The 57,671-nt window shown below is 61.9% G+C and carries 49 protein-coding genes and 1 pseudogene (2 of these 50 only partly in view); 34 read left to right on the top strand and 16 right to left on the bottom strand.

All coding sequences use genetic code 11. From position 1 onward, the window contains the following. A protein-coding gene (locus FAZ69_RS34350) for a methyl-accepting chemotaxis protein (RefSeq protein ID WP_304571708.1) crosses the window boundary here: on the top strand, positions 1-784 show its end. The gene continues 917 nt to the left of window position 1, outside the view; only the last 784 of its 1,701 coding nucleotides appear in the window; its start codon lies beyond the left edge, outside the window; its stop codon occupies positions 782-784. On the opposite strand, the gene FAZ69_RS13535 is transcribed toward FAZ69_RS34350, so the two are convergent. Then, positions 781-1,026, bottom strand: coding sequence for a hypothetical protein (locus tag FAZ69_RS13535; protein WP_136895235.1), 246 nt, complete (start codon positions 1,024-1,026; stop codon positions 781-783). The genes FAZ69_RS34350 and FAZ69_RS13535 overlap by 4 nt on opposite strands. 110 nt (positions 1,027-1,136) lie before the next feature. Between FAZ69_RS13535 and FAZ69_RS13530 the strand changes: the two genes are divergently transcribed. From FAZ69_RS13530 to FAZ69_RS13480, 11 genes are all read left to right on the top strand, one after another. Next, positions 1,137-1,475, top strand: coding sequence for a hypothetical protein (locus tag FAZ69_RS13530; RefSeq protein ID WP_136895233.1), 339 nt, complete (start codon positions 1,137-1,139; stop codon positions 1,473-1,475). A 299-nt stretch (positions 1,476-1,774) separates the two neighbouring features. Beyond that, the gene (locus tag FAZ69_RS13525; protein ID WP_136895231.1) at positions 1,775-4,171 is read left to right on the top strand and encodes a Tar ligand binding domain-containing protein; all 2,397 of its coding nucleotides are present in this window, start codon (positions 1,775-1,777) and stop codon (positions 4,169-4,171) included. Positions 4,172-4,189: 18 nt separating this feature from the next. After that, positions 4,190-4,933, top strand: coding sequence for a methyl-accepting chemotaxis protein (locus FAZ69_RS34345; protein ID WP_136895229.1), 744 nt, complete (start codon positions 4,190-4,192; stop codon positions 4,931-4,933). Beyond that, positions 4,930-5,463, top strand: a complete 534-nt coding sequence (locus FAZ69_RS13515; protein WP_136895227.1) for a hypothetical protein — start codon at positions 4,930-4,932, stop codon at positions 5,461-5,463. Before FAZ69_RS34345 ends, FAZ69_RS13515 begins: the two co-directional genes overlap by 4 nt. A gap of 27 nt (positions 5,464-5,490) precedes the next feature. Continuing rightward, positions 5,491-6,447 (top strand): chemotaxis protein CheX, encoded by a 957-nt coding sequence (locus tag FAZ69_RS13510; protein WP_136895225.1) that lies wholly within the window; start codon positions 5,491-5,493, stop codon positions 6,445-6,447. A 35-nt stretch (positions 6,448-6,482) separates the two neighbouring features. After that, complete coding sequence (locus tag FAZ69_RS13505; protein WP_136895223.1) at positions 6,483-6,848, top strand: response regulator; 366 nt, start codon at positions 6,483-6,485, stop codon at positions 6,846-6,848. Positions 6,849-7,049: 201 nt separating this feature from the next. After that, positions 7,050-7,352 (top strand): hypothetical protein, encoded by a 303-nt coding sequence (locus FAZ69_RS13500; RefSeq protein WP_136895222.1) that lies wholly within the window; start codon positions 7,050-7,052, stop codon positions 7,350-7,352. A 203-nt stretch (positions 7,353-7,555) separates the two neighbouring features. Then, positions 7,556-9,487 (top strand): methyl-accepting chemotaxis protein, encoded by a 1,932-nt coding sequence (locus FAZ69_RS34340; protein WP_136895220.1) that lies wholly within the window; start codon positions 7,556-7,558, stop codon positions 9,485-9,487. A gap of 395 nt (positions 9,488-9,882) precedes the next feature. Then, positions 9,883-11,859 carry a LamG-like jellyroll fold domain-containing protein gene (locus FAZ69_RS13490; protein ID WP_240702218.1) on the top strand — a complete coding sequence of 659 codons (1,977 nt, stop codon included), beginning with the start codon at positions 9,883-9,885 and terminating at the stop codon, positions 11,857-11,859. Between the two features lie 245 nt (positions 11,860-12,104). Beyond that, positions 12,105-14,825, top strand: coding sequence for a sensor domain-containing protein (locus FAZ69_RS13485; protein ID WP_206171197.1), 2,721 nt, complete (start codon positions 12,105-12,107; stop codon positions 14,823-14,825). A 14-nt stretch (positions 14,826-14,839) separates the two neighbouring features. Continuing rightward, a complete protein-coding gene (locus FAZ69_RS13480) occupies positions 14,840-16,402 on the top strand; it encodes a methyl-accepting chemotaxis protein (protein ID WP_136895216.1) in 1,563 nt (520 codons plus the stop codon). Positions 16,403-16,652: 250 nt separating this feature from the next. On the opposite strand, the gene FAZ69_RS13470 is transcribed toward FAZ69_RS13480, so the two are convergent. Together FAZ69_RS13470 and FAZ69_RS13465 are read right to left on the bottom strand one after the other, a co-directional pair. After that, positions 16,653-18,251: a methyl-accepting chemotaxis protein gene (locus FAZ69_RS13470; protein ID WP_136895214.1), complete on the bottom strand. Its 1,599-nt coding sequence runs from the start codon at positions 18,249-18,251 to the stop codon at positions 16,653-16,655. Positions 18,252-18,494: 243 nt separating this feature from the next. Further along, positions 18,495-19,460 carry a LysR family transcriptional regulator gene (locus tag FAZ69_RS13465; protein ID WP_136895212.1) on the bottom strand — a complete coding sequence of 322 codons (966 nt, stop codon included), beginning with the start codon at positions 19,458-19,460 and terminating at the stop codon, positions 18,495-18,497. A 195-nt stretch (positions 19,461-19,655) separates the two neighbouring features. Between FAZ69_RS13465 and FAZ69_RS13460 the strand changes: the two genes are divergently transcribed. After that, the gene (locus FAZ69_RS13460) at positions 19,656-20,720 is read left to right on the top strand and encodes a porin (RefSeq protein WP_136895210.1); all 1,065 of its coding nucleotides are present in this window, start codon (positions 19,656-19,658) and stop codon (positions 20,718-20,720) included. Positions 20,721-20,832: 112 nt separating this feature from the next. Here the strand turns inward: FAZ69_RS13460 and FAZ69_RS13455 are convergent, their stop codons facing one another. The 5 genes and pseudogenes from FAZ69_RS13455 to FAZ69_RS13435 form a co-directional block, all read right to left on the bottom strand. Next, positions 20,833-22,269 carry an MFS transporter gene (locus tag FAZ69_RS13455; RefSeq protein ID WP_136895208.1) on the bottom strand — a complete coding sequence of 479 codons (1,437 nt, stop codon included), beginning with the start codon at positions 22,267-22,269 and terminating at the stop codon, positions 20,833-20,835. A 169-nt stretch (positions 22,270-22,438) separates the two neighbouring features. Continuing rightward, the gene (locus FAZ69_RS13450; RefSeq protein WP_136895206.1) at positions 22,439-23,362 is read right to left on the bottom strand and encodes a dihydrodipicolinate synthase family protein; all 924 of its coding nucleotides are present in this window, start codon (positions 23,360-23,362) and stop codon (positions 22,439-22,441) included. Between the two features lie 230 nt (positions 23,363-23,592). Further along, the gene (locus FAZ69_RS13445; RefSeq protein ID WP_136895204.1) at positions 23,593-23,715 is read right to left on the bottom strand and encodes a hypothetical protein; all 123 of its coding nucleotides are present in this window, start codon (positions 23,713-23,715) and stop codon (positions 23,593-23,595) included. Positions 23,716-24,243: 528 nt separating this feature from the next. Continuing rightward, positions 24,244-25,575, bottom strand: coding sequence for a hypothetical protein (locus FAZ69_RS13440; protein WP_136895202.1), 1,332 nt, complete (start codon positions 25,573-25,575; stop codon positions 24,244-24,246). Positions 25,576-25,942: 367 nt separating this feature from the next. Next, positions 25,943-26,367 (bottom strand): annotated as a pseudogene (locus FAZ69_RS13435) (DDE-type integrase/transposase/recombinase); the annotation flags it as partial. A 266-nt stretch (positions 26,368-26,633) separates the two neighbouring features. Between FAZ69_RS13435 and FAZ69_RS13430 the strand changes: the two are divergent. Next, complete coding sequence (locus tag FAZ69_RS13430) at positions 26,634-28,331, top strand: site-specific integrase (protein ID WP_136895200.1); 1,698 nt, start codon at positions 26,634-26,636, stop codon at positions 28,329-28,331. Between the two features lie 18 nt (positions 28,332-28,349). On the opposite strand, the gene FAZ69_RS13425 is transcribed toward FAZ69_RS13430, so the two are convergent. The 4 genes from FAZ69_RS13425 to FAZ69_RS13410 form a co-directional block, all read right to left on the bottom strand. Then, positions 28,350-28,685: a metallophosphoesterase family protein gene (locus FAZ69_RS13425; RefSeq protein ID WP_136895199.1), complete on the bottom strand. Its 336-nt coding sequence runs from the start codon at positions 28,683-28,685 to the stop codon at positions 28,350-28,352. Positions 28,686-28,855: 170 nt separating this feature from the next. Next, the gene (locus FAZ69_RS13420; protein ID WP_136895197.1) at positions 28,856-30,025 is read right to left on the bottom strand and encodes a M35 family metalloendopeptidase; all 1,170 of its coding nucleotides are present in this window, start codon (positions 30,023-30,025) and stop codon (positions 28,856-28,858) included. After that, positions 29,980-30,270 (bottom strand): hypothetical protein, encoded by a 291-nt coding sequence (locus FAZ69_RS13415; RefSeq protein ID WP_136895195.1) that lies wholly within the window; start codon positions 30,268-30,270, stop codon positions 29,980-29,982. The genes FAZ69_RS13420 and FAZ69_RS13415 overlap by 46 nt, the downstream gene beginning before the upstream one ends. Positions 30,271-30,502: 232 nt before the next feature. Continuing rightward, positions 30,503-31,048 (bottom strand): cyclase family protein, encoded by a 546-nt coding sequence (locus FAZ69_RS13410; RefSeq protein ID WP_136895193.1) that lies wholly within the window; start codon positions 31,046-31,048, stop codon positions 30,503-30,505. Positions 31,049-31,376: 328 nt separating this feature from the next. On the opposite strand from FAZ69_RS13410, the gene FAZ69_RS13405 reads away from it, so the two are divergent. The 10 genes from FAZ69_RS13405 to FAZ69_RS13360 all read left to right on the top strand — a co-directional run bounded on the left by FAZ69_RS13405 (position 31,377) and on the right by FAZ69_RS13360 (position 42,915). After that, complete coding sequence (locus tag FAZ69_RS13405; RefSeq protein WP_136895191.1) at positions 31,377-32,240, top strand: N-formylglutamate amidohydrolase; 864 nt, start codon at positions 31,377-31,379, stop codon at positions 32,238-32,240. A 71-nt stretch (positions 32,241-32,311) separates the two neighbouring features. Then, on the top strand, positions 32,312-33,310 hold the full coding sequence (locus FAZ69_RS13400) for a LysR family transcriptional regulator (protein WP_136895190.1): 999 nt from the start codon (positions 32,312-32,314) through the stop codon (positions 33,308-33,310). 226 nt (positions 33,311-33,536) lie between these two features. Then, entirely contained in the window at positions 33,537-35,150 is a 1,614-nt protein-coding gene (gene pruA, locus FAZ69_RS13395) for an L-glutamate gamma-semialdehyde dehydrogenase (protein ID WP_136895188.1), read from the top strand. Positions 35,151-35,270: 120 nt separating this feature from the next. Continuing rightward, complete coding sequence (dapA, locus tag FAZ69_RS13390) at positions 35,271-36,170, top strand: 4-hydroxy-tetrahydrodipicolinate synthase (protein ID WP_136895186.1); 900 nt, start codon at positions 35,271-35,273, stop codon at positions 36,168-36,170. Between the two features lie 29 nt (positions 36,171-36,199). Next, positions 36,200-37,270: an ABC transporter substrate-binding protein gene (locus FAZ69_RS13385; protein WP_136895184.1), complete on the top strand. Its 1,071-nt coding sequence runs from the start codon at positions 36,200-36,202 to the stop codon at positions 37,268-37,270. A gap of 132 nt (positions 37,271-37,402) precedes the next feature. Then, complete coding sequence (locus FAZ69_RS13380) at positions 37,403-38,188, top strand: ABC transporter permease (protein WP_240702217.1); 786 nt, start codon at positions 37,403-37,405, stop codon at positions 38,186-38,188. After that, complete coding sequence (locus tag FAZ69_RS13375) at positions 38,185-39,036, top strand: ABC transporter permease (protein WP_136895182.1); 852 nt, start codon at positions 38,185-38,187, stop codon at positions 39,034-39,036. Before FAZ69_RS13380 ends, FAZ69_RS13375 begins: the two co-directional genes overlap by 4 nt. Beyond that, the gene (locus tag FAZ69_RS13370; protein ID WP_369407745.1) at positions 38,922-40,223 is read left to right on the top strand and encodes an ABC transporter ATP-binding protein; all 1,302 of its coding nucleotides are present in this window, start codon (positions 38,922-38,924) and stop codon (positions 40,221-40,223) included. The genes FAZ69_RS13375 and FAZ69_RS13370 overlap by 115 nt, the downstream gene beginning before the upstream one ends. A 6-nt stretch (positions 40,224-40,229) precedes the next feature. Then, on the top strand, positions 40,230-41,669 hold the full coding sequence (locus tag FAZ69_RS13365) for an FAD-binding oxidoreductase (RefSeq protein ID WP_136895178.1): 1,440 nt from the start codon (positions 40,230-40,232) through the stop codon (positions 41,667-41,669). Between the two features lie 10 nt (positions 41,670-41,679). After that, entirely contained in the window at positions 41,680-42,915 is a 1,236-nt protein-coding gene (locus FAZ69_RS13360; RefSeq protein ID WP_136895176.1) for an alpha-hydroxy acid oxidase, read from the top strand. Here the strand turns inward: FAZ69_RS13360 and FAZ69_RS13355 are convergent. From FAZ69_RS13355 to FAZ69_RS13340, 4 genes are all read right to left on the bottom strand, one after another. After that, positions 42,908-43,624: a pentapeptide repeat-containing protein gene (locus tag FAZ69_RS13355; protein WP_136895175.1), complete on the bottom strand. Its 717-nt coding sequence runs from the start codon at positions 43,622-43,624 to the stop codon at positions 42,908-42,910. The two genes, FAZ69_RS13360 and FAZ69_RS13355, sit on opposite strands and share 8 nt — an antisense overlap. 232 nt (positions 43,625-43,856) lie before the next feature. After that, positions 43,857-44,786 carry an electron transfer flavoprotein subunit alpha/FixB family protein gene (locus FAZ69_RS13350; RefSeq protein WP_136895173.1) on the bottom strand — a complete coding sequence of 310 codons (930 nt, stop codon included), beginning with the start codon at positions 44,784-44,786 and terminating at the stop codon, positions 43,857-43,859. Further along, on the bottom strand, positions 44,787-45,536 hold the full coding sequence (locus tag FAZ69_RS13345; protein ID WP_136895171.1) for an electron transfer flavoprotein subunit beta/FixA family protein: 750 nt from the start codon (positions 45,534-45,536) through the stop codon (positions 44,787-44,789). A 50-nt stretch (positions 45,537-45,586) separates the two neighbouring features. Continuing rightward, positions 45,587-46,774 (bottom strand): NAD(P)/FAD-dependent oxidoreductase, encoded by a 1,188-nt coding sequence (locus FAZ69_RS13340; RefSeq protein ID WP_136895169.1) that lies wholly within the window; start codon positions 46,772-46,774, stop codon positions 45,587-45,589. Positions 46,775-47,213: 439 nt separating this feature from the next. On the opposite strand from FAZ69_RS13340, the gene FAZ69_RS13335 reads away from it, so the two are divergent. From FAZ69_RS13335 to FAZ69_RS13295, 10 genes are all read left to right on the top strand, one after another. Beyond that, positions 47,214-48,275, top strand: a complete 1,062-nt coding sequence (locus FAZ69_RS13335) for a Kelch repeat-containing protein (RefSeq protein WP_136895167.1) — start codon at positions 47,214-47,216, stop codon at positions 48,273-48,275. 77 nt (positions 48,276-48,352) lie between these two features. Beyond that, complete coding sequence (locus FAZ69_RS13330; protein ID WP_136895165.1) at positions 48,353-49,987, top strand: phage tail sheath family protein; 1,635 nt, start codon at positions 48,353-48,355, stop codon at positions 49,985-49,987. Positions 49,988-50,012: 25 nt separating this feature from the next. After that, positions 50,013-50,468 (top strand): phage tail protein, encoded by a 456-nt coding sequence (locus FAZ69_RS13325; protein WP_136895163.1) that lies wholly within the window; start codon positions 50,013-50,015, stop codon positions 50,466-50,468. A gap of 11 nt (positions 50,469-50,479) precedes the next feature. Further along, positions 50,480-50,926, top strand: a complete 447-nt coding sequence (locus FAZ69_RS13320) for a phage tail protein (protein ID WP_136895161.1) — start codon at positions 50,480-50,482, stop codon at positions 50,924-50,926. A gap of 3 nt (positions 50,927-50,929) precedes the next feature. Further along, on the top strand, positions 50,930-51,091 hold the full coding sequence (locus FAZ69_RS33250; RefSeq protein WP_169708631.1) for a DUF5908 family protein: 162 nt from the start codon (positions 50,930-50,932) through the stop codon (positions 51,089-51,091). A gap of 30 nt (positions 51,092-51,121) precedes the next feature. Further along, on the top strand, positions 51,122-51,775 hold the full coding sequence (locus FAZ69_RS13315) for a CIS tube protein (RefSeq protein ID WP_136895159.1): 654 nt from the start codon (positions 51,122-51,124) through the stop codon (positions 51,773-51,775). Further along, positions 51,772-53,562 (top strand): type VI secretion system tip protein VgrG, encoded by a 1,791-nt coding sequence (gene vgrG / locus FAZ69_RS13310; protein WP_136895157.1) that lies wholly within the window; start codon positions 51,772-51,774, stop codon positions 53,560-53,562. The genes FAZ69_RS13315 and vgrG overlap by 4 nt, the downstream gene beginning before the upstream one ends. A 12-nt stretch (positions 53,563-53,574) precedes the next feature. After that, positions 53,575-53,877 carry a PAAR domain-containing protein gene (locus FAZ69_RS13305; protein WP_136895155.1) on the top strand — a complete coding sequence of 101 codons (303 nt, stop codon included), beginning with the start codon at positions 53,575-53,577 and terminating at the stop codon, positions 53,875-53,877. A 7-nt stretch (positions 53,878-53,884) separates the two neighbouring features. Further along, complete coding sequence (locus FAZ69_RS13300) at positions 53,885-54,331, top strand: GPW/gp25 family protein (RefSeq protein WP_136895153.1); 447 nt, start codon at positions 53,885-53,887, stop codon at positions 54,329-54,331. Between the two features lie 12 nt (positions 54,332-54,343). Continuing rightward, positions 54,344-57,671, top strand: partial view of a baseplate J/gp47 family protein gene (locus tag FAZ69_RS13295; protein WP_136895151.1) — the 5' portion only. Its footprint extends 512 nt past the window's final position; 3,328 of the gene's 3,840 nt are visible here — the first part of the coding sequence; it begins with the start codon at positions 54,344-54,346; its stop codon lies off the right edge, out of view.

The following is a 57,671-nucleotide window of genomic DNA, read 5'->3' as shown; positions in this document are numbered from 1 at the left end:
GTCGCAGCTCACCGAGACGGTTCGCCATAACGCGGAGCAGGCGCGCGAAGCCAGCACGCTCGCGTCGAACGCGGAGAGCGTCGCTGATGCAGGCGACGTCGCGATGAAGAGCATGGTCGGCACGATTGGCGAGATCAATACGAGCTCGCAGAAGATCTCGGATATCACTGCACTGATCGAAGGCATCGCGTTCCAGACCAATATCCTCGCGTTAAACGCTGCGGTCGAGGCGGCGCGCGCCGGCGAGCAGGGACGCGGTTTCGCCGTGGTTGCAGCGGAGGTGCGCGGCCTCGCGCAGCGTTCGTCGGTTGCGGCAAAGGAGATCAAGGCGTTGATCGAGTCATCGGCGATGCTCGTCGCGCAGGGCTCGAAACAGGCGGCTGAGACCGGAAAAACGATGGAGCAAATCAGAGCCGCGATCCGTCAGGTTTCGCACATCGTCGGCGAGATCGCCTCGGCATCGGATGAGCAGAGCACCGGCATCGAACAGGTCAATCAGGCCGTCAACCAGATGGATGCGGTTACGCAGCAGAATGCCGCGCTCGTCGAAGAGGCCTCCGCCGCAACGCAATCGTTGGAGCAACAGGCGGCCAGGTTGAAGGAAGTTGTCGCGCGGTTCAGGCTCGCCGCCGCAGATTCAACGGCCTCGCCGAGCAATGGTTCCAACAAGCAGGCCGGATTCTCCCCGATAGGAAGTCTTTCAGCAGCATGCCAAATCGCAGACAGCCGGAGGATCACCGGTATTGCAGCGAGTGTCGCTCTCTCAACAGCGACATCGATCTAACGTAGGAAATTTAACTGATCTGCTGGTGTTGCCTCGGATTTCATTAACTCATCCTGCATGTGGCGAAGGGTATGGACCAGCTCACCATTGAGAAGCTCGTAGAAAGCAATGACGTAGTGATCGTCCACAAAGAGAACGAACAGATTCGAACCATTCCATACCGAGGAAAGCAGAGACGCTCGGAAATACTCCGCTATCTGACGTTTTTGAGGCCAGGCGCGAGAGCCGTGGTCTTCAGTCATGAGACACCCGTTGGGCCCGTTGGTATCGATGTACGGACTGGCGAGGAGCTGATATGGCGTTAGGGAGATGGCCCGATGAAACGGGATACCAAGACACTGGGGACTTTTTGATGAAAGAGCTTTTTGACGGTATCGAACAATTTCTCCGCACGTTGGAAAGCGAGTTGGAGGAGAAACGCGACTCGATTGCGCGAATCGGTGCTCGCCTAGTTGCGCTTATGAAATTCGTTGACGCTACGCTGCCTCAGCTAACCGCTGTGCAACGCCAGCATATCGAACGGTTCTTTCTGAAAGGTATCGAGGAAACCATGGCGCACATCGACGATATTGCATTGCCTGAAGTCTACCAGTCGGCCTTGCTCGAGCAGGTCGATGTCTTGCTTGATAGCCTTGCGCAGAGGCATGTTGTGCCGCGATGGGGTATTTCCAAAGATGGAGGAAAACGCTAAGCGAGCGTCAGGATGGTTCGCAGGCAACTAGGGTATTGGCTCGCGGCGCCTCAAGGGAATATCTCGCGTTTGTGTTGGGCACGGAACGCTATGCAATCGAGATCCTTTGCGTATAGGAGATATATGAGATGAAACGCGTGAGTTGAAAGACGCTGTCTGATAAAACCGCTTGTGTATGACTGGGTATGCCACGCAGACGCTCCGTCAGAGAGCCGGCCGTGCCAGCATCACACCGCAACCACCACTACGGAGGAAAACGTGCGCCGCCTTGCGTCAAGCGAGGCCGCACGCGTGACGCTATGTTCAAACGTTTAACGATACAGGGCGGGCTCACGCTCACGATTGCAGGCTACACGTTTGCGCTTATCGCCACGATGTTCGTCGGCATGCTGGGTCTCAAGCAGAGCAACGATGCGCTTAAGCAAATGTATGCGACCGATACGGCCGCGATCACACGTCTTAAGACGAGCTCCGAGCGGATGTTGCAAGTGCAACTGGCGCTTGGCAACTATGAGACGCTGTTTACGATGGGACGCGCGAGCGACGACCTGCTGCCGAAGGCGCGCGCCGTGCTCAAGGATAGCGACGACAACTGGTCTGCGTATCTGGCAAAGCCGCGCGACGACGAAGAGTCGCGCGCCGCTGATGCGGTACGAGCCGCCCGCGCGGCGCTCGTCACGCAGGCGCTCGAGCCGGAGTTCCAGGCGCTCTCGCAAAACGACTACTACAGGTTCCACACGATCCGGGGAGAAGCCGACTCGCTCAACGCCCGATATGAGCAGGCTATGAACGCGCTCGAATCGTTGCAGGTCGATCATCAGCAAGCGCGCTTCGATCATTCACAGTCGCGGTTTCATCGGCTTATGGTCGCCGCAGCCATGATCGCGGCGGCAGCGTTCGGCATTGGCGTATTTGTCCGCGCCGCGACGGCGGCGGCGGTCGGGCGACCGCTCAGCCGCATGCAGTCGATGATGAGTGAGATCGCGTCGAGTCAGGACTTCACGCGCCGTGTTCCGGTGGGGCGGATGAACGAAATCGGGCGCTCGATCGTTGCGTTCAACGAGATGATCGAGAAGATCCAGCAGAGCTCAGCGCTGCTCAAGCAAAAGACCGCCGACATCCAGGCGATGCTGCAGAACATGCAGCAGGGGATCCTGACCGTTGTTGGCGGCGCGGTCGTGCACGCGGAGTACTCGGCCTACCTCGAGGCCATCTTCGAGACGCAGGACGTCGCCGGGCGTCCGGTCATGGAGCTCGTGTTCGACCACACCGATCTGAATGCCGACGCACGCTCGCAAGTCGACGCCGCGATTCACGCCTGCATCGGCGAGGACGCGATCAACTTCGAGTTCAACCAGCACCTGCTCGTGAACGAGGTCGCGAAGACGATGGCCGACGGCCGCGTGAAGACACTCGACCTGAGTTGGTCGGCGATCACCGACGAGAACGGCACGGTCATGCGCCTCATGCTCTGCGTGCGCGACGTGACCGAGCTGCGGCAGCTTGCCGCCGAGGCCGGCGAGCAGAAGCGCCGGCTCGAGATAATCGGCGAGATTCTCGCGGTCAGCCAGGAGAAGTTCCATCACTTCGTCGAGAGTGCGACTGGGTTCGTCAACGAGAACGAGCGAATTATCCGGCAGCACACGCAGGCCGACAGCGCGGCGCTCGCCGAGCTGTTTCGCAACATGCACACGATCAAGGGCAACGCGCGAACCTACAGCCTGCAACACCTGACGAGCATCGTGCACGAGACGGAGCAGCGCTACGACGCGTTGCGCCGCACGGAGGTTGGTGAAGAGTGGAACCAGGAGGCGCTGATCGCTGACCTCGAGCGCGTGAAGGAGGCGATCGAGCGCTATGCGACGATCAATGAAGTGAGCCTGGGCCGCAAGGGGCCGGGGCAGCGCAGCAGCGTCGAGCGCTACCTGATGGTCGACCTTGCACATATCCAGGAAAGTCTGCATCTCCTGGACGCAGCGGATCCGAGCGACGTGCACGGCCTGCTGACGATGCGCGACTCGGTGCGCCGGGCTTTGCGCATCTTCGGCACCGAAACGGTCGAGGAGGCGCTATCGGGTGTGCTCGAATCGCTGCCGTCGCTCGCGCGGGAGCTCGGCAAGGAGCCGCCCGTCGTGCGCATCGACGACAACGGCTACCGCATGCGCACACAGGTCGGCGGCATGCTGAAAAACGTCTTCATGCACCTGATGCGTAACTCGGTCGATCACGGCATCGAGACCGCGAGTGCGCGCGTCGCACAGGGCAAGGCGGCGGCCGGCGCGATCGATATCGAGGTCGGGGTCGACAACCAGTCGCTGGAGATCACGCTGAGCGACGACGGTCGCGGCCTTGCGCTCGCGCGGATCCGCGGCATTGCGTTCGAGCGCGGCTGGATCGGCGCGGCCGCGCAGTTGAGCGACGAGGAGATTGCCGAGTTCATCTTCCATCCGGGCTTCTCGACGGCCGAAAAGGTCACCGAAGTATCGGGGCGCGGCGTCGGCATGGACGCGGTGCGGGACTTCCTGAAGCGCGAGAACGGCGGCATCGAGCTGCGCTTCACGGACGACCGGCGCGGCGCCGACTACCGCCGCTTCCAGACTATCGTCTCCCTGCCGGAGCAGTGCGCGGTGGACAGCACGGGCGTGCCGGGCGAGAAAGACGCGAAGCCGTTGCAGCTCGACGCGCTGTCCGATTGAGCTACTTGGGGAAAGGCAGTGATCGAACGGTATGGGATCGTGATTGCGGCGTTGGCGGCCGGCCTCCTGGCCGCGCTTGCGGCTGCGTGGTTCGAGCGGCGCCGAGGCGCACGGGCGCTCGCGCGGCAGCGCGCCGAAGTCGAGGCGCACCGTGAGGCCGCGCTCGTGCAAGCAGACACGAAGCATCTGGAGCAGATGAGCGGGGCCGATCAGGATAAGCGCGAGCTCGAGTCACTCGTCGCGAACCTGCGCGACGATCTGAGCCGGCAGTCGGTGGACGCAGACGAAGCGCGCGCGGCGCTTGCCGCGGTGCTCGAGCGCAAGGAGGAATGGGGGAGACAGGCAGCGTCCATTGCGGCAGAAGCGGCCCGGTTGAAGGGCCTGGCAGTCACGTTCGAGCGTTGGCACGATCAGATGATCTCGCTGATGGCGCAGAACCAGGACATGCACAGCAAGAATCACGCGCTGTCGTCGATCGTTGCGCACGTGCTGATCGTGTCGCTGAACGCGTCGATCGAAGCCGCGCGTGCGGGAGCCGCCGGACGGGGCTTCTCGATCGTCGCGAGCGAGGTTCGTACGCTTGCGTCGCGCTCGCAGGAACTATCGAAGAGCTACCGGGACAGCCTGCATCGCAACGACCTCATCACGACCGCGACGTTCCAGGACATCCAGGCGGGCGGCAAAATGATTACGGCGTCGCTCGGCGGCGTCGAGACGCTCGCCAATCAACTCCAATTCAAGCTCGAGCAGGCGGCGACATGATCAGCGAGCAAGCGAAGGACAGCATCGAGCGGATCTTCTGCCAGGCCGCGCGCACGCGCCTGACGGTCGGCGCTGGCGACTCGTGCGACGTCGCGCACGGGACGCCGCACGGCGGCGCGGCGGATGGCGAGGTCGTCGTGCTGACGATTTCATCGATCGCTTTCAGGCTGCTCCTGATCCTGCACTTCGACCACAACGACGACGCGATGCGTTCCTACTACCTCGGCGCCAGGCAGGCGACGCTCACGGAAAGCCTGCTCGAAATCGGCAACCTGTGCTGTGGTGCGATGAACCAGCAGCTCGTCGAGTACTTTCCAGACCTTGGGATGTCGACGCCGTACGTACTGAGTGGACAGTGCGTGCCGTACCTCGATCAGCTGAAACCCGATTTTCTGGTGTCTTACCACGTAACCGTCAACCGCGCCGTGCACCTCGGCGCGACGCTGTGCGTCTGCGCCGACTCGCCGCTCGACTTCGTCGCGAACGTCTCGGAGGTTGCCGAGAGCGTTGGTGAGCTCGAACTCTTTTGACACCTCGCAGTCCGCAAGGAAACCAACATGAACACGGACAAGCCGGTCAGCAAGGTCCTCGTGCTCGACGATTGTCCGACGCATGCCGAAGCGATCAAGCGCTTCTGCGACGAGAACAATCTGATCGGCCTCAAGGTGAGGAAGCCCAGCTTGCCGGCGGTGCTGAGCTCGAACATCGATCTGGGCGCGATCCTGCTAGCCGAGGACTACGGCGGTTCGCTCGCCGGAAGCACCGCAATCGCGACGCGCATCGACGCGTTGCGTCCGGAGTTGCCGATCATCCTGCGCCGCGCGGTGCAGCCGACGCTCGACGGTCTGCCACCCGCGCTGCGCGGTGTCGTGTGTGCAGCGTATTCGACGAGCGACATGGCGCCGTTGCGCCGGGCGATCGATGAATACCTGTTCTCGCTCGACTACCCGAATGCGCTCGTACGCGGGATCACCGAGATCACCGAGTCGAAGATCGGCAGCCTGTTCCGGGACTCGACGGTCAGCTGGGACACGCCGTGCGTCGTGCGGGATCGGATCATCTTCGGCGAGGTGTTCAGCCTGATCGCACTCGAGAGCAACTGGTGCCGCGGCTACATGATGATCCAGACCGACGAGCAGTCGCTCATCGACATGCGCGGCCGGGAGCAGATGCACGACGGCGCCACGGACTTCCGCGACCTGAACAGCCTGCTCGGCGAACTGACGAACCTGATCTGGGGCGCGTTCAAGGACCGCTATCTCGGCGACGCGCTGGCCGCGCGCAGCCAGGTGCAGGTGCCGCTTTTGGTCAATCACAAGCAGCGCTACATCTCGTTCGGCTCGACCAACCCGCAGCTGTGCTTCAAGTACCACGTGACCGACGAGGCGTCGGGGCGCTCGGTCATGTTCGACCAGCGCTTCATCTTCAGCCTAAGCTGGTCGCCGGAAGATTTCAGCGAAAACGCCGGCGGCTTCGACGCGCTCGTCGAGGCCGGCGAGCTGGATTTGTTTTGACGGATTGCCAATCAAAGAGCTAAGAGGAAAACATCATGGCGAAGATTCTAGTGGTGGACGATTCGAGCACCGTGCGCGACGAGGTGGCCGGGTTCTTGAGAAAGAACGGTCTCGACGTCGAGACCGCGGTCGACGGCAAGGACGGCCTCGCGAAGCTGAAGATGAGTCCAGGCATCAAGCTCGTGATCAGCGACGTGAACATGCCGAACATGGACGGGCTGACGATGGCGGAGAAGATTCGCGGCGAACTCGGCAACCAGACCGTCAACGTGATCATGCTGACGACGGAAAGTAGCCCCGCGATGAAGGAGCGGGGCAAGGCCGCGGGGGTGAAGGGCTGGATCGTCAAACCGTTCAAGGGCGAAGCGGTGCTCGAGACGTTCCGTAAGCTCGCGAACTAAGCGAGAGGTAGGCAACGAAATGAAAGGCACGCTGTCAGCGCAAGCCCGGTGTAGGTGGCGTTGTTGCGCGCTGAATCACGCAACGGGCAATCGCCTTCATTCGATTTTCCTTGGTTTTATCGCGCTCGAGCGTGACTGCGCAATGTACCGGAATGAACGTTCATTCGTTTCAACAAGAATTGTCAGCCAAGGTGAAGCCCGATGGCAGAAAAAAACGAGTTACTGCAGCAAGCCATGGCGGCCAATGTCGGACGTGTCTCCCGCGTCGAGACGCAGGTGGTGGTGATGAGCAAATTGCTTGATGCAACATTGCCGCGCCTTACGCCATTGCAATGCATGGAGGTCGAAAAGGCATTTCGCAACGGCATCGAAGATGTGATGGCTTACGTCGACGAGTTCGCAATGTCAGGGCAGTATCACTCCACCTTGGCGGAATTGACAAATCTGTACCTTGCGGCATTGCGTGTTGATCGCAACCGAGCGTCTGCTTCGTCAAACGATTGAGAGCAATCAAAACGTGTCGCCGTGCGGCGTGAGAAGAAGCCGAGGTGGGGAGACCAAGTAGGCTGCAAGTCGGCGGGCAGAGGTAGATATGCGCTTGGCCGTCAGACCGACAAGGTCCCCCTCCGGAGAGGTTATTGGCTGTGCGTTGCCGCTTGCTCGCATTTAACTCCGAATTATAAAAGTACCGCTACATTGGAAGATATATGTCATTGCTCGTGCGCTTAATGGGACGGCTTTCGCTAACACAAAAATTTATAGTCGTCGGTGTGTTGTTTGGAGTCGCGACCCTGTTTCTGACGTACTTGCTGTTTCACAGTAGTGAGACCGACATTGCTTTCGCCCGGCAGGAGCGCCAGGGTGTTCGGTACATAGCCGTTTTGCCGGACCTGCTGAACGCTGCCGAACGTTTCCGGGATTTGCAGGTGCGTACGATGGCTGGGGACACTGCCGCACGCCCATCCAGCGTCGCGCCGGAGATCGACGCCGCATTCGCGAAGATGACTGGTGAACAGGCCGCCGAAGGAGCGGAATTGGGGACCGGCGAAGTATTAGCAACCTTGCAAAAAAACTGGGATTCGCTTCGCAATGCTCAACCGTCCTCGGATACCGCGAGGGGCGCAGGCGAACTGGTCGACGCGATCGTGGCCGCGCTCGGCACGGCTTGTGACAGGAGCAATCTGTCGCTCGATCCGGACATGGATACGTATTACCTTGCCGACAGCGTATGCGTGCAATTGCCGGATGCCATGAGCACGCTCGGCGAGCAGCGTTCGCTTGTGCTTGAAGCTGCCGTGAAGGGCGGGCTTGTCGAAGCGACGCGTATCCGGCTCATCGAACTGCGGCCGCTGGCACAGCAAGCAGTCGATGCGGCCGCGTCGGACCTGGGCAAGGCGTCCTCTGCGAATGCGGCACTGGGTCCCCAACTGAACGACGCTTTGTCGCGGCTCAGCGTGTCTCGCAAGAGCGTTGCCGACACTGTGCAGGCCCAGTTGCTAGGTGCTGATGTTTATCACGGAAACAATGGCGTTACTGAACAGGTCGATACCGCATTGGGCTATGCCACCGAACTGTCTCAGAAGGCGCGCGACGCGCTCGATGAGCTATTGAGCGCGCGCATTCATCGACTGACGGTTCAGCGCAACGGCTACGCGGCGCTGGCAATCGCCGTCATGGCCATTGTCGTCGTGCTGTTCGTTGCGATGTACCGGTCGATCGTGCAGCGGGTACGCGTTGCACTGACTGTGGCCGAGGCTGTGTCGAAAGGCGACCTGACGCAGCGGGTTGAGGTTGGCGTCGACGACGAGCTTGGCAAGCTGATGCATACATTGATGCAGATGAATCAGGGTCTTGCCGACATCGCCACCAAGATCGAATCCGGTGCGGCGGCGATCGACATCGCCGCCAGCGAGATCGCTGCCGGCAACGCGAACCTTGCGTCGAGAACCGAAGCGCAGGCCGTGTCGCTTGAACAAACGGTAGCGAGCATGGAGGAGTTAACAACGGCCGTCAAGCAGACCGCCGACAATGTGCAGCAGGCGAGCACGCTCGCCGTCAGTGCGTCGGACGTCGCGCTGACGAGCAGCGCGCTTGTGGACCAGGTTGTGGGAACGATGCAGGATATCAGTCTGAGCGCGACGAAGGTTTCGGAGATCACGGGGATCATCGACGGCATCGCGTTCCAGACCAACATTCTCGCGCTCAACGCAGCAGTGGAGGCAGCACGGGCCGGCGAGCAGGGACGAGGCTTCGCGGTAGTCGCAAGCGAGGTCAGAAGCCTCGCGCAGCGTTCAGCGAGCGCGGCAAAGGAGATCAAGGCATTGATCACGGCGTCGGTACAAAAGATTCAAAATGGCTCGACGCTGGCCGTCGAGGCGGGCACGACGATGTCGGAAGTCACGCAGGCCGTGACGCGCGTGACCGCCATCATGGGCGAGATAGCGACGGCGGCGTCCGAGCAGAGTCGCGGCATCGAGCAAGTAAGCGAGGCGATTACCCAGATGGACGAAACGACGCAGCAAAACGCCGCACTGGTCGAGCAGGCGGCAGCCGCGTCGAACTCGCTCAGCGACCAGGGCGGTCAGTTGAAGGATGCTGTCGGCTTCTTCCGTACCGGGACAGCTAAACACAACCATTGACCGGAACACGAGTCGGTAGGCCAGGTTCATCCATCGCGAAGGATTTCTTCGAGGATTCGAAACGAATGAGCAAACGCCCCACAATCACGGATGGTGAGACGGCCAGATCGCCTGAGGACCGATTACAGGCGACCGTTGAAAACCTCGTTACGATCGGAAGGCCTTTTCCCTTCGCGAGCGGAATTTCGCGTCGCACCTTCCTTCATAGTCTTGGCGTGCTTGCATTGTCGGCGTGCGGCGGCAGTGATTCAGGGAGTGACACTACGACGTCCAGTGCGACAAACTCGAGTACGACATCGAGCGCCTCGACTTCAACAACGAGTGCATCGACGTCAACATCGAGCGCATCGTTTGTGCATCCGGGGTTGCTGCACACGCAGAACGATTTCGAACGGATGGCGCAGAAGGTCGCGGCAAGCGCCTCGCCGTGGGTCGACAGCTGGAACGAGCTGATCGCGAGTCCGTATGGGAGCACATCGTGGACGCCCACGCCCCACGCCGTCGTCTATCGGAATTACCCGGGGCAGACCGATAACTTTCTCGACCTCTGTCACGATGCAGCCGCCGCTTACGCGAACGCGCTGCGCTGGAAGATCAAGGGAGATACCACGGCTGCGAATACCGCGGTGAAGATCCTGAATGCGTGGGGTTCGACACTCACGCAGATCGCCACAACGAACGGCTACTACGATGGCTATTTGGTCGCGGGTATCCAGGGCTATCAGATCGCCAACGCCGCGGAAATGATGAGGTCTTACACGGGCTGGGCTACCTTGGATTTCACGACCTTCCAGAACATGATGTTGAACGTGTTCTATCCCATGAATCAAGGGACGTCCAGCACGACCGGTAACGCGCTGGCGGTCTATTCGAGCTGGGATCTGTGTGCGATGGGAATGGTTCTCGCCGTCGGCGTATTGTGCGACAACTCGACGATCTTCAATGAGGCGATCACCTATTTCAAGGAAGGTTTTGGCAACGGCGCAATCGCACAGATGGTCTACTTCCTCCATCCCGGCTATCTAGGGCAAACCCAAGAGGCCGGACGCGACCAGGGGCATGACACGCTCAGCATCTCGCTGCTCGGCACGGTCTGTGAAATGGCGTGGAACCAGGGTGTCGATCTCTACGCGTACGACAACAATCGCGTTCTGGCGGCATGCGAATACGTCGCCAAAGGCAATCTGATCGAATCCGGTTCGACCTACTATCCGGTGCCGTTCGAGCCCTACGCCGTGTCCGGGAGCAGTACGATCGATACGGCATTTTCAACGGCCTCGCAAGGCGCTGTGCGCCCCGAATGGGCACTGATCTATAACCACTACGTCAATCGGCGCGGTATCGCGGCACCGTACTCGGAGAAATTTGCGGCGCTGATCTCACCGGAAGGTGGCGCCGGCTATTACGGTACGACTAGCGGCGGCTTTGACCAACTCGGTTATGGCACGTTGGCCTTCCAGCGCGACGCGATTTCGGCCGGCGTCGCGCCGAGCGGCCTCACGGCGCTAACGGTGGGCGGAAGTATCGTGCTGTCGTGGTGGGGGACGGTGTACGCGAACGGCTACAACGTCTACCGGAGCACGATATCGGGCGGTTCGTACACGCTGATTGCAAGCGGCGCGACGGACCTCTTGACCTATACCGACTCCACCATCTCGTCCGGGACCTATTACTACGTGGTGACCGCCGTGACTTCGACGGGCGAGACGGCCTATTCGAATCAGGCAACTGGCGTAGCGAGCACACTGCTCGACGTCTATTACACGTTCAACGACGGTAGCGGTACCACGGCGTCCGACGCAAGCGGCAACAGCTATGCGGGTACGCTGGCTGGTGGTGCGACCTGGGTGACTGGCCACAGCGGAACGGCAGTGTCGCTCGACGGCAGCAGCGGCTACGTGAGTGTGCCTGCCGGCGTGCTCGCCGGCGTTTCCGATTTCACAATCGCCGTGTGGGTATATCTGAACGCCCAGGGATGGTCGGCGAGGCTGTTCGATTTCGGTTTCAACACGAATAGGCGGATGATGTTTACGCCCCGCTGGGGTAACGACAATGCCCGCTTCGGCATTGCCTTGAATGGCGACGTTGGGATGCAGTTCATCCAGGGCAGCTCGGCGCTGCCAACCGGACAATGGGTGCACGTTGCGGTGACGCTGTCAGGCACTACCGGGACGTACTATCTGAACGGCAGCGTGGCCGGTACGAATACCTCCCTGTGGTTACCTCCGTGTCAACTGGGTTCGACGCCCAATAACTATATCGGCCGCTCCCAATCGTCGTCTGATCCATATCTAAACGGTATCGTCGACGAATTCAGGATCTACAAGGGCGCGTTGACGGCCGCACAAATCTCGACACTCGCCGCAAGCTGACGCGATGGCAAGGAGGAGGTTCTCGAGGCCGTGTGTGTAGCGGTGAAATAGCCTTTTTCTGCCAACCCATGCGCGCGAGCCCGAGACATAAGAACTATTCAAAATTCAGATATACGCTATCTGGAGGTCGATGCTGTTCTGTCTGATTCGAATAACTTAATATAAGAAACTATTTTTAAATATCGATAACTAATTGCTAGGGATATTCCTACAAAGAAATCAGCCCACCCTACCAGCGATTCGACTTGAGTCAGAATCGATTTGTGCCGTTATCCATTGACGAGCGTGTTGCGGCGAACCGGCAGGCATCCCGACCATGGACATTCAAGGGGCAGTTACTTGGCCTTGGACGTTATTTTCTGGCAATTGTTATGACAAATTCCGTCGGATCCACACGAGAGGTACGCGTGCCGGGGACTGCATGTGATATGGCCGAGTCAGAAAGGGTGCAAAACACGCTGGTAGTCGGCGAACGCCAGTTCCGGACGCTGGCGGAGAAGTTGCCGAATTATCTTGCCCGTTACACCCCGCACGCGCAGTGTATTTACGTCAATGGCAGTCTGGCGAGATTCCTTGGGTATCAACCTAGCCAAATGATCGGCTTTACGCCGAAGCAGCGCTTCCCGGACGGCCGCGCCGACGAATACGAACACAGGATCCGCGACGCGGCTCGCACGGCCACAGAGCATGAGTCCGTATTGCCTGTTCGGATGGAGGACGGACAAAACCGCATCTATCACGTTCATTTCGTCCCGGAGCTCGATGAAACGGGCATCGTTGTCTCCGTGCTTGTTATCGGATATGACATCACGGAGCGGAGGCAGGTCGAAACGGAGCGGCAAGCACAGTACGAAAGGATTCTTCACCTGAACGCATGCCTCGAGAAACAGGCGAGGGAGTTGAACGAGGCGCGCTCGCGCATGCTCAGTGTGTTGCGGACCATTCCGGACATGGTTTGGCTGAAAGATACTGCGGGTGTCTATCAGGCGTGCAATCATGCGTTCGAGCGGCTTGCCGGCAGGCCGGAGGCGGCAATCCTGGGGAACACCGATTACGACCTTTTCGAAACGGCGCTTGCCGATCTCTTTCGTGCGAAGGACCGGGTGGCAATCGAGGCGAGACGCATCTGCATCAGTGAAAAATGGGTCACCTTTCCGGGGACGGGCGAGCGCGCATTGCTCGAAACGCGGAAGGTTCCGGTGTTTGACACCGAGGGCACTCTGACCGGAGTGCTCGGAGTCGCACGCGACATTACGGAGCGCAAGCGCTCCGAGGATTTTCAGGCAAGCCGGGAGAGGGCATTCCGGACCTTGGTCGAGCATTCTCCCGATGTGGTGATGCGTTACGGCAAGGACTTGCGACGTCTTTATGTGAATCCCACGTTTGCCGCGTTGATCGAAGGCGGAGCGGCTTCGGTGATCGGCAAGAAACCGACGGACTTGCCGGGCGCGTCGCATACCACTGAATACGAACGAAAACTCGTTGAGGTATTCACGAGCGGCAAGGATCGCGAATTCGAGGTGATGTGGGCGCACCGCACCGATAGCGGCACCTCCTGCTATCTGGTGAAGATGACGCCGGAGTTCGGCGCGGACGGCACCGTGGAAACCGTCTTGGCCGTGGGGCGCAACATTACGGAGCTGCATGCCTCACGTGAAAAGATTCATCGGATGGCCTTTTACGATCCGCTCACGTCGTTGCCGAACCGCACCTTGTTCAACGAACGTTTGCGCGAAGCGATTGCCGACGCCGTCTCTTCGCCATGCTCGCTGATCGGCGTGATGATCATCGACATGGACCGTTTCAAGGAGGTCAACGACACCATGGGGCACGCGGTGGGTGACCAGCTGTTGCGCGAAGCGGCTGGGCGTCTGCGCGGTTGCGTCCGCCTCGACGATACCGTGGCGCGTCTTGGGGGCGACGAATTCGCCATTCTCGTGCCCGATGTTCACGATCGCCGCGTTCTGGAAGATATCTGTAAGTCGATCATCGACAGGTTCGACGAGCGCTTCGTGTTGAACGGGAAAGAGCTGTTCGTCTCGTGCAGCATCGGCATTGCACTGCATCCGGTCGACGGCCTCGAAGTTGACGACCTCACGAAATACGCAGACTCTGCCATGTACCTCGCCAAACGTTCCGGCCGCCGCGGCTTTCGTTTCTACTCGAAGGAACTGACGATAGACGCCGCAAAGCGCCTTGCGCTGGAGTCGGAGCTTCGCCGGGCGATCGAGCGTGGGGAACTCGAGTTGCACTATCAGCCCAAGGTGTCGCTCTGCTCAAACGAAGTGATCGGCTCCGAGGCGTTGCTCAGGTGGCACCGCCCGGACGTCGGCCTGGTTCTGCCAAACGAGTTCATTCCGGTGGCGGAGGAGACGGGCCTGATCGCCGAACTGGGCAAGTGGGTATTGCGGGAGGCAAGCCGCACGGCAGCCGAATGGAACGCCGAGGGGAGCGCACTCCACAAGGTGGCGGTCAACCTGTCGGCCAGGCAGTTCCAGTTTCACGATCTGGCGGCGACGGTGCACGGGATCCTCCTCGAGACCGGCTGCCGGCCCCAATGGTTGGAGTTGGAAATCACAGAGAGCCTGTTGCTGGAGGAGGACGACGCGGTACTAAGCACGCTTTCTGTGTTCAGATCGATGGGGTTTTCAATCGCGATCGATGATTTCGGCACCGGTTACTCGGCGCTCAGCTATTTGGTGCGATTCCCGATCGATACGGTGAAGATCGACCGGACCTTCATCCAGAAGGTGATGACCGACCGGCGTCATGCGGAACTCGTGAAGGCCATCTTGTCGATTGCGAGGTGCCTGGGGCAGCAGGTCGTCGCTGAGGGCATCGAGACGGTGGAACAGGCGGCGTTTCTGCAGGCGAACGGTTGCCAGCTCGCGCAGGGATTCCTCTATGGCAGGCCGTTGCCGAAGTCAGGCATGGCTTCCCTGCCCAGATATTTGAACAGTCACTAACCACAAGGCAGCACATGCGAACCAATCTCCCGGTAACCCAGCGGGAATACGACTTTCCTCGGGACGCCACGCTCATGTCCACCACGGACACGCAGAGCCATATCACCTATGCAAATGCTGCGTTCATCCAAGTTAGCGGATTCGAAAGCGAGGAAATTCTCGGACAGCCGCACAACCTCGTCCGGCACCCGGATATGCCTGTGCAAGCGTTTGCGGACATGTGGTCGACGCTCAAAGCAGGCCGATCCTGGACGGCACTGGTCAAGAACCGGCGCAAGAACGGCGACCATTATTGGGTCCGGGCCAATGCAACACCGGTGATTCGGAATGGTCAGGTGGCGGGGTATATGTCGGTGCGGACCAAGCCCGGCCGAGACGAAGTCGCCGCGACGGAAAAGCTCTATAGCGATTTTCGCGAGGGCAGGGCGCGCGGCCTGAAGTTTCATCAGGGATTGATCGTTCGCACAGGCGTGTTCGCGTGGACATCGCTTCTACAGACGATGCCGGTTCGGTGGCGTATTCGCGCGGGCTTGTCGTTGCTGCTTGCATTGATGACCGGGAGCGCATTTCTGTTTGGCCTGCGTGGCGCAATGTTGGGCAGCTTCGCCGGTGCGGCTGCCGTCATCTCGCTGGCGACGGCATGCTGGATCGAGACGCAGATTGCGATGCCGCTCCAGCGCGTGCTGAAGCAGGCTTTGGCAGTCGCGGCCGGTCAGCCCGGCGAGAACGTGCATTTGAACCGTGTCGACGAAATCGGCATGATTCTGCGGGCCGTGAATCAAGCCGGGCTGAATCTTCGTTCGCTGGTCGACGACGTCGGCGAGCAACTGTCCGGATTACAGGACGCGACGAGCAAAATCACCTCCGGCAATCACGATCTGAGTGCGCGCAGCGAGCAGGCTGCCGCCAGCCTGGAGGAAACCGCGTCTTCGATGGAGCAGATGACCGCCACGGTCACGAACAATGCTGAAATGGCGGCGCAGGCGAGCCAGCTTGCGGGTGCGGCAAGCGACGCGGCTGCGACCGGCAACATGGTGGTCGGAAAGGTTGTGCAAACCATGGGCGATATTACGAGCGCCAGCGAGAAGATCAGCGAGATCATCGGAACCATCGATGGCATCGCGTTCCAGACCAACATCCTCGCCCTGAACGCGGCGGTCGAAGCGGCTCGCGCCGGCGAGCAAGGACGTGGTTTCGCAGTGGTGGCGGGGGAGGTCCGCACCCTTGCGCAACGCAGTGCCAGCTCGGCCAAGGAAATCGCCGGGCTCATCAATAACAGCGTAGAGAAGATCACCGCCGGCAGCAAACTGGTTAGCCAGGCTGGGGCGTCGATGACGGAAATCATGGCCCAGGTCGCGCGGGTGACGGACTTGATCAACGAAATCAGCTCGGCCACGAAGGAGCAGTCGGATGGAATCAGCCAAGTCAACCTTGCGGTAACCCAGCTCGATCAGATGACACAGCAAAATGCCGGGCTGGTCCAGCAAGCCGCGACGGCCACCGAGACTCTCGGCGCGAGAGCACAGAATCTGGTGGAAGCGGTCGCTGTCTTTCGAGGTTCGGGGGTGGCGGCCTGACGGATTTTCCCGATCTGGGGCGATCGGCTTAGGATCAAGTCGGTGATGGACTCTGGAAACAATGCGCGAGGGATTTTGGAATGTTGTCCAATACGTTATCCGTCAACGGAGACGGGACTTGAACGATGAAGTCATTTGGCGCGCTCTTCTGGCTGTGCTCGTAGCTGACGTGATAATTCATGGGACGCGGTACCTTATCGTTGACGATCCATGATCCCAGGTCGGCTGGCGCAGCCGCGGTAGGGTTGACTTAATCAATTGACACGAGATCGGCCGCGCGCGCCCCGTTCGCCCTGTCGCCCAGGTGGAAAATCCCGATAGCAGCCTCGAGCCGAGTCGCCTGCTCGGCCATCGAGCTCGCCGCAGCCGCCGCTTCTTCGACCAGCGCCGCATTCTGTTGAGTCACCTGGTCCATTTGCGCAACGGCTCGATTGACCTGATCGATCCCAATGCTTTGCTCCTGTGCGGCATTTGAAATTTCCATCACGGTTTCGTCGACGCGAAGGATTGCCCGCGTGATGTCCGACATGGCCGCGCCTGCGCGCTCGGCGTGCGATGCGCCGGCGCCGATCGAGCGGATCGCCGTTTCGATCAGATCCTTGATTTCCCGAGCCGAGGCTGCACTTCGCTGCGCAAGCGACCGTACTTCGCTGGCGACGACAGCAAAGCCCTTTCCCTGCTCTCCAGCACGCGCCGCCTCGACCGCGGCATTCAGCGCCAGGATATTCGTTTGGAACGCAATGCTCTCGATGGTGCTGACGATCCCGGTCATGCGATTCGAACCGTCTGCAAGTTCGCGCATGGTGTTTCCGACGTCTTCAACATAAGCGCTGCCCGTCCTTGCAATCTCGGACGCTCCCGCAGCGAGCCTGCTGGCCTGCCGGGCGTTCTCGGCGTTGTTCTGCACAGCGGATGTCATCTGATCCATGCTCGCCGCTGTCTGCTGCAGGGACGCGGCCTGCTCTTCGGTGCGTTGTGAGAGATCGATGTTTCCCTGAGCCAGCTGCCCCGCGCCGATCGAGATCGACTGGCTTGCCTCGCCGATACCCGCCACCAGGGCCGCCAGTTTGTTGCGCATATCCGTGAGCGCGAACAGCAAGCTTGTGGTATCTCCCGGCCGCATTTCGATTGCCGCAGCAAGATTGCCCTTCGCGATCGTGCCGGCGATTTTTGCCGCATAGCCCGGCTCGCCGCCCAGTTGACGCGAAAGTCGTCGAGCGATCGAAAGCGCAAGGAAGACGCCCGCCGCGCACGATGCGACGACGCAGAGAATCATCGCCACCCAAACTGCGTCGAAGCGCGCTTTCGCTTCCCGAACGACCTCGCTTGCGGCCAAGCGCTTGCTCCGGGTTGCCGAATCGATCGCTTCACGCAACGCGAGACTCGCGTTCACGACGCGACGCACCGCCGACGGATCATCCGTGCCGGGCGACGCATTCGCCGCGTCTGTCTCCGCTTGCATGAGCGTCTTCCAATCCCGTTCCTTCGCAACGAGCGCGGTGAAAGAATCAGACGCGCGACCGGTATCGAAGGTGTTTTTGAAGCGGTCGAGATCACGATCCATTTCGGAAAGCGATTCTTCGATATGCACCACGCGCCGCTGCCTGTCTTGGGCGTCGACGGCGAGTCTGAGATTCGCGAAGGTCAGTTGGGCCTCCAGACGATGCTTGTTCGCTTCCTCGACGAAGAAGAGCCCGTCCATTTGCCTCGTGGCGATGTCCGCGGTCATACCATATAGGGATCGAAGGCCGTACAGACCGACCGCGCCGACCAATACGCCGAACAGAATGACGATGCCGAAGGCGATCAGCAGCCGCCTCCTCAATGTGATTCGGCTGAGGACACTCACACAAGACCTCCATCGGTTTCGCTGCTTTCCTGGCTCAACTGATATCGCGGGGAATCAGGTCATCTGTTCTGACCGAATCCCTACTCGCGGCACATTTTAGAAGGGACATGTACCTGCCGAAATACAGCCAAAGAGAAATCAGATATGCCTGGGTGGAGATATGAATCAAGCCGATGAGCGGAACAGGTATCTGATCGCCGTGTCCGGAGATCAGAATTTTGCTCCGAAGCACTGCGCGGGACGCTAGCCGCGCTTCGAAGTAGCGCGGCGCCGCGCTTGCGCCGCCCGCGTCAGCCCGTCGTATTGCTCCGACTCAGCCAGGTCGGCTGCGATCTCCTTCAGCAAATCGATGACGATGCGCTGCGCGGGCGTCATCGAACCCTGGCGCGAGCTCGCGAGCGTCACGAAGCGCGTGATGCCGGGCCGGACGATGCGCGCCGCGCCCAGCCTTCCCGCCCGTACCTCTTGCGCGATTGCCCAGGGACCGAGCACCGCATAGCCGCGGCCGCTCGCGGCCACCTCGCGCTGCACGGCCAGCGAGTCCGCCTCGAGTACCGTGCGCAGCACGATGCCGGCGCGCCGCGCCTCGTTGTCGAGCATGTCGCGCAGCCGGTTAGGGCGGCCCGGCAGCACCAGCGGCAGATCGCCGAGCTTGCGGAAATCGACGGTCTCCTGCTGCGTGAGCGGCGCATCCGGCGCGCCCACGAGGTAGGTGTCGATGGTGGCGAGCGTGGCCAGCCGCTCGGTCGCCATCGCGCGCTCGGCATGGAACAGGATCGCGAGATCGACGCGGCCGCTGTCGAGCCAGTTCTCGACTTCGCCCAGCTGGCTTTCGCGCACGTTGAGGCGGATGTCGGGATAGGACGCGGCCAGCCGTTCGCACAAGGTCGTCATGAGCGGATGCGCGGTCGAAGGCAGGATGCCGATCCGCACCTCGCCGACGGGCGTTCCCGCGGACATCTGGATGTCGTTCAGCAACTGGTCTGTGTCAGCGAGCCAGGCCCGCACGCGCGGAATGATCCGCTCGCCGAAGCCCGTGAGCTTGACGCCGCGTCCCGTTCGTTCGAACAGACGCCCGCCGCATTCGCGCTCGAATTCGGCGATCTGCCGGCTGACGTGCGATTGCGCGGTCTGCCGCAGCGCTGCTACGCGGCTGATGCTGCCGAGTTCGGCAACCTCGACGAACAGCTTGAAGGTGTTTCGGTCCATCGTCGCGGCCTCGCAAGGTATCTCTCGGAAAGCATAGCTGAATTGACCGGCTTGCACCTATCTGCATTGCGATGCGTTCCATAAACTGATCAGCAGCCCCATTCCCGGTAACGGTTCTGTTCTGTTCCATCGCGCGCCGGCGGCGCGCGTGGTGGGGTTTGTCGTGCCAAAAAATTCGATCAGGAGACGAGAAGGATGAGCAGCTTCAAGCGTATTCGAGCCGGCAGGTTCGTTCAGATGCGACGCATGGCCACCGTATCGCTCGCGCTGTGCGGCGGTGTCGCGCACGCGCAGGTGGTGCGCGGCAACACGTCGTCGTCGGTCGAGATGTATGGGTTGATCAGTGTCTATGTCGATCAATCGAAAATCAGCGGGACATCGCCGGGCGCGATTCAGGAGGGCAGCGGCGGCTTGGCGACTTCGTTTTGGGGGCTGCGCGGCCGCGAGGATCTCGGTGGCGGCAACGCGATTATCTTCGTCCTGGAGAGTTTCTTCCGGCCTACGACCGGGCAGATGGGTCGCAACGCAACCGACGGATTGTTCTCGCGCAACGCGTACGTTGGCGTGCAGACCGGATACGGCACGCTCAAGCTTGGCGAGCAAACCACTCAGACCTATCTGAACCAGATCATGCTCAATCCGTTCGGATCGTCGGTCGTGTTCTCGCCGCTGATCGTTCAGTCGTATACGGCGGCTTATAACAACACCGTGATCGGCGATACCGTCTGGGACAACGTCGTCGGGTATTTCTCGCCGTCGTTTCATGGGCTGACCGGGGCCGTGCAATATGCGGTCAGCGGCGTGACGGGGCATCAGGGCCGCGACAACCTGGGACTGGACCTCAACTACGAGAACGGCCCGCTGCAAGCGGCGCTCTCCGCGCAACGCGTGCGCGCGGCGGCGACGACGCCCGCATCCGAGCAATATCTGTATCTGGCGGGCGCGACCTATAACGCCAACTTCGCGAAGTTCTACGGTGCCGTGCAGACGACCAACAACACGACACTCAAGGTCGGGTCGCATACGTACGAGCTGGGCGTGTCGGTGCCGGTCACCGCGTTTTCGTCGGTGCTGGCCGAATGGGCCATCACGAAGCAGAGCGCGCCTCGCAAGCAGGGTACGGTTCGCAACACAGGCTCGATCGCCTACGACTACTACCTCTCGAAGCGCACGGATGTTTACGCGGTGTATTCCTACGACAAGATTGCGTCGAAGGCGTCGGGCAGTACCTATGGCGTTGGGGTTCGGCACTTGTTCTGAGCATGCGCGGCTCGCCGGCGAATATGCCGGCGAGGCTGGATTGCAAAGACAAAGAGGCGGACCGCATCGCGGATCCGCCTCTTTGCTTTGGCTTTCGAGGTCGGTAGTGCCGTTACGGCGATATTTCTTCCAGCGCCCGATTGCTCGTCTCGATCATGCGAGTGGACGCAAGGAGGCCGACCAGCGCCGCCGCGGCAAAGATCAGAAACACCGCCGCGATCCCGTACCCCGCGAGCACGACGCCGACGATAGCGGGCGCCGTCGCGGACGCGGCACGCAGCCACGATGTCGCGAGCCCTGTGCCGATCGCGCGCATCCGCGTTGGATAGATCTCGGGCGTGTACAGGTAGAGCATCACGGTCGTCGTGCCCATCACGGCATAGGCGGACGAGCCGAGGATCATGACGGACCACGGGCTGCTGGCCGCCGCCGCGGCGAGCGCGACGAGCAGCAGGCCGCTGACCACGAAGCAGGCCATTGCCCAGCGGCGCCGTCCGACCCGGTCGATCAGCATCGCGCAGACGAACACCGCGCACGCGCTGAGCACGTTCGACGCGGACGCCATTCTCAGCGACTCCTGCAGCGGCAGGTGATAGACGGTCTTGTAGAGGCTCGGCAGCCAGTTGTTGATGCCGTTGGCGACGAAGTAGGAGCTGGCCCAGAGCGTCCAGACGATCAACGTGCGGCCTCGATAGACGCGCGAGAACAGCTCTTTCCACGACGCGCGATGCGGGCTTTGGCGTCCCGCGCGAATCTTCGCGAGCCGCCTCGCGATCTCGGCTTCATCGCGTTGCGGATCGAGATCGCGCTTCGGCGTGCTGGCTTCTATGTCTTCGATGACGCGCTCGGCGGCATCCAGCCTTCCTCGCGTGATGAGCCAGCGGGGCGATTCGGGCAAGCGGAAGATGAGGAGCGTCACGAGCAAGCCGGGAAGTGCGCCGATGAGGAACATAGGTTCCCACCCGAAGCGCGGCACGACGAACGCGCCCGCTTGGGAGGCGGCGAGCAGGCCGAGCGGAAAGATCAGCTCGTAGAGCACAAAGAAGCGGCCCCGTCCGTGTGCCTGTGACAACTCGCTGATATAGGTGGCGGCAACGGGCACTTCACCGCCGACGCCGATGCCCTGGACGAAGCGCGCCAGGAACAGCATCTGGAAGCTGCCGGCGAACGCGCACGCGACGCCCATGACGGACATCGCGCCGACCGCGAGTGTCGCGCTGGGCACGCGCCCGAAGCGCTCGGCGAGCCAGCCGAACAGCAGCGCGCCGATCAGCTGGCCGAGATAGCCGGCGGCGATCAGCACGCCGATCTGCGCGGCGCTCAGATGCCAAAGGCCGATCAGCACGGGCATCGCGAAGGCGAGCGAGAGCGCGTCGAATGCATCGAAGAACGTCGCGCTTCCCATGACGATGCGAGCCTTGGTATGCCAGCGGCTGAAGGGGACGTTCTCGATGCGGAACAGCAGGTGTGCAGCGCGTGCGGTGGGCGCGGCTGCATGACTCGCCTCGTGTTCGTCATGAGGCACGCTCGCGGCCAAGGTCTTTGCCATGTTGTCTCCGTCCATGTTCACTCTCTAGCGGGTCCGCAAACGCAGGCCTTCTTCGGGACCTGTCGTTTGTCATTCCGGCGGCGGAGCGCTTACGCGCCCCGCCGCGTTGCCGCGGCTTTTACTGCTGCCGCGCTTTCGTTCCTTCGTCCGGGCGAGACGCGCCCGCAATTCAATCGACGAGGCCGGCCGAGCGCAGCGCCGCGGCGATCTCCGCGTCCGCGCCTTCGGGCAGCGGCAGCAGCGGGGAGCGGACGGTCGCGTGTTCGAGAATACCGCGCGCGACGAGGCCATGTTTGAGCGCCACCGTCCCCTCCATATGCGAGCCGCGGTGATAGACGTTGCGCGTCACCGGCAGCAGGCGATCGTGGATCGCGCGCGCCGCCTTGTAGTCGCGCGCCTTGCCGGCTGCGATGAGCTCGATCAGCGGCTCGGGCGCGAGACTGCCGTAGCCGACGAGTGCGCCGTCGACGTCGAACATCGTATGGAGCAGGTACTCGTCATGGCAGGTCAGGATCTGCAGCTCGGGGCGCTCGCGGCGAATGACGGGGATTTCGGTGTCCCAGCGGCGCATGTTGCGCACGCCGTTCTTCATCGCGAAGACGCCCGGCTGCGCGGCGATCTCGAGCTGGGTTTCGAGGTTGTAGGTCGCCTTGGTCGCATCCGGGTACTGAAAGAGGATGAGCGGCAGGCCGCTCTCTTCGTGGATGGCGCGATAGCGATCCTGCGGCGCGCCCTTCTGGTAGCCGAAGCGCAGCCAGCCGTGCGAAGGGTAGACGAGGCCCGCAGATGCGCCCGCTTTGATGGCGCGCTTCGCTTCGAGCGCGGCGACCTGAGTGCCTTCGAGCGTGATGCCGGCGATCACCGGAATCTTGCCGTCGACCGATTTGACGAAGCTCTCGATCACGGCCATCTGCTCGTCCGGCGTCATGAAGGTGCCTTCGCCGGCGTGGCCGAGCACGGTGAGACCCTTGACCCCGTCGATGCTGCCGAGCCACGAGCCGAGGCGCTGAATGGCGGCGTGGTCGACCGCGCCGTCGCGCGTGAACGGGGTAACGGGGGCGGGAACGAGGCCCTTCAGATCGATGCTTTTCATGATGTCTCCATGTGCGTGAGCAGTTGGGAATGCGGCGCCGCCGCCGACGTGCCGCGGCCTTACCGAAAACAACTCGCGGCCGCTTCCGGCAAGGCCGGCGCAACGTTAGGCAGCGGGTATGGAGACCAGTGTAGGGAGTCGCCTGCTATGCGGGAAGACGCAGAGCAGGCATTTCAGATATGCCTTGGGGGGATGTACGGACGAGATCAATGCCTGGTGGGCTGAACCGGTTACGGCACCGGAGCAATCAGCCGGATCTCGTTGTTGCCGAGATCGGCGACGTAGACGTTGCCGATCGCATCGACAGCCACGCGAGCGGGCTGATTTAGTGCGGCATTCTCGCCGGACTTCATTAAGGCGATCGATCCGACGGCGGCCGCTCTTGATTCGGGGCAACAGGCTGCTCGAAAAGCTCACGCATCTTGTGCTTGGCCGAGGCGAGCGCGCTGGCCCGCCGCAGTGGCGCGATAGACACGGCGCCCGCTTCGACCGGAGCGTTCCAGCGTCAACTTCAGATAGACCTTGCGCAGTTCGTCCTCCCCCGTCTCCGCAGGCAGTGCAGGGTAGGCAGCCTCGTGAACGGTACTCATACGATCAGGGCAAGTCGATGATCTAGCTGCGCCGATCAGATACGCGCTCGGGTATCCACGCGCCCATCATTCACGACGTGATGTTCGCTGCTGTCTTGAGCGAAGTATGCTGCAAGGCGCTCGGCACTTGGCCGCGAGTAGATGTTCTCGGCTTTCCAGTCGTGCGGTAGTGCGGTTTTTCGCACGATGTGGCCACAACGAGCGATCGACGATTACAGCGCACGCGAAACGACTGATCACCATTTCAGAAATCCACCCTTTCATGACCCGATTCATATTTCTCAGGAAATTTCATTCTGGGGCATGTTTGGGCTCCGAGCATGTCTCCGTTGACGCCAATTCCTGCTGTGGGTCAAAATCTGGCGTGCGCCTCAAGTGCATGGCGCCATACTCTGTCATCAACTGCTGGCCCTCTACTCCAAATCGAAACAGCGATATATCCTTGAGCGGAAGACTATTGTTAGCCTGCTCCGGGGATGAAGCAGGCACGTCCTGATTGACATCGTCTTCCAGTTGGGGGCCTCCAGCCTGGATCGGTAAGTGAACGAACGTGCCCGTCTGACGCTTCCACGCGACCAAAGACAGGCCGTCGCTGTCCGGTGCGACTAGCGCAAGAAGCAGATAATTCTTGCTGAGAACCATGCCTTGAGGTTCGCGGAAATTATGGGGATCCGGCACGTAAACCAACAACATCTTTCCGGTTGAACTGTCCCACCGTACAATCGGCCCTTTGAAAATGATGTACCAGCGATCCCGGCCGATATCGAGCGCACAATTACTTGACTCCTCGGCGTCCCGCACGCTCAAAACGTTAGTTGGGATCTCTACCGACTTCAATGCTCCCTCTGTTGCGTTGATTCCGTTCTGCTCAAACCAACGACGAACTGACGTCAATAAGAATTCCTTGCTAGCAGGGCTAGTTTGCAAACCGTTGCGCATACTGACTAGTGGAGCCTCGTTCCACTGCGCAGTTTGAAGAACTTCCGATGACTTGGCAAATAGCCACGCCCGAATTCCGCCGGGTTCAACATTTTTTGAAATATTAGGTATACCTATTAATATGCCTCCGCTGTTCGTCTCATGCGTGAGCGTGTATAACGCCCCACTATTGACATCCATCAGCGCAATCGTCGCAGAGTAGCCGCCGGTATTAAAATCATCGGAAATTGCAAAAAGCTGTACGCTTTTGTCGGCACCAGCATGAACGAATCCGAAATAGTGCTTCACTTTGAAGCCTTTTTCTTCATCGAGAGGACCTGCCCCCTTGACATCTAGTATCGCGAGTGGTTTCCCGATGGGCAACACTTGGTTATCAACAACCTCTAATAATTGAACCTTGGCATCTCCATCGTTGCTCTCTTCATTTCTATAAGCGACGGCAATAAAGTTTCTGTTAGCCGTGACATCGTAGTAGGGAATGACAACTTCAGCACGCGAACCCACTTCGCTCATACGTGCGTATTGAAGAGCCGCGTCGTCGGACAGGCTGTGCCAGCGACTCATGAAACCATCCCTGAGTTCATGCCAAGCCAAGTTCGCAACTGCAATGCCAGCTCCAGCGATAGCAGTGATCACGGCCTTCTTCCAATGGTCCAGCAAGATAGAGACAACCGAACGGATCATCGCGCGGAGCCGTTCCTTCGATTCTGGAGTATCCGCGGGAAATTTCGTAGTTCGTCTTTTCCGACCTTCTCGAATATTGTTCACAGAAGTCCCCCCGATAATTGATCTCATCATCCTTCGTCCATTATGACGGCATTTTGGGCTCAAAACGCGAATTTCGGGGGCGGTGCATAAGACCTCAAGAGGGAACATCGGACGGAAACGAGTAAAATTTAGGAGCTTGGGGGCTCGAAGGTCGCCATCAGGGTAGACCGATCCGACGCTCACATGCGCGCTTGGCACCGGCGATGCCCCGAGCTGGCTATTGGGGTATTGTCAATTTGGCGGGGCTGGGTCGACTGTTTTCAGAAGCGAATCGTAATCCTTATCAATGAGGATGATTAGTTGCTTCGGTCACGGTCCCGCGATACCACGCCGCAAACCGTGTCTGGAGTTTTGCTCGATGTGACTCGGCCGCCATCCGGTGCAGGGGTAAGACGAAATGCTGTCGGATCGGACCGAAGCAAGAGAGAAAGGCTGCGCGCGGCTCGGGACGCGAAAGCCCCACATGCGCCGTCCGCGCTCGCGCGTGGGTTGATGACTGTTTTCGGCGCGGTTGTTTGCGCGTACAGCCGCCCTGACGAACACATGCTTTACGTGGGCGAGTTCCGGAATATCCGCCTTCGCTGCAGGATAGCGGCACAACTGGTCGGTGACGATCTTGCTCGGCGCCGGGTTGGAGCGCAGCACCCTCCGGAAGAAGCGCCGTGCCGCAGCCTTGTCGCGACGCTTCTGCAGCAGTACGTCGAGCTCGGTATACGATCTCCTGTCCTTCGTTCGGCTCCAGCCGCCCGCGCTGATCTTCACCGTGCACTCGTCGTTGTCCTTCGAGAATGTCAGCTCGAGCGGATTGTTCGCGACGGCGTAGTCGCGTCGGAGAGAGAACGCTAACCGAGATCAGCGGCGCATCCGGGTGAGGAGAGTGGGGCTAAGGAGCCCGCGGAAAGTGCAACGAAATCGCACTATTGTGATAAGTTTTCTTATCTCGGTGGATGCATTGGCGCGCTAAACTCCTGCTCATGAAAACGCACCTGATGCGATCCCCCGCGGCGGCTCCACCAGCCGGCTTCCCGGCCGCGGACGAACTGGCCGCCCTGCGGGCATGGTATGCGGGGCTTTCGAAACGCGAAGCCGTCGCCCGGTATCTGCCCGACCGCCTTGGCGACGGGCGATCTGCGCGCGCGGTGCTCGGGCGTATCCGCCGGCAGTTGGTGGCCGTCGCGCGCCGGGTGCACCGCGACGATCTCGCGACGTTGCTCGGCCATGCGGCAGCCAATCGGCTCCAATGCGCGGCGGCCGTCACACAGGCGATCGAAGCGCTGCGGACGTCGGGCATCCCCGAACCACAGATCGGCGACGGCGTTAGCGCCTGGTTCCCGGCGCGCGCCGTGGCGGCACTCCGGGCCCGCGGCATCGACACGCTGGCGGATCTCACCGTGCGCATCCCCCGTCGGCGCCAGTGGTGGAAAGCGGTGCCGGGTCTCGGTCGGGCGAGCGCCCGGCGCATCGAGGCGTTCTTCGCCGCGCATCCGGCGCTCACCGAGCGCGCTCGCGCGCTGATCACCGGCGCTGCGCGCGACGTCATCGTGCCGTGGGAAGCGCTGCGGTTGCCGCACGAGGTCGATGGCTCGGCCGGCACCTTCCGGGCACCGCGGCAGACGTGCACACTCGACGCAAATAACGACTATCAAGCTGTCCAGGCGTGGCTGTCGCTGCACGAGTCGGCCGCCACGCAGCGCGCCTATCGCAAGGAGGCCGAGCGCCTGATCCTGTGGGCAATCGTCGAGCGAGGGCGGGCGTTGTCGTCGCTGAGTACCGAAGACGCAATCGCGTACCGCGCCTTCCTGCGACGCCCGACGCCACGCGAGCGCTGGATCGGCCCGGTGCGGCCGCGCACTGCATCGGACTGGCGCCCGTTCACCGGCGCGCTCTCGGCCCGCTCGGCCGCGCACGCGCTCTCGGTGCTGGGGGCGATGTTCCGCTGGTTGATCGAGCAGCGCGACGTACTGGCCAATTCGTTCGCGGGCGTGAAGGTACGCGGCGGCACCCGCTCGACCGCGCTGGACGCTTCACACGCATTCACGGAAGGGGAGTGGCTGCTCGTGCGTGCAATCGCCGACGGACTCGAATGGTCGTATGGCTGGGAAGCGCCCGCGTCGCAACGCCTGCGCTTTGTACTGGATTTCGCGTATGCGACCGGTTTGCGCGTCAGCGAACTGGTTGGCGCCACGCTCGGACGCATCGAGACCGACGCCCGCGGCGATCAATGGGTGAGCCTTATCGGGAAAGGCCGCAAGACCGGTAAGGTGGCACTGCCTCCGCTCGCGCGCACGGCACTGGACCGCTATCTGGTGGAACGAGGCCTGCCCGTGACGCCCACCCGATGGCATCCCGCCACACCGCTGATTGGTAGTCTTGAGCAGGAAAGCGCGGCAGGCATCAGCTCGGTCAGGCTATGGGAGATCACGCGGCGATTCTTTGCCAAGGCGGCCGAATTGGTTGCCGCGGACAGCCCGGTGCTTGCCGACAAGCTTCGACGCGCAAGTCCGCACTGGACAAGGCACACCCACGCGACCCATGCACTGGCACGGGGCGCCGAACTGACCACCGTTCGGGACAACCTGCGTCATGCGTCCATCTCGACCACCTCGATTTACCTGCACAGCGACGAAGCCAAACGAGCCCGACAGATACGCGACGCTTTCGCGGCCCGGTAGCATTCGAACGAACTGCGTTTAAACCATATAGAAACAGCGATCTATATAACCAAGAGGCTTATGATAGGAATTCACGCTTACCTTGTTGAGCCCCCATGAAGACCCGGACGCCCGCGTAAGCCGTACCATTTGCACGCGAGAGAACAAGCCAGTGCGAAAGTCTGTCCAGTTGCCATCGTAGATGTCGCCAGCGAGGACTACCAGATCAACTTGCTGCGCGATGGCCAAATCAACCAGTGCGACAAACGCTTGACGCGTCGCGCCCCGCGATCGATCAACAGGTGCGCCTTCGTAAGCATCAAGACCGCGCAGCGGGCTGTTAATGTGCAGGTCTGCGGCATGGATGAACTTCAATTCTTCCCCCGTGATCCGTTGCTTGCCCCTCGTTTCGCCCTCGCGATTTAGCGACTGCTGCCTAGGCTGCTCCCCGTCGTCCCGGTGCTTTATGCCGTTGCCGTGCTGATGGCTGCCAAATCCGCCCGAGGCAAGCCGTCCAGCCGGCACACGCCGAACCGTCGCGCAGTTCACCGGATGACGACCGGTGCACCTGCATGTTGCCGGTGGTACTTCGCAAGCTCACAAAAAATACGATAGGTGTCCGCATTGTCGAGCGCAGATTGGGCGGCGTTGGTGGGCGTTGATTTCGCCAAAGACAGGCATCGTTGCGCTCCGTAAGCCAGTTTTCTCTTATCCTTTACGCCCGGATGCTCCCAACCACAACTGTCGTATACTGCATCGCTGAGGGGGACATCGATCGTGCCCGCGTACATGTGGGTGGCTTCATGGACCACGGCGCCGCTGCGGGTCACGTCCATCTTCTCTTCATCGTCAATCGCTACAATTTGGTTTGTAAGCCCGATCGTCGTATGTTGTGAATCGAAGAACAGCTTACCTAAAACAAACTGGTCGGTGACTCCCGATGATTTGCTAGGAGCATATGCAAAGATCCCGTTCCCGATTGCCGAAATATTACCCACCTTAGCGCCACCATCTCCAAAGCCGGCCTCCTTGAACGTGTTGGCTCCAACAGCCCTGACATTCTTTCCGCCATATCCCAGCCTGATATACCTTGTTTTGAGTCCGGACAGCGTCTTGTGAAGGGCATCCCTTACTTTTTCGGCTGTTCCCGGCGCGCTTCCGAACCAAATCCTCACCAAATCCGCATAGATATCAATGCCCATTTGTGACGGCCCCGTCACGGCGGCGCGGGTCGCATGCGTAGCCGCCAGCAGGCCAAACGTGCAAAGTTCAAGGGATTCCCGATATCCAGTAATGGCAGTCGAGCGTTCGTCCTCGGTAGCATAAGCCCAGAAGCTCGCTCCCAAATAGGGGCCGGGGGCTCCCGCCGGCTTTGGCTTGCGTTCAGCGGCCTGCTTTTGCTGGCCAATGTACACTTCGAGATCTTGCTCGTCCCAACTCTCATGGGGCGCGCGTCCTCCTCGCGGCAGCGGCGCAGAGGGTGTTTCGAACGTTTTCGATATGAGCATCGCCGCGCGCCTTAGCTCGAGTATACGATTCCCGTTGATAGGGCGCGTTCTAAACAACGGGAAACTGAAGTTCAATGCCTGATTGATTGCCTCGACTTGCGATCGGTTTTTCTTGCTCAAGCTGCTTGCAATATGGTCAGCCAAAATCGCCCCCATATCAGTTATGGCAATTTCTTCCATTGCTTTCGCGATATTAATGTATTGCATGAAAACACCTTTTGGTATATGGACAATTGTTCGGTGCCAACCTTTCCTGACAAAGCCGCCAGATAGCGCGTGAGATCGGGCGTGAAGTCCCACACGGCGGCAAACAAATTAGGCAGGGCGCCCGTCAACTGCATGTCCGGCGCGCTCTGTAGCGCACGGTTCAATGCGTCAACAAAATTGCGGTCGTCGTCGACGATCGCGACGTTGATGGATGTCGGCTTTGGGCCGGTCTTGGTGTGGCGCATAAGGCCGTCATTTTACGGTCGCGCACGCGATGCCCGACGTAGCGCATTTGTGCGACAGATGGCATTCGCCTGGATCAATATACTCGTTTAGCAACAGGCGAGGCTCGGCGCCACCGCCAACGTTCGCGTTACATCCGGATCGATTCTCAACAGCCTAAATTGGAGGGAAAGATCCAAAGGGAAAACTTTTGAGTGCACTGATGGATGACCGCAGAGCCGAAGGCGCCACGTATCACTGGTGCGGCACAATCGCAAAAACGCGTGCCGGAAATCCGGAGCCGCGCTTCGGCTTCGGCCACGTCGCGACGATGAGTGCCCCCGCCTCGGGCAGTGCATCGAGATTCGCCAGCATTTCGATCTGCCAGCGGTCCTGATCGAGCACATATCGTTCGAGTGATCCGTCACCGCGGCTCACCGCAATGCCGCCGTCGGTGTCCAGGGTCTCATGTCCGCAGGCCATCGCACCACGTTCCTCGAAGATCAACCGAAGCGCGCCGAGCGTCCAGCCGGGAAAATGTGCGACACCGTTCGCGTCGCGGTTCTGCATACGAACCGTGTCAGGCCAACGCGACGACCAGCGCGCTACGCTTCGCGACGAACGCGCCGCGCGGCATTGAACCGTGACGGGCTTCCCAGCACGCTCCGCAGATACAACAGGCGCAGGCAACGTGCGGGCGAGCGCACGCTGCAGGCCTGTGGAGCCAGCGAGCAATAGGTCGCGCGAACCCACGACCAGGCCAACCAGCTCGTCAAGGTCACTCTCGGTTCGCGCATCCATGACGACTGCATCGTGACCTTCAAGCAGGGTTTTCGCGTGTCGAGCATCCCGCGCAATAGCACGAGTGCAGGCTATCAGGGAGTAACGCTCATGCGCTGTGAGCCGGGGAGCGAGGCCCTGCATAGATCTCGAGTGCAGGCTTTATTGTGTGCGCACAATGGCTCAGCTTACTCTCGGTGCTGGCGATAAAACGTCTGCTTATATAGAGCTTAAGTTGCGCTGAAGAACGCGATCAGCGAAATGTGTTCGGGTATTCTTCTTGTGAGTGGTTTCTCCGCCGACATATACACGCGCCGGTGTTCCCCGGGCAGGATCAGAGGATTTTTCCATGTCTACTCTCGGACACGAGCCGGTCGCTCGTGGCGATGCGCCGGTTCTTGTTCTCACGCCGCACACCGGCTCGGAAATCCCCGCTGATTTGCTCGATCACGCGGCGTGGCAGCCAATAAAGGGTCGGCTTGCAGATCCAGCTGGCTTACTACTACAGTCAATCGCGCGCGAATATGGAGCGACGGTGATCTCAGGGCACTACCATCCCTGTGTCATCGATTTCAACGTTGCCGAGGACAATCGCTCACTGACGCCAAGCCTTAATCGTTTGGGTCTTTGCCGCACTCATACTTCCCGGGGTGAAGCCCTCTACGAAAAGAATGCCGAACTTTCCGCCGACGAGGTTGCTGCCCGCGTGGAAAAATACTGGCGGCCTTTCCATCGTTGTGTAGCGAATGAAATTGAGCGACTGCGTTCGGCGCATGAGCAGATTGTTGTTCTCGTCTCGCACGCCAGCTGGTGGTTATCTCCTTACCGATCGCAGTATGGAACGATTGACTGCAACATCGGTACTTGCACTGGACTGTCCAGCGACCGGACGCTGGTCAAGGCGCTCACAGATGCTGTTCAGGCGTGCGGGCGATCATGGGTTGTCAACGGCAAAATTGCGGATAATTTCGCGGCACAGCATTACGGCAATCCTCGTGCAGGCGTGCATGTCATTGAAATGGAGGCTGCCGGTCGATTCCGTTTGGAGTGTGCGGCGCGCTTCGACCCTATGCAGGCAGATCCTGGTCAAGAAAATGATGGTCTTGAAACGACGATTGCCGCCATGCTCAAGGCACTGGACGGCGCGGTACGCACAATGACGTCGGGCCAGGGAGCGCCGGACAGTCAACGTTCCGGTGCGCCTTCCCGGTGAAGCTGGCACCCTTTTTCATTATGGTACGGTCAGTGTCCGTGTTAAATTGAGTTGTCACGTGATGACTGACCATGAAAACTGGCGCACCTGAAAATTATCCCGACTGGGATCTGCTCGCGAGTTGGGTGGCGGTAGTGGAAGCGGGGTCCATTTCGGATGCAGCGAGCCGGCTTGCCATCTCGCAGGCAGGCGTATCGCAGCGCATCAAGGTGCTGGAGTCGGTGCTCGATACGACACTGCTCGATCGGGCAACGCGACCGGCACGACCAACGGCTGCAGGGCAGCGGCTTTTCGAGCATGCCACCGTGCTGCTTCAAGGTGCGAGCCAGATGGTCGAGAGCGTGCGAAACGTGACGCGCGCGAAGCGAGTTGTGGTGAGGCTAGGCTGCGTCGACTCGTTCGCCGCGACAATTGGACCGCTGGTTATCCGGGCGCTCGCTGGGACGGCGCATCATATCCGCTTGTGGTCCGGCATAACACCAACCCTGGATGCCCAACTCGAAGCTCGACAACTGGACATTGCAGTCACCACGAGCCAGCAAAGTCAGACTCCTGGTATCCGGCGCCATAAGCTTTTTTCCGAACCTTTCCTGGTTGCCCTGCCTAAGAGCTTCGAAGTTGACCATTTCTCGACGCTCACGGAGCTTAGCCGGCACCTTCAACTCATTCGTTACAGCGCGCGCTCGGTCATCGGCCAGCAGGTCGACGCTTACCTCGCCGCACATACAGACAACATTGAACGCACGTGTGAGTTCGATGCCACCGACCCGATGTTAAGTCTGGTGTCTGCGGGCCTGGGCTTTGCAATTACCACCCCGCTGTGCCTTTGGCAGTCACGGCACCACGTGCCCGGCATACGCGTTGTTCCGCTATCTGCTTTCTCCCAGCGCGGTCGGCCATACGAGACGATGAGCCGAACTTTCTATATCGCTTTCAGGGAAGGCGAGCTGGGCCGGCTACCGAACGACTTGCATGAAATGTTGCGACTCACCTTCGAGCGCCAGGTCTCTCGGGACATAGCGGCAGCGCTTTCCCTGAAGCCGCACGAAATCCTGATTGAAGACGTCTGACTCTCCAGACGCCGTGTCGCGCGTGCTAGGGAAATCCCGCCCCCTCCCCGGGCGGTTCATAACGGCGCTCAATCCTATGCATAAGGTTGCCTGAAACAAGCAGGCATATTTTTCTCCTGCTCTACGCTGGATGACATCTGGCTGGCCGGATGTCTGTGTCGGGGCGCGCTCCGGCTTCTGACATGCAAGTGCCGGCCATCGGTCCAAACGTCCTTAAGGAGCAGGGGTGAATTCCAGTCCACATTTCCCGTTGCCGGTCAACGAGCCCGAGGTGCATTTCGGCGCCGGAACCGAGGCCGCTGCGCAACTGCAGCAAGCGCTGGATGTCCGCGAGGTTGTCGAGATCCCGACGGTGATCGGCGGCAAGCGCTACTTCTCGAACGACGTCGTCGAAGTGCGCGCGCCGCACGATCATCAACGGCTGCTTGCGCGTATCCATCGTCCGACGAATGCGCAGATCGGCGAAGCGATCGCCAACGCGAAATCGGTCGCGCGTGACTGGGCGGCGCTGTCGCACGCGAGCCGGGCCACCATCCTGCATCGCGCGGCGGACATCATCGCCACACGCATGCGCATGCGCATCAATGCTGCGACGATGCTTGGTCAAAGCAAGACCATCGATCAGGCAGAACCGGACTCGGCCTGCGAACTGATCGACTTCCTGCGCTTCAACTCTTATAACGCGCAGCGCGTGTACGCCGAGCAGCCGATGTCGGTCGCCACGGCCGTCAATCGCACCGATTGGCGTCCGCTGGAAGGCTTCGTGTATGCCGTGTCGCCGTTCAACTTCACGGCGATCGGAGGCAACCTGACGACCGCTCCCGCGATCATGGGCAACACGGTGCTGTGGAAACCGTCGGAGAAATCGGCGCTGGCCAACTGGATCTGTTTCGAGGCGCTCGAGGAGGCGGGCCTGCCGGCCGGCGTGATCAACTTCGTGCCGGGCGAAGCAGAACTCACCACGCGTGTCGTGCTCGATTCGCCGGAACTCGCCGGTATCCACTTCACCGGCTCGTCGGCAGTGTTCCAGTCGCTGTGGAAAGGCGTGGCCTCGAAGGTCGATGCGTTCCGTACGATTCCGCGTCTCGTCGGAGAAACGGGCGGGAAGGATTTCGTGCTCGCGCATCCGTCCGCGCATCCGTCCGAACTTGCGATTGCGCTGATCCGCGGCGCGTTCGAATACCAGGGGCAGAAATGCAGCGCGGCATCGCGGGCTTATATTCCGCAAAGTCTGTGGCCGGCCGTGCGTCAAGAGCTTGTCGAGCGCCTCGCGCAACTGAGGGTGGGCGATGTCGCCGATCTGAACCGCACGTTCATGGGCGCAGTGATCTCGCAGGCCTCGCACGCAAAGCTGACCGCCGTATTGAACGCGGCGAAAGACGATAGCAAGGTGACCGTCATCGCGGGCGGCAAGACGTGGTCGGAACCGGGCTGGTTCGTCGAGCCGACCGTGCTCGAAGTGCAGGACCCGAAGCACGCGGTGATGACCGAAGAACTGTTCGGGCCGATCCTCTCCGTGTTCGTGTACGCGGACAACGCCTGGTCCGAGACGCTGGCGCTGATCGATTCGACCAGCCCGTATGCGCTGACCGGCTCGATCTTCTGCACGGATCGCTTCGCGCTTCATGAAGCAGAAGCGGCGCTGCTGAACGCTGCGGGTAACCTCTACCTGAACGACAAGCCAACCGGCGCGATGATCGGCCAGCAGCCATTCGGCGGCGGCCGGGCCAGCGGCACGAACGACAAGGCGGGTTCTTATCTGAACCTGCTGCGCTGGGCTTCTCCTCGCGTGGTGAAGGAGACCTACCTGCCTGCGCGCGAGTGGTCTTTCGGCGGCTGACGTTGCGGGTTGAGGGCGAGTTGAATCAAGTGCTCTTATATCGAAGCTAACCGGATGTGATGAACTGAGCAGACTGTTTTTGGCTTCATATCGTGTTTGTCAGTCAACCATTTCAAGCCTATGACACCGAATCACAAATACGCCGGGATTCTGACCGCGGTTCCGACTCCGCTCGATGCCAGCGACCGCTTCAATGCCGCGCCGCTGCGGCAGTTGATCGCCAACCTTGTCGCGGCGAACGCGGACGGCATCGTGCCGCTCGGCGGCAGCGGCGAATACACCTCGCTCACCGCGGCGGAACGTCTGCGCGTGGTGGAGGCGTCGCTCGACGCGGGCGCAGACAAGCTGCACGTCGTGCCAGGCGTGCTGTCGCCGGGCCTCGGCGATGCGATCGACAACGCGAAAGCATTCATCGCCGCCGGCGCGAAGGCGCTGATGGTGGTGACGCCGTACTATTTCCGGCCCACCCAGCAGGGCATTCTCGACTACTACAAGCGGTTCTCGGATGAAGTCGATGCGGACATCATCCTGTATGAGATTCCGTATCGCACGGGCGTATCGCTGCACTACGAAACGGTCGACAAGCTCGCGGACATGACGCGCGTGGTTGGCATCAAGGCATGCAATCCGGATCTGGCGCAGCAGATGCGCGCCGCGGAACTCGCCCGGTCGAAAATCGCGATCCTCACCGGCGAGGAAGACGTGATGCCGCTGCACGTCGCGATGGGTGCAGTCGGCGCCATCATCGTGAGTTCAAACCTGATCCCGAGGCAGTGGGCGAAGGTGCTGCGTCTCGCGATGAGCGGCCGGCTCGCTGAGGCGATCGCGCTGCATGCGTCGCTGCGGCCGCTGATCGACGCCATGTTCGCCGAACCGAACCCCGCTGGCGTCAAGGCTGCGCTCAAGCTGCAAGGCCTCGATTTCGGCGGCATTCTGGCGCCCCTCAGCGGGGCTTCGGACGCGCTCCGTAGCCGTCTGGCCGATATTCTCGGACCGCTGGTGGCGCGCGAAGCCGAGTAGACCACTCGTACATTAGAAGGAGCAAAGCCATGTCATCGAACCCGAAACCCGTCCTGCCGCGACGCAGGTTCCTGCAGGGCGCCGGCGCGACGCTGCTGTCCGGTGCGATCGCCGCGCCGATGGTCATCACCTCCCGCAAGGCGATGGCCGCGGGCAATCTCGTCATGGTGAGCTGGGGCGGCAACTATCACCAGGGCGTCGAAGAGGCGCTTGCCAAGCCCTTCGAAAAGGAGTTCGGCGTGCAGGTCACGCTGGTCGACACGCCGGATCTCGCGAAGGTCAAGGCGCAGGTAATGACCAACAACGTGCAGTGGGACGTGTTCGACGCCGTCGGCCCGATGGCGATGACGGGCTCGAAGAACGGCTACTGGGAACCGCTCGATCCCGCGCTCTTCAACACGAAAGACCTGATCGTGCCGATGACGAAGGAGGCCGTGCCGTTCTACGGCTTCACCGGCGGTATCTGCTGGGATAACAGCAGGTTTCCGGACGGCAAGCATCCGGAGACCTTTGCGGATTACTGGGACGTCAAAAAATTCCCGGGTCATCGGGCGCTGCGCAACCGCGTGAGCGAGACGCTCGAAATCGCGCTGCTCGCCGATGGCGTGCCTCCCGAGAAGCTGTATCCGCTCGACGTGGAGCGTGCATTTCGCGCGCTCGATCGCATCAAGCCTTACATCTCGAACTGGGTCGATCAGACGCCGCAGACGGTGGCGCTCGTCGAAACCGGTCAGGTCGATTTCAGCTACACGTATTCGACCCGCGTGAAGGCCGCGCAGGAAGCGAAGAAGCCGATCAATTTCTCCTTCAAGCAGAACCTCGTCGGCCTCGAATATCTCGTCGTGTTGAAGAATGCGCCGAACAAGGCCAACGCGATGAAGTTCGTGCAGTTTGCGATGCGTCCCGACCGTCAGGCTGCGCTGATGGAGTACCTGGTCAATACGCCCGCCAGCCGCTCGGCGCTCGCGCTGATGAAGCCGGAAACGCGTAAATGGCTGTCAGACCCGTCCAGCAAGTCTAATGCGATCAGTAACGACCTGTGGTGGGCAGACCATTACGACGAGCTGACGCTGCGTTTCAAGGAGTGGGTGCTCGGTTAGTCGGGATGCTGACTATCTGTGGGGTCGTTGAGGGAGGAGACAAAAATGAAATCTCGTCACGATGGGCTGCTTTACGTCGGCCCAGCAACGGTGTTCCTGTTTTTCGTAATGCTGGTACCGCTCGCGTATGTCGTGTACACGAGCTTCTGGGCCGCTGGTGGGCCGACGATTGCTGCCTACCATCGGCTTTTGGCCAGCGAGCTGTTTCTGCGGACACTGTGGTCGACGTTCGAGATCAGTGTCAGCGCTGCAGCTGCGAGCATGCTGCTCGGCTATCCGATCGCCTTGCATCTCGCCCGCCAGAGTCCGCGCAAAAGGGCAATCTACATGGTGCTCGTGCTGGTGCCCTTCTGGACCAGCATTCTCGTGAAGAGCTATGCGTTCACCGTGCTGCTCGGCCGCGACGGGCTCGTCAATCATGCGCTTTCCGTGCTGTTTCACACGCAGGTCCAGTTGCCGATGCTCTTCAACCGCTTTGGCGTGATTGTGGGCATGACGAACTACCTGATTCCGTTCATCGTGTTTCCGGTGTTAGCCAGTCTGCTGGCAATCGACCGCTCGCTATATCTCGCTTCCGAGATTGCCGGTGCGAAACCGCCTCGCATCTTTTTCCAGATCACACTGCCGCTGAGTCTGCCGGGGGTAGTTTCGGCTGGTCTGAGCACGACGGTCATGTCGTTGGGGTTCTTCGTGATTCCCGCACTGCTCGGCGGCCGGAAGGACGCGATGATGTCGAACCTCGTTGATTTCTATACCCGTGAGGCGCTTGACTGGAACATGGCTTCGGCGATCGGCGTGATCCTGCTCGGCATCGTGACGCTCGCCGCGCTCGGGGCAGATTGGTTCCGGAGGCGCAGCACACGCCGCGTTGCGACGAATAGCGCGGAAAGCGGCACGAAACAAGGAGTCTTCGCATGACACCGTCCATGGAGATGCCCGCGCGTGCGAAGAGCGGTGGCGTGGTGATCGATCGGCTGACGCGCCGCTACGCGCGGCTACGCAATGTGATCGCGCTGGCAGTGTACATATTCATTCTTGTGCCGACGCTGATCGTCATTCCGATTTCTTTCGGCGGAAGCGGAGAGCTCGCTTTCCCGCCGCGTGTTTGGACACTTGAGCTGTACCAGCAGCTTTTCGGATCCAGCGCATGGGTCGGCTCAATCCTGCAAAGCGTGAAGGTGGCCTCGATGACAACGGTTATCGCGGCGCTGACCGGTGTGCCGGCGGCCTACGGGCTCGTGCGCTTCGAGTTTCCCGGCAAGCGTCTCGTGATGCTGCTGCTCATGAGCCCCATCCTCGTGCCGGTGATCGTCATTTCGCTCGGTCTCTATCTGTATCTGTCACGCCTGCATCTGGTCGGTACGACGGCGGGTCTCGTCGTGAGCCACGTCGCGTATGTCACTCCATTCATGATGATGACGGTAATGGCAGGCGTCAAAAAACTCGACCCGGCGCTCGAGTTTGCGACGACCATCATGGGCGCGAAGCGCAGAACGGTGTTCATGAAGGTCGTACTGCCGCAATTGCGGCCGTCGATCTTCGCCGGCGCGCTTTTCGCCTTCCTGGTGTCGTTCGACGAAGTGGTGATCGCGTGGTTTCTCACGAGCCCGACCACCACGACACTGCCGGTCAAGATGTACAGCAGTATCCAATGGGATATCTCGCCGGTGATCGCCGCGGTGTCCGCTTTGCTGACAGTGCTTTCGCTGGTGTTCTGCTGTGTCTCGGCGTCGCTGCAGCCGGCCGCACCCGAATCCTCACATTGAAGCTGGAGGTAACGATGGCTCACGTACTGCTCGAGAATGAAGGGCTGCCTTCGGCTGGTGCGGAACTGCGCAGCGCTGCAGGCACGCGTGCGGCATCTGGCGCAACGAATATGAAGGGCAACATGATTGTTTTCGAAGGCGTCGGCAAGACGTATGGCAACTCGATTGCCCTGCACAACACGGATCTCACGGTTCGCGAGGGCGAGTTCCTGAGCCTGCTCGGACCGAGCGGATCGGGCAAGAGCACGATTTTGAACATTATCGCGGGCGCGATCGCGCCGACGAGCGGGCGCATCCTGCTCAATGGCAACGACGTCTCGACCGTGCCGCCGCGCGAGCGGGGTCTCGGCATGGTGTTCCAGAACTATGCGTTGCTGCCGCACCTGAACGTATTCGACAACGTCGCGTTTCCGCTGCGTATCCGCGGGCTTGGCAAGGAGGAGGTCGCGAAGAGGGTGCGCAACGCGCTGGAGCGCGTCGGCCTCGTTGGCTATGAGCATCGCAAGCCGCGTGAGATGTCGGGAGGCCAGCAACAGCGGGTGGGCATCGCACGCTGCATCGTGTATTCGCCGTCGGTGATTCTGATGGATGAGCCGCTCGGTGCGCTCGACAAGAAGCTCCGCGACCAGTTGCAAGGCGAAATCAAGCGCCTGCACAAGGATCTGGGCACGACGCTGGTATACGTCACGCATGACCAGGAAGAGGCACTGAATCTGTCAGATCGGGTATGTCTGATGAACGGCGGTCGCATCGCGCAGATCGGCACGCCCGACGAGCTGTATTTCGAGCCGGTCAACGAGTTCGTCGCGGATTTCGTCGGGGAATCGAACCTGATCGAAGGGACCGTGACGGCGAAAGATACGGTGACCACGCCGGACGGCTTCGTGCTCAAGGTACGCAGCACCGAAGGCCACGCGGAAGACTCACGTGTGAAAGTGCTGGTGCGTCCCGAGAAGATCGCCGCGCTGGACGGCGATGCGGCAGCCGCGGCGGGACAGAATGCATGCACCGGCAAGATTGCGCAGACCTCGTTCGTCGGCGGCATGACGCGCATCGAACTGATTCGCGAGGGCGGCGCGCCGTTGCTGGTCAAGACGATCTCGTCGCGCGCCGCGGAACGCATGCCGTCCGGTCATCGGATGACGGTTAGCTGGTCGGCGAACGATAGCGTGGTTCTGAAAAGGTAATCGAACATGGAACAGCACAAGATTATCGAGGCGATGCGCGAGCTGGCGGGTGCAGCCAACGTCGTCGACGCCGCCGATGACATGGCGCCGCACCTGATCGACTGGCGCAAGCGTCATTCAGGTACGGCCGCGTGCGTGGTGTTTCCGCGCGGCGTCGAGCAGGTGTCGAAGGTGCTCGCATACTGTAACGCGAACGCTATCAAGGTGTTCCCGCAAGGCGGCAACACCAGTGTGTGCGGCGGCTCGGTGCCCGATGGGAATGGCAACAGCATCCTGCTGAACCTCGGCAAGATGAACCGCATCCTCGAGATCAATGCGAACGACAACTCGATGACGGTCGAGGCCGGCTGCATCCTCGCCGATCTCCAGCAGGCCGCGCTCGAAGCGGATCGCATGTTTCCGCTGACGCTCGGAGCGGAAGGCTCGTGCCAGATCGGCGGCAACATCGCGACCAACGCGGGCGGCACGAACGTGGTGCGCTTCGGCAACACGCGTGATCTCGTGCTCGGGCTGCAGGCGGTGCTGCCCGACGGCAAGGTGTGGAACGGTCTGCGTACGCTGCGCAAGAACAACAGCGGCTACGACCTGAAGAACCTCTTCATCGGCTCGGAGGGCACGCTGGGCGTCGTCACGGCAGCCTCGCTCAAGCTCTTTCCGAAGCCGCGCGCGCTCGCAACCGCCGTGCTCGGCTTCGTTACGGTCGATCAGGCCGTGCAGGTCGGGCTGACGTTGCAATCGGCTTTTCCGGGCGAACTCGTTGGACTTGAACTGATCTCGAAGAGCGAGTTCGAGATCTCGCTGCGTCATGCGGCGAAGGCGCGCAATCCATTCCAGCAGACGCCCGAATGGATGGTGCTGGTCGAACTCGCAGCGTCCACCGGCACGAGCGAAGCGCTGACGGAGAGGTTGACCATCGCACTGGAGCAGCCTTTGGAAACGGGCGCGATCGTCGATGCGGTGATCGCGTCGAGCGAGCAGCAGCGCGCGGAACTCTGGAATATTCGCCATAGCGTGACGGAGGCGAATGGCCGCGAAGGCATGGGGCTTACGCACGATATCGCGGTCCCGACGTATCGCATTCCCGACTTCGTCAGGCAGGCGGGCGCCGCGCTCGCGGAGCACTATCCGCAGGCCGTGCCGGTGATCGTCGGGCATATGGGCGACGGCAATCTGCATTACATCGCGATGTTTACGCACGAATTCTGGGCGCAAGTGCCTGACAAAATGCGCATGCAGAGCGAGCTCAGCCATCTGCTCTACGACATCGCGGCGGCGATGGGCGGCACGTTCAGCGCGGAGCACGGCATCGGCTCGCTGCATGTCGAGGAAATGTCGCTCTACAAGGACGCCCAGGAGCTCGCGATGATGCGCCAGATGAAAGACCTGCTCGATCCGAACGACACGATGAACCCGGGGCGCGTACTGCCGCCCGTCAGCGACGCATGACGGCGCATCGATGATCTGCTCGAACGTCGCGGACTATCGTGAAGCCGCGCGGCGTTCCCTGCCGGGCTTCGCCTATCACTATCTCGAGGGCGGCGCGGAAGACGAGATCACGATGGCGCGCAATCGCACCGCGTTCCAGCGCATAGGCTTCGAGCCGCGCGTGCTCGTGAATGTCGATGCGATCGATACGCACACGACGCTGGCGGGCGCGCCTGCGGCATGGCCGGCCGTCGTCGGGCCGACAGGATTGAACGGCCTTTACTGGCCGCGCGCCGAGGAGACGCTGGCGCAAGCGGCGCATGCAGCCGGTCTGCCGTTCGCGCTCTCGACAGCGTCCACGAGTCTGATCGAAGACGTGCGCCGCGCGAGCGACGGCGAACTCTGGCTGCAGCTTTATGTGCAGCAGGACCGGCGCATTGCCGAAAATATGATGGCGCGCGCCCGCGCCAATGGCTTCACCACGCTGCTTCTGACTGTCGATACCCCTGTCGCTGGACAGCGTGACCACTACGCGCGTACTGGCTTCGCGTTGCCCCTGCGCTGGACGCCGCGGCTGTTATGGGACGTGGCGACGCATCCGCGCTGGGCCGCGCGAGTGGGGCGGCATGGCGTGCCGCAACTCGTCAACATCGCGAAGAGCGCGGACATTGGGCCGGGCATTGAAGCTCAGGCCGCCGCGTTGAGCCGGCAGATGGACCGCTCGCTCGAGTGGGACGATCTTGCGTGGCTGCGGCGCAACTGGCCGGGCAAGATTCTCATCAAGGGCGTGCAGAGCGTGGACGATGCCATGCGCGCGTCGCAGCATGATGTCGACGGCGTCGTGCTGTCGAATCACGGCGGACGTCAACTCGACGGCGCGCCCAGCGCGATGGAGGTTCTGGCCGAGGCGCGCGGGTCGATGCGGCGCGGCTTCGATCTCTTTATCGACGGCGGCGTGCGACGCGGCAGCGATATTGTGAAGGCGGTTGCGCTTGGCGCGCGCGGCGTGCTGCTCGGACGCGCGCCACTCTACGGACTCGCGGGACACGGACGCAAAGGCGTCGATCACGTGCTTGCGCTGCTCTACAACGAATTGCAAATCTGCTTGCGGCTCATCGGCTGCGCGCGCATCGACGCGCTCGATGCGTCGCGGCTCCGGCTGTACGAAACGACGGTCGGGACGCCGGCGCCGGATCCGGCGCGCGGTTCAAAGCGGCCGGCCGGCGCCCGGGCGTCACCGAGAGGTTTCGATGGCCAAACTACATGACTCGCACGCCACAATCGCCGATCAGCGCAATGGCCTGGTCTACTGACAAAATCGTTCCTTTCAGATGCTGCGACACATCAGTTAACCTCAGGCCGCTCAAATCTGCGGATCTCAGGTCCGCGCCGTCAAATCGACTGTCACGCAGGTGTGCATTCCGCAGGCTGCCGCCTTCGAACACGGCGTCGCGAAAGTCACATTCAGATAAATCCGCATCGGAGAAATTCAACGCCTCGAGCGTTTGCTTGCGAAACGACATGCCTCGCAGATCCGCCGCAACCAGTAACGAATCGTGGATACCAAGCCCCAATGTGCGAGCGCCTACAAAGCGCGCGCCCGTGAGCTTCACTTCAGTAAAGATGGCCGACGCGAGCTGCGCCCCAGTCCAATCGGTATTGTTCAGGTCGCTTCGGCAAAGGCGGGCATCCGTCAGATCCGCGTAGCGGAACTTGGCCCTGGCTCCTATGCACGCAAGCCAGCGGCTTCCTGCTAGCCCGCATCGTTCCAGGAGCGTATTTGTGAAGGTGCAATGGGTGAAACGAGCTGCGTGAAAATCCAGGCTGGAAAGGTCTTGGTCGCCGAAATTGCAGTGATCGAATGTCGGTGCTTCGCCGCAGTCGCGAAGCAGATGGGTCAATTCTTCCCTGCACAGGGTCAGGTCACTGAATACCGCACCTTCTTTGGCAGGCGGCTCTTTTGCGTTGCCGAGCATTTGCAGACTCCTCAGTACGGAGGGTAAGCAGCAACGCGGTCACGATGCGCCCCCCTCACTTGGTCCATGTAAGGTCGACGCCGTGGCACATAGAACCCCTTGGTGGGCGCAGGAGATACCAACCTGCCACTCTATTTTCGGCAACGGGATTCTATCATCGTCAGCACCAGGCTCTTGCGCAACAGTTAGCGCGCGACGCGGGCCCGATGCATCTGGTTCGCCTCTGCCGCGACTAGAGCGCCTGCGTCATCCGTGGGATCGCTTCAAACAGATCGGCGGCCAAACCGTAGTCTGCGATGCTGAAGATCGGTGCCTCGGCGTCCTTGTTGATCGCAACGATAACCTTCGAATCCTTCATGCCCGCGAGATGCTGGATAGCGCCGGAAATGCCGATCGCGACGTACAGTTGCGGCGCGACGATCTTGCCGGTCTGTCCGACTTGCCAGTCATTGGGCGCGAAACCCGCATCCACGGCAGCGCGCGACGCGCCCACTGCCGCGCCAAGCTTCAGCGCGAGTGGATCGAGCAACGCGAAGTTTTCTGCGCTTCCCATGCCGCGTCCGCCGGATACGACAACGCGCGCCGACGTCAGCTCGGGCCGCTCGCTGGTTGCGATCTCGCGGCGTATGAAGCGCGAGCGGCCCGAATCGGCGACCGCCGCTCTCGTCTCGATGGGGGCATGTCCGCCAGTTGCAGGCGCTGCGTCAAATGCCGCCGTGCGGATGGTCGCGACCTTCACCGCGTCTTCGCATTGCACGGTGATGATCGCGTTGCCCGCGTAGATCGGACGGTCGAACGTGTCGAGCGAATGGATCGCGATCACGTCGGATATTGGCGATGCGTCGAGCTTGGCCGCGACGCGCGGCGCGACGTTCTTGCCCGAGGCAGTCGCTGGAAAGAGCACATGGCTGTACGAGGGCGCGAGGTCCAGGACCTGTGCTGCGACACGCTCTGCAAGGCCGTCAGCGAGCTGGGGCGCATCGATCAGAATCACCTTGTCGACACCTTCTATTGCACCGGCAGCGTGTGCGGCGGCTTGAGCATGATGCCCTGCGACAAGCACATGCACGCCGTTGTTCAAATGGCGGGCGGCAGCGACAGTGTGAAGCGTCGCGGCCTTGAGTTGTGCGTTGTCGTGTTCGGCAATGACGAGAGTGGGCATTCAGATCACCTTTGCTTCATTTTTCAGCTTGTCGATGAGGGCGGCGACGTCCGCGACACGCACGCCGGCCGTGCGCGCTGCCGGTTCGACGACTTTCAGCGTCTTCAGGCGCGGTGCGGGATCGACGCCAAGATCGCTGGGGCTCACCGTGTCAATAGGCTTTTTCTTCGCCTTCATGATACTGGGCAGGGTCACATAGCGCGGCTCGTTCAGGCGTAAGTCCGTGGTGACGATGGCGGGCAGTTGCAGTTCGATCACTTCGAGTCCGCCGTCCACCTCCCGTGTGACGGTCGCTGTCCCGGCGCCGATTTCGATGGCGCTCGCGAACGTCGCCTGCGGCCAGTCGAGCAGCGCGGCAAGGAGTTGGCCGGTCTGGCCTGCATCGTCGTCGATCGCCTGCTTGCCAAGAATGACCAGTTGCGGCTGTTCGCGTTCGACGGCCGCCTTGAGCAGCTTGGCGACTGCGAGCGGCTGCAATTCCGCGTCCGTCCGGATGTGCAGCGCGCGATCCGCGCCGATCGCGAGCGCTGTTCGCAGCGTTTCCGTGCTTGGCATCGAGCCGCACGTCACCGCGACCACCTCGCTGGCGTGACCGGCTTCCTTCAGACGCGTCGCTGCTTCGATGGCGATCTCGTCGAACGGGTTCATCGACATCTTTACGTTGGCGATGTCGACGCCGCTCTGATCAGCCTTGACGCGGACCTTCACGTTGTAGTCGACGACGCGTTTTACCGCTGCCATTACTTTCATGCTTTCATTTCCTGATTCCGATTGACTGTTGTGGCCCATTGGCAAGAGGTTCAGGAGACCGCGCCGAGCCCATATTTGCCCGTCAGAAGCTGGCCGGTGGAAAACCGTTCGATCGAGTAGGGCTTGAGCGACACGTCCGTCGGCAGACCAAGCGCGGCCTGCGCGAGAATTTTGCCGACCGTCGGCGACAGCTTGAAGCCGTGCCCCGAGAACCCGTAGCCGACGACCAGCCCTTCAATGCCGGGCAGTGCGCCGAGCACCGGATTCCAGTCGGGCGTCACGTCGTAGACACCAGTCCACGACGACGCGATGCCCGCTGTTTCGTAGGCCGGGAATCGTTCGGCGACCTGTGCACCCACATCGACGATATAGTCCATTGGGATATCGCCCTGTTCGGTATCGGCGGTATTGAGTTTTTCGCCGGCCACGCCTTCGCTCACCAGCATCTGGTTGCCGCCGTAGCTGCGGTAGTAGAGCATGCCTTCCGACGCGAGATCCTTGAACACCGGCATCTTGTACGTGTAGGCCGCGGCTTCGCATTCGAGCGCGAGCACCGCATGCCGTTCCGGCGCGATCGGCAGTGTCTGGCCGGTCCAGCCGGCGAGTTCTGGTGTCCAGATATTCTGCGTGCTGATGACGGTCGAGGTCGCGAAATCGCCGGCGCTGGTCGACACGCCGATGACCTTGCCGTTCTCGATCAGCAGTCTGTTCACGGTGACATTTTCGCGGATCGTCACGCCGCCTCGCCGTGCGGCGCGCGCGAAACTTGTGGCGGTGAGGTAAGCGTCCGCGAAGCCGGCTTCGGGCTCGTAGCCGATCAGCGCGGCGTTGTCGAACTGGGCGATCGGCATCAGCTCTCGCGCCTGGCGCGCATCGAGCCGCTCGAGCGGAATGCCTTGCCGTTTCTGCTGGTCTAGCGACGAACGCAGCGACTCGAGCTTGTCGCCCTCGGCTGCGACGATCATGTAGCCGCATTTTACGAGGCCGCACGACGCCTCGTCGTCGCCGAGATAGGCGGCGAAGTCGTTGAATACCGACCACGATTTACGGGCCAGCTCGACGTTTTCCTTCACCGAATAGTGTGTGCGCAGAATGCCCGACGACTGTGAAGTCGTACCCGCGCCGATGGTTGCACGATCGAGCACCAGCACTTTTTTCGCGCCGAGTTTTGACAGGTGAAACGCGACGGAACTGCCGATCACGCCCGCGCCGATCACAACGACATCATAGTTATCCACTGTTCCGTTCCTTCCGCTTCTGTCGGTAATGAAGGAAGTGTGCCGAGTCAAAACGGAAGGGGCGCAAATATAAGCCGCAGCGATCTTTTGTAAAAGCGTGAGTCGTGCTGGCGACCCCATCGGGTCAGAAAAATCTGACCCCCGCTGTGACGCGTTTGCGGGAGTTCATGGCCGATTCGATATAAGCGGCGGGGGCGTCAGCACGATCACAAGGCGTTTTTACTCATTTTGCATAGCCGCAGCCCGCTTCTCGACGTCTCTTTCAAGATTTCGTTAAAGATTCCACTCGCGCTGCCGTTAACAGAGCAGTTCGATCGACGGGGGAAGCGTCGGCTGCCGACGGGCGCAGCGGCCAGCCTTTCCTTTCGAGTGAGGCGATCCGATCCATTCGAGCTGCAAAAAAGATGAGCTTCCATCCGGTGATTGCAGTCGCAGCTGCGTGCACGTCGTTCAAGCGCCAGAAGCTCCGCAAGAACCAGGGTTTTTCCAACTCGCTGTTCACGTCAAAAAAGACTTTAAGGAGAATCGGGTAATGGCAGAAACCGGTGCGCGCATCGTTGGCGACAAGACCAACAACTACGTGGTATTCGATCCCCAAAGCGGTGTCGTTTATACCTTGGACCTCAAGGCCAACCTGTACGGCCAACCCAGATCCGATCTTCCTGCATCGGCGTCCGCGAAGACTTCCGCTTCCCAGCCCGCCAGCGCCGGCATCACGGGCAATGCGGCCACCGGGGTGGTGTATTTTTCCGGCCAATCCGTCTCGTACCTCACCGATATCGACAACTCCCTGGCGACGTGGAAGCCGCTTCCGGATGCGCCGTTCGCCATCAAGGGGATTTGCGGCGATCTGCTGAACGGCATCGTCATTCACGATGGCGACAACATCGCCCAGATCAAGGACGTGTTCAACAATCCGGTATGGCAGGAATCCGCGATCAGCCCGCGCATTCCGATCGCCGGGATTGCCGGCGACGCCACCAACGGCATCGTGGTCTACCGCGAGTCCCAGTGGGACGACAAAGCCAAATACGACAGCGAGGACAACAAGTTCGTGCCGAGCGTCTACCTGTTTACCGGCCAGCCGTATGGTTCGCCCACTTCGCCGCTGGAGCCGAAGATCGCGATCGAGGCCATCATGGGCGACGGCGTGAACGGCTACATCGCCATGGGCGAGAACCAGCTGTTTTCGCTGATCAAGGGCGCGTGGGCCAAGATGGCTTCGCTGAAGTTCGGCCTGGCCTGCGCCATCGGCAACCCCAAGGACGGCGTGGTCGCCCTGATCGGCGGCGAGCGCTACGTGGCGACCAGCGCCGACGGCAAGACCTGGAATCTGGTGAACACGCTGCCGGCCGCCGCTTCCTCCAGCAGCTCGGCGAACGCAAGCGGCAATTCCGCAAGCGGCGCGAAAACGGCGCCGGGCAATGCGCCGGCGCCCGCACCGGCTGCGCCGGCTCCCACGCCCACTCCCCCAGTGGCTCAAGAAACGCAAGCCGCTTGACCTATCTGCCTGAAAAACGGCAGCCGCCGCAAGCCGAACGCTGCGGCGGCCGTTGGCCGATTTGAACTGGAGAGACCATGCCGCAGTACAAGACCCCCGGCGTGCATATCGTCGAGCAGGATGCATTTCCCAATACGGTGGTGGAAGTCGCCACCGCCATTCCTGCCTTCATCGGCTACACCGAGAAGGCCAGGGACGGCAACGTCGCCAAGAAATACGTGCCGACTCGCATCGAGTCGATGACCGACTACGTGAAGATCTTCGGCGGCCCTTACAAGCCCGTCTTCACGCTCAAGCAAAGCGATGACAAGACCCACTATTTGACCGCGCAGGATCCGACGAGCCGCTTCTTCCTGTATTACGCCGTGGACCTGTATTTCGCCAACGGCGGCGGCCCGGCCTATGTGGTGTCGGTGGGCAACTACAGCGACGTCGTGCTGAACGGCAAGAACGTCAAGGACTTCACCCCCGATCCGGACCCGAACAACCTCGACCTCGTGGCGCCGTTCGACGCGCTGAAAAAGGCGCAGGAGGTGACCTTGCTGGTGGCCCCGGACACCGTGCTGTTCGACAAGCCGGCGGATTGCTACGGGTTCTGGACCCAGGCCCTCGCGCACTGCAACCAAATGCAGAGCCGGATGGCGCTGATCGACATTTATGGCGGCGACCAGCGGCGCACCTATGACGACGCCACCGATGTGATCTCCGGCGAGCCGTACGGTTTCCGCGAGATGATCGGCACCAACTTCCTCAACTACGGCGTCACCTACTACCCGTGGGTGAACTTCGACGTGGTGGACGCCAGCAAGGTCACCTACGCCAATTTCGACAGCGATTCGCTGGGCGTATTGCGCCAGGCGCTCGCCGACGAGCTGGCCGCGATGAATCCGCCGCCCAGCGTGTCGCAGCAGCAGAAGATACAGAAGCTGTACAGCGGGCTTTCCCTGCTGGTCACCGATCCGACAACCGGCAACGCGCTCACCGACGACAAGGGCAACGCCTTGGCGGACGGCAAGGGCAGTACGCTCGCCAACGCGGCGGCGGCCGCCATCGTGGTCACGCGCATTCACAACCAGCTGGCGGCGGTGAGCTCGCTCTACAACACCATCGCAGCCGACATGCTCCAGCAGCTGAACCTGCTGCCGCCGTGCGGGGCGATGGCTGGCGTCTATGCGCGCGTGGACGCGAATCAGGGCGTGTTCTATGCGCCGGCCAACACCAGCATCAACCAGGCCGTCACGCCGGCGGTGGACATCACCGCGGAAGACCAGGAAGACCTGAACATGCCGCTCGACGGCCGCGCGATCAACGTGATCCGCACCATCCCGGGCCGTGGCCTCACGATATGGGGCGTGCGCACGCTGGACGGCAATAGCAGCGACTGGCGCTACGTCAATGTGCGGCGCACGCTGATCATGCTGGAGCAGTCGATCAAGGCGGCGGCGATGGTCTATGTGTTCTCGCCGAACGTCTCCACCACCTGGGTGGCGGTCGAGGGCATGATCTCCAACTTCCTGTACACCCAGTGGCGCAGCGGGGCGCTCGCCGGCGCCAAGCCGGCGGACGCCTACGACGTGAGCGTGGGCCTCGGCAGCACGATGTCCGGCCAGGACGTCCTCGATGGCTATATGCGCGTCACCATCCACGTGGCGATCACGCATCCGGCGGAATTCATCGAGCTGACGTTCCAGCAAAAGATGCAGGTTTCCTGATTGAGACGGGAAAGGAGAATCGATCATGGCAGGTGAAGCACAGGACCAAAGCATTTGGCCGTTGCCGAAGTTTTATTTTTCCGTGGACATCGGCGATCAGCAGGATCTGGCGTTCCAGGAGGTATCGGGCCTGGAGACCGAAAACCAGGTCATCGAATATCGCGCCGGCAACAGCAAGCAGTTCTCCACGGTGAAGATGCCGGGCATCGGCAAGGTCGGCAACGTGACCTTGAAGAAGGGCATCTTCGTCCAGGACAACAAGTTCTGGGCTTGGTTTTCGCAGACCAAGATGAACACCATCAAGCGCGTCCCGGTGGTGATCAAGCTGCTCGACGAGAAAGGCAACGCCACGATGGTGTGGACGCTGCAGAACGCCTTTCCGGTCAAGATCACCGGCACCGACCTGAAGTCCGACGGCAACGAGGTGGCAGTGGAAACGATCGAGCTCGCCCATGAAGGCATGACCATCAAGAACGGCTGAGCGGGCGATTCGTGAGCTACTACCCGCCCGCAGGCTTCCATTTCAAGGTGCAGATCTCGGGGGCATCGTCGGAAGACGATGCCGCCTTCACCGAGGTCTCGGGCCTGGAGATGGAAATCGAGGTGGAAGAGGTCAAGGAAGGCGGGGAGAACGGCTTCAGCCACCGCCTTCCTGGCCGCGTCAAATACGGCAACCTGGTGCTCAAGCGCGGCATCCTGGTCAAGGGCTCGCAGTTCGCGCAATGGTGCCAGTCGGCGCTTCGCACCGGGCCGGGCGGCAGGCTGACCTGCAAGGACCTGGACGTGTTCCTGCTCGACCAGAAAGGCGATCCGCTGCTCACCTGGAACTGCATGAGGGCGTGGCCGGTGAAGTGGAGCGTGGGAGCGTTCGATTCCACCAAGAACGAGGTGGCGGTGGAGACACTGGAATTCGCCTACCAACAGCTCAGGCGCAGATGAACCATGCCTTTGGAAATTCATGAGTTGGTCATACGCGTCACGGTGGCCGAGCCGGAAGCGCCGGCGCCGGACTGGGAAGCGCTGCAGCGCCGCTTGAAAGCCGAGCTGCTGGAGGCGTGCCAGGAGGAAATCCAGGCGCAGCTGCAGCGCGTGGGCGAACGCTAGTTTCGGCCGGCATGACGGAGTGATGGAACGATGGCCCTGAAAAAGCTCACCCTAACCGCGTACAGCGACGAAAAGTTCACCAGCAAGGTCGGCAGCTATACCCTGCAGATCAATCCGGAAAGCTACACGCACAACCATTCGGCCAGCTACAACCCGGCGCAGAGCACGGATACCGCCGGCACCACCACCAAATACAGCTCGATCGAGCCGGAGACCGTCTCATTCAGCTTCTACCTGGACGGCACCGGCGTCGTCAGCGACCTGAAGCTCGGCAACTCGATCAAGCACTTCAAGCAGCTGGCCTACCAGTACAACGGCGACATCCATAGCCCGAACTACCTATTGCTGGTGTGGGGCAGCCTGTCGTTCAAATGCCGGATGACGAAGCTCGACGTCGAGTACACGTTGTTCGACCCGGACGGCATGCCGCTGCGCGCGAAACTGACGCCGAGTTTTCAGCAGTTCCTGTCGGCGGACGACCTGGCCAAGCTCAGCGGCAAGAACTCGCCGGACATGACCCACCTGCGCTACGCGGGAGCGGGCGATACGCTGCCGCTGATGTGCCAGCGCATCTACGGCGACAGCCGCCATTACCTGATGGTGGCCAACTACAACGGCCTTAGCCAGTTCCGCAACCTGCAGCCGGGGCAGGCCATCGTCTTTCCTCCGTTGAAGGCATCATGAACGTCTCGCCGCTGGCAGGTAAAACAGATCTGGTGTCGGTGACCGTCCTGGTCGACGGCAAGGCCATTCCCGACACCTATCGCGTGAACAGCGTCAAGGTCGTGCGCGAGGTGAACCGCATCGGCACGGCGCGCATCACGCTGACCGACGGCGACCCGAGCACCGGCACCTTCACGATCAGCGAAGCGGCCACCTTCGTGCCGGGCGCCAAGGTCGAAATCAAGATGGAGTACCACAATCAGGCCACGTCTGTGTTCAAGGGCATCGTGGTCAAGCACGGCATCCGCGTGCGCGAGCATGGCGCCGCGCAGATGTTCGTGACCTGCAGCGACACTGCGGTCAAGATGACCGTCGGGCGCAAGAGCAACATCTACCCGGACGCGACCGACGAGTCGGTGCTGAAAAAGCTGATCCAGGGCCATCAGCTCACCGCCGACGTGGAATCGACGAGCGTCACCTACAAGGAGCTGGTGCGCTACTACAGCACCGACTGGGACTTCACGGTGAGCCGCGCCGAAGTCAACGGCAAGCTGGTGCTGGTGGACGACGCCAAGGTCACGGTGCAGTCGCCGGCGGTGGCCAAGGAGTGCGGGCTGATCGTGAAGTACGGCGACGCGCTCAAGACGCTTGAGGCGGAGATCGATGCGCGCAGCCAGTACACGCAAGTCAGCACCACCGCGTGGGACATCGCCGAGCAGAAGGTGCTGAGCGCCAACAGCACCGACCCGACGGTCAACGACCAGGGCAATCTGACCGGCAGCACGCTTGCCGGGGTGCTGAGCGCCGGCACGTTCGAATTGAACTCGCCCGCGCCGCTCGCCAACGACGATCTCAAGCAATGGGCCGATGCCCAGCTGCTCAAGTCGCGGCTCGCGCGGATTCGCGGCACGGTGACGTTTCAGGGCAACAGCAAGGCAGTGCCGGGCAAGACCATCCAGCTCGACGGCCTCGGCGCGCGTTTCAACGGCCGTGCGTTCATCGCGCGCGTGACGCACACGGTGGAGCACGGCAACTGGCTGACGGAAGTGGGCTTCGGCCTGTCGCCGCGCTGGTTCGTCGAAGAGCAGGGCGGCATCGAGGCGCCGGCCGCCGCCGGATTGCTGCCCGGCATCTCCGGGCTGCAGATCGGGACAGTCAAGAAAATCGACGCCGATCCGCTGACGATGACGCGCGTGCAGCTCGACCTGCCGCTGATCGACAGCGAAGGCAAGGGCATCTGGGCGCGCCTCGGCACGCCGTACGCCACCAACGGGGCCGGCATCCAGTTCATGCCGGAGATCGGCGACGAAGTGATGGTGGGTTTCATCAACGGCGACCCGCGCTTCCCGGTCGTGCTGGGCAGCCTGTACAGCAGCAAGCACACGCCGCCCAACACGCCGGATCAGCCGAACACGAACAAGGCCATCGTCACCAAAGGGAAGATCAAGATCACGCTGCAGGACGTGGACAAGATCGTCACCATCGAGACGCCGGGCGGGCAGAAAGTGGTGCTGAGCGACAAGGAGTCGTCGATCAGCATCACCGACTCCAACCAGAACAGCGTCAAGCTGTCGGCGAGCGGGATTGCGCTTTCCAGCCCGAAAGACATTTCGATCAAGGCCACCGGCTCGGTCAGCATCGAGGGCACGGCCGGGGTCAGCATCAAGTCGTCGGCCAGCGTCACGGCCGAGGCGCCCAGCGTCAGCGCCGACGCTTCTGCCTCTCTCAAGCTGAAGGGCACCGCTTCCGCCGAGCTGACTTCGCCCGCCCAGGTGACGGTGAAGGGCGCCATGGTGATGATCAACTGAAGGAGCAACGCTATGCCGTCAGCCGCACGCCTTACCGACATGCACGTGTGCCCCATGCAGACGATGGTCGGCCCGGTGCCGGTTCCTCACGTGGGAGGGCCGGTGACCGGCCCGTGCGTGCCGACGGTGATGATTGGCAGCATGCCGGCGGCGGTGGTGGGCGACATGCTCGTCTGCGTCGGGCCGCCCGACACCATCGTCAAGGGATCGGCCACCGTGCTCATCGGCGGGAAGCCCGCCGCGCGGGTGGGCGACACCTGCGCGCACGGCGGCACGATCACGGTGGGGTGCCCGACCGTGCTGATAGGAGGGTGAGCCCGGCATGGCGAGCGGAGGCGACAAGGTATTTCTCGGGCGCGGCTGGCAATTTCCGCCCAGCTTCGACAAGGCCGGCGCGGACGCGCGGCCCGGCGCCAGCGCGCTCATGGCTCAGGCGGAGGCCGACATCCATCAGAGCCTGATGGTGCTGTTCAGCACCGTTCCCGGCGAGCGGGTGATGCTGCCCGACTACGGCTGCCCGCTGCATCTGCACGTGTTCGACGCGATGAACCAGCACAACCTGGCTTTGCTGCAAAGCCTGATTGCGGACGCGGTGCTGCGCTACGAGCCGCGCATCCTGCTTGAGGACGTCGCCTTCGACCTGAGCGGCGCGACGGACGGCCTGCTGCGTATCACGCTGACGTATCTGATTCGCCAGACCAACACGCGCAGCAACATGGTGTTTCCGTTTTACCAGTCCGAAGGAACCAATGTTCGCGCCATCGCTTGACGGAGCCCCGGCGTGAGCGGCACGACGCAAGCCAGCCGCGGCCTTGCCGCGCTGTCCCCGGACAGCGCGCCGGTCGACGCGCGGACGCTGGCCCAGCAGCTCGATTTCGTCGGGCAGCTGGCGCGCCTCGTGAGCTATGTCGGCCTGGACGGCCAGCCGCATGGCGGCTGGCGGCCGTTCTTCGCCGACGACCTGAGCTTTCTGCTGGCGCGGATCGTGAGTTTCGACAGCGGCCAGGCGCTCGCGGACGTCCGCGACGCGGTGCATGGCGAGCCGCAGCCCCGGCACCGCGACCACCGGATCCTGCTGCAGCTGTTCGGCCTGTACCGGCAGGTGAGCGAATGGGCGGTGGGACTCAAGCGGATCAGCACGCCGCTCGAATTGGGCACGCCGGCGGGGCTGACCCTGGAAAGCCTGATCCGGCAGCAATTGGCGCCCTTGTGCCAGATCGTCGCGAAGCGCAAGGCGTGGGAGCGCGAGTGGCAGACGCAGAAGCAGCGCTTTCTGCATCGCTATTCCCGCGTGGACAAGGATTACCTGACGTCGCTATGGGACGCGCCGTTGCAGCCCGACGGCGCCGGCGACACCAAACCGGAGCTGAACTCGGTCTTCAAGTCGTTCGTGCTCGGCATCGAGGCGGCGCAGCCGAGCATGCAGGCTTACTTCGACGACGCGCTGAAAGCGACGTTCGGCCACCAGCCGCAGTCCGCGCTGATGATCGCCTTCCTGCGTCTGCTGCGGCATGCGCAGAACGACGCCAATGCGATCGCCGGGCGGCATCTGGCGTTCTATTACCGCAGCATCCTGCAATTGCGCGAACGGTCCGCCATGCCCGACCGTGCGTTCGTCTGCCTGCAGCCCACCCCGGCCAGCTCCGGCAGCCTGGTGCCGGCCGGCACGCAGTTGCGCGCGGGCAAGCTGCCGGACGGCCAGGATCTGGTCTACGCGGTCGACGGCGATTTCGTGGTCAACCAGGATACGTTGGGCGAGCTCAAGACCGTTTACGCCGTGCAATCGCAGGCGCCGGACCTGGCCTGCGTTCCCCGCCTGTATGCGGCGCCGAAGGCGGATTCGCAGGACGGCCTGAAAGCGCCGCTGGCGCAGCCGGCCCAGGGCTGGCCGACCTTCGGCCGCGATTGGGGCGGCAATGCGGGCGTCCGTCCCCGCGCCGGCTCGCCGCTGCTGGACAGCGCGCCGCTCGCCGAGACCGGGCTGCTCATTACATCTCCGCTGCTCGTGCTGCGCGGCGGGCGGCGCGTCCTGCGCGTGCGCTTCCAGTTCGATCCCAAGCCGGCGGCCATTCCCCGCTCCCCGCTGGGGTTGCCGGCCGGGGCCGCCGCGGCTGCGCCGCTGGCGTTCGCCGAGGTGGCCCAGGCCTATCGCAACGCGCTGGAGCAGACCTACGCCAGCTTTGCGGGACGTTCGCTGGGCGCGATGGCGCAAGCGGCGATGACCGAGGCCTGCGAGGTGTCGATCACGACGGCGAAGGGGTGGCAGCCCGTCACGCGCTTGGCGGTGCGCGCCAATCTGGACCAGTGCTGGGTGGAGCTGGCGCTGTTGCTGCCGGAGGCCTTTCCGTCCGTGGAGCCCGGTCCGCCGGCGCCGCAGGAAGCCGGCGGCACGTCGCCGTGGCCGCGCCTGAAGCTGATGCTCAAGCCGGATGCGCGCGTGTATCCGTATTCGTTCATCCAGCAGTTGCTGTTGACGGGCATCGCGCTGCGCGCCACGGTGGCCGGGCTGACGCCGTCCGACATGACGACGAGCCAGGGGCCCGTCAAGGCGGGCGCGCCGTTTGCGCCGTTCGGAGCCTCGCCCATCCTCGGCAGCTATCTGGACGTGGCCGACGCGGAGCTCGCGAGCAAGCCGATCGTGCGCGCCACGCTGCAGGTGGATTGGTTCAACTTGCCGAAAGCGCCGCAGGACCTGGCGTCGTCCTACGCCGGCTATGCCGTGCCGCGGCTCGCCAACAACGCATTTCGCGCCGGCTTCCAAGTCCGGCGCGCGGGGCGGTGGAGCGAGGCGGGCAACGGCAGCCGGCCGCTGTTCACCGCGGCCGACGACGTCAAGGCCGGCTTGCAGACGCCGCTTAGCTTCACCATCGCCGACGGCACCGCGGCGTCCGCCATGGAGGCCATCCGCATGGAGCTGGCCGCGCCGGATTGCGCGTTCGGCCATCAGATCTATCCGCGGCTCTTGGCCGATGCGTCGATGAAGGCGGCCATGGTGATCGGCGCCCGGGCGCTGGCCGAGGCGTTGAACAAGGCCACCGATCCGTTGCCCGTGCTCCCCAAGCAGCCCGAGCCGCCGTTCGTGCCGCTCGCGAAGAGCATCACGGTCAATTACGCCGCCAGCCAGCAGTTGCAGGCCCGGCAGGCGCCAGACACAGCCTCGGACCCGGTGCCGTGCTTCTACCAGCTCGGCCCGTTCGGCCATGTGGCGGCGCCGCTGAACGGGACCTTGCTGCTGGACGGCATCCTGCGCGCCGGGCAGCTGTATATCGGCCTGCGCAACGTGCTGCCGGGGCAGTGCGTATCGCTGCTGTTCGGCATGGACGAAACGGCCACGCCGGGATTGGCGACGGGGCCCGACGGTCCTTCGTCCGGCCTCGCCCCCGCGGCCGTGGACTGGTACTACCTGCAGGACAATCAGTGGCGCCGCTTCAGCCGCGACGTGGTGCTGGACGGCACCGCCGGCTTCACTCGAAGCGGCATCGTGCGCCTGCAGACGAGCGGGCAGCGGCCCAACGCAGACAGCACGCTGCTGCCGGCCGGCCTGTTCTGGCTCGCCGCGGCGGTGGACGATCCGCAGCTGCGCAGCCGCACGACCTACGTCGGCACGCAGGCGGCCTCGGCCACGCAGGTGCTGGACGGCGCGATGCCGGAGGCGGGCGGGCCGCTGCCGGCCGGCTCCATCAAGGACTTCGTGCGCAAGCCGCCCGGCATCCAGGGCGTGAGCCAGCCGCTGCCCACGCTCGGCGGGCAGGCGGCGGAGCTGCCGGGCGCGTTCCCGGTGCGCGTCAGCGAGCGGCTGCGCCACAAGCAGCGCGCGCTGTGCGCGCAGGACTTCGAGCAGATCGCGCTGGACAGCTTTCCGGCGCTGCTGCAAGCCAGCTGCATCACGCCGGGCGCCGAACGCGCGCCCGGCTATGCTTGCGCGCGAGTGCCGGCAGGCACGGTCAGGCTGGTGGTGGTGCCGCGTCCGCCGCAAGGCAGCAGCCATCCGCCGCAGCCCAGGGTGGCGGACCGGGACCTCGTCCAGATCCGCACCGCGCTGCTGCAAAAGAGCGCCGCGACTTTCAGCGGCCTGTTGGTGCTCAGCCCGGCATACGAAGAGATCAAGG

This window comes from Trinickia terrae (assembly GCF_005144415.1).
Lineage (GTDB): Bacteria > Pseudomonadota > Gammaproteobacteria > Burkholderiales > Burkholderiaceae > Trinickia_A > Trinickia_A terrae.
The sequence above is the reverse complement of the archived record's forward strand: the minus strand, read 5'-3'. Positions and strand labels throughout refer to the sequence as shown.

Excerpts from the sequence above, each read along its gene's own strand:
- FAZ69_RS13535 (WP_136895235.1), bottom strand. The coding sequence starts at position 1,026 with ATGACTGAAGACCACGGCTCTCGCGCCTGGCCTCAAAAACGTCAGATA.
- FAZ69_RS13530 (WP_136895233.1), top strand. The coding sequence starts at position 1,137 with ATGAAAGAGCTTTTTGACGGTATCGAACAATTTCTCCGCACGTTGGAA.
- FAZ69_RS13525 (WP_136895231.1), top strand. The coding sequence starts at position 1,775 with ATGTTCAAACGTTTAACGATACAGGGCGGGCTCACGCTCACGATTGCA.
- FAZ69_RS13515 (WP_136895227.1), top strand. The coding sequence starts at position 4,930 with ATGATCAGCGAGCAAGCGAAGGACAGCATCGAGCGGATCTTCTGCCAG.
- FAZ69_RS13510 (WP_136895225.1), top strand. The coding sequence starts at position 5,491 with ATGAACACGGACAAGCCGGTCAGCAAGGTCCTCGTGCTCGACGATTGT.
- FAZ69_RS13505 (WP_136895223.1), top strand. The coding sequence starts at position 6,483 with ATGGCGAAGATTCTAGTGGTGGACGATTCGAGCACCGTGCGCGACGAG.
- FAZ69_RS13500 (WP_136895222.1), top strand. The coding sequence starts at position 7,050 with ATGGCAGAAAAAAACGAGTTACTGCAGCAAGCCATGGCGGCCAATGTC.
- FAZ69_RS34340 (WP_136895220.1), top strand. The coding sequence starts at position 7,556 with ATGTCATTGCTCGTGCGCTTAATGGGACGGCTTTCGCTAACACAAAAA.
- FAZ69_RS13490 (WP_240702218.1), top strand. The coding sequence starts at position 9,883 with ATGGCGCAGAAGGTCGCGGCAAGCGCCTCGCCGTGGGTCGACAGCTGG.
- FAZ69_RS13480 (WP_136895216.1), top strand. The coding sequence starts at position 14,840 with ATGCGAACCAATCTCCCGGTAACCCAGCGGGAATACGACTTTCCTCGG.
- FAZ69_RS13465 (WP_136895212.1), bottom strand. The coding sequence starts at position 19,460 with ATGGACCGAAACACCTTCAAGCTGTTCGTCGAGGTTGCCGAACTCGGC.
- FAZ69_RS13460 (WP_136895210.1), top strand. The coding sequence starts at position 19,656 with ATGAGCAGCTTCAAGCGTATTCGAGCCGGCAGGTTCGTTCAGATGCGA.
- FAZ69_RS13455 (WP_136895208.1), bottom strand. The coding sequence starts at position 22,269 with ATGGCAAAGACCTTGGCCGCGAGCGTGCCTCATGACGAACACGAGGCG.
- FAZ69_RS13450 (WP_136895206.1), bottom strand. The coding sequence starts at position 23,362 with ATGAAAAGCATCGATCTGAAGGGCCTCGTTCCCGCCCCCGTTACCCCG.
- FAZ69_RS13445 (WP_136895204.1), bottom strand. The coding sequence starts at position 23,715 with ATGAAGTCCGGCGAGAATGCCGCACTAAATCAGCCCGCTCGCGTGGCT.
- FAZ69_RS13440 (WP_136895202.1), bottom strand. The coding sequence starts at position 25,575 with ATGATCCGTTCGGTTGTCTCTATCTTGCTGGACCATTGGAAGAAGGCC.
- FAZ69_RS13430 (WP_136895200.1), top strand. The coding sequence starts at position 26,634 with ATGAAAACGCACCTGATGCGATCCCCCGCGGCGGCTCCACCAGCCGGC.
- FAZ69_RS13420 (WP_136895197.1), bottom strand. The coding sequence starts at position 30,025 with ATGCAATACATTAATATCGCGAAAGCAATGGAAGAAATTGCCATAACT.
- FAZ69_RS13415 (WP_136895195.1), bottom strand. The coding sequence starts at position 30,270 with ATGCGCCACACCAAGACCGGCCCAAAGCCGACATCCATCAACGTCGCG.
- FAZ69_RS13410 (WP_136895193.1), bottom strand. The coding sequence starts at position 31,048 with ATGGATGCGCGAACCGAGAGTGACCTTGACGAGCTGGTTGGCCTGGTC.
- FAZ69_RS13405 (WP_136895191.1), top strand. The coding sequence starts at position 31,377 with ATGTCTACTCTCGGACACGAGCCGGTCGCTCGTGGCGATGCGCCGGTT.
- FAZ69_RS13400 (WP_136895190.1), top strand. The coding sequence starts at position 32,312 with ATGAAAACTGGCGCACCTGAAAATTATCCCGACTGGGATCTGCTCGCG.
- dapA (WP_136895186.1), top strand. The coding sequence starts at position 35,271 with ATGACACCGAATCACAAATACGCCGGGATTCTGACCGCGGTTCCGACT.
- FAZ69_RS13385 (WP_136895184.1), top strand. The coding sequence starts at position 36,200 with ATGTCATCGAACCCGAAACCCGTCCTGCCGCGACGCAGGTTCCTGCAG.
- FAZ69_RS13375 (WP_136895182.1), top strand. The coding sequence starts at position 38,185 with ATGACACCGTCCATGGAGATGCCCGCGCGTGCGAAGAGCGGTGGCGTG.
- FAZ69_RS13370 (WP_369407745.1), top strand. The coding sequence starts at position 38,922 with ATGGGATATCTCGCCGGTGATCGCCGCGGTGTCCGCTTTGCTGACAGT.
- FAZ69_RS13365 (WP_136895178.1), top strand. The coding sequence starts at position 40,230 with ATGGAACAGCACAAGATTATCGAGGCGATGCGCGAGCTGGCGGGTGCA.
- FAZ69_RS13360 (WP_136895176.1), top strand. The coding sequence starts at position 41,680 with ATGATCTGCTCGAACGTCGCGGACTATCGTGAAGCCGCGCGGCGTTCC.
- FAZ69_RS13355 (WP_136895175.1), bottom strand. The coding sequence starts at position 43,624 with ATGCTCGGCAACGCAAAAGAGCCGCCTGCCAAAGAAGGTGCGGTATTC.
- FAZ69_RS13350 (WP_136895173.1), bottom strand. The coding sequence starts at position 44,786 with ATGCCCACTCTCGTCATTGCCGAACACGACAACGCACAACTCAAGGCC.
- FAZ69_RS13345 (WP_136895171.1), bottom strand. The coding sequence starts at position 45,536 with ATGAAAGTAATGGCAGCGGTAAAACGCGTCGTCGACTACAACGTGAAG.
- FAZ69_RS13330 (WP_136895165.1), top strand. The coding sequence starts at position 48,353 with ATGCCGCAGTACAAGACCCCCGGCGTGCATATCGTCGAGCAGGATGCA.
- FAZ69_RS13325 (WP_136895163.1), top strand. The coding sequence starts at position 50,013 with ATGGCAGGTGAAGCACAGGACCAAAGCATTTGGCCGTTGCCGAAGTTT.
- FAZ69_RS33250 (WP_169708631.1), top strand. The coding sequence starts at position 50,930 with ATGCCTTTGGAAATTCATGAGTTGGTCATACGCGTCACGGTGGCCGAG.
- FAZ69_RS13315 (WP_136895159.1), top strand. The coding sequence starts at position 51,122 with ATGGCCCTGAAAAAGCTCACCCTAACCGCGTACAGCGACGAAAAGTTC.
- vgrG (WP_136895157.1), top strand. The coding sequence starts at position 51,772 with ATGAACGTCTCGCCGCTGGCAGGTAAAACAGATCTGGTGTCGGTGACC.
- FAZ69_RS13305 (WP_136895155.1), top strand. The coding sequence starts at position 53,575 with ATGCCGTCAGCCGCACGCCTTACCGACATGCACGTGTGCCCCATGCAG.
- FAZ69_RS13300 (WP_136895153.1), top strand. The coding sequence starts at position 53,885 with ATGGCGAGCGGAGGCGACAAGGTATTTCTCGGGCGCGGCTGGCAATTT.